This window comes from Shewanella submarina, from assembly GCF_042646185.1.
Lineage (GTDB): Bacteria > Pseudomonadota > Gammaproteobacteria > Enterobacterales > Shewanellaceae > Shewanella > Shewanella corallii.
This window is the reverse complement of sequence record NZ_JBHRTD010000018.1, coordinates 229,657-287,327: the sequence shown is the minus strand read 5'-3', so window position 1 is coordinate 287,327 and position 57,671 is coordinate 229,657. Positions and strand designations below refer to the sequence as shown.

The 57,671-nt window shown below is 52.3% G+C and carries 45 protein-coding genes and 1 tRNA gene (1 of these 46 running past the window's edge); 22 read left to right on the top strand and 24 right to left on the bottom strand.

Annotated features, from left to right (window positions below):
• The 3 genes from ACFOE0_RS18350 to ACFOE0_RS18340 form a co-directional block, all read left to right on the top strand.
• Positions 1 to 1,438 carry the 3' portion of a cation:proton antiporter family protein gene (locus ACFOE0_RS18350; protein ID WP_248934060.1) on the top strand. 188 nt of this gene lie to the left of the window's left edge, so 1,438 of the gene's 1,626 nt are visible here — the last part of the coding sequence; the start codon falls outside the window, past its left edge; the stop codon is at positions 1,436 to 1,438.
• Positions 1,439 to 1,490: 52 nt separating this feature from the next.
• Entirely contained in the window at positions 1,491 to 2,453 is a 963-nt protein-coding gene (locus tag ACFOE0_RS18345; protein WP_248934059.1) for a hypothetical protein, read from the top strand.
• Between the two features lie 71 nt (positions 2,454 to 2,524).
• A complete protein-coding gene (locus tag ACFOE0_RS18340) occupies positions 2,525 to 3,691 on the top strand; it encodes a galactokinase (RefSeq protein ID WP_248934058.1) in 1,167 nt (388 codons plus the stop codon).
• A gap of 86 nt (positions 3,692 to 3,777) precedes the next feature.
• Here ACFOE0_RS18340 and ACFOE0_RS18335 read toward each other — a convergent pair whose 3' ends face one another.
• The 10 genes from ACFOE0_RS18335 to fdnG all read right to left on the bottom strand — a co-directional run bounded on the left by ACFOE0_RS18335 (position 3,778) and on the right by fdnG (position 16,441).
• Entirely contained in the window at positions 3,778 to 4,170 is a 393-nt protein-coding gene (locus ACFOE0_RS18335; protein ID WP_248934057.1) for a hypothetical protein, read from the bottom strand.
• Positions 4,171 to 4,688: 518 nt separating this feature from the next.
• Positions 4,689 to 4,943: a sulfurtransferase-like selenium metabolism protein YedF gene (yedF, locus tag ACFOE0_RS18330; RefSeq protein WP_248934056.1), complete on the bottom strand. Its 255-nt coding sequence runs from the start codon at positions 4,941 to 4,943 to the stop codon at positions 4,689 to 4,691.
• Position 4,944: 1 nt separating this feature from the next.
• The gene (yedE, locus tag ACFOE0_RS18325) at positions 4,945 to 6,135 is read right to left on the bottom strand and encodes a selenium metabolism membrane protein YedE/FdhT (protein ID WP_248934055.1); all 1,191 of its coding nucleotides are present in this window, start codon (positions 6,133 to 6,135) and stop codon (positions 4,945 to 4,947) included.
• 157 nt (positions 6,136 to 6,292) lie between these two features.
• Entirely contained in the window at positions 6,293 to 7,129 is an 837-nt protein-coding gene (gene fdhD / locus ACFOE0_RS18320; RefSeq protein ID WP_346347842.1) for a formate dehydrogenase accessory sulfurtransferase FdhD, read from the bottom strand.
• A 2-nt stretch (positions 7,130 to 7,131) separates the two neighbouring features.
• Positions 7,132 to 9,252 (bottom strand): selenocysteine-specific translation elongation factor, encoded by a 2,121-nt coding sequence (gene selB, locus ACFOE0_RS18315; protein ID WP_248934054.1) that lies wholly within the window; start codon positions 9,250 to 9,252, stop codon positions 7,132 to 7,134.
• 76 nt (positions 9,253 to 9,328) lie between these two features.
• Positions 9,329 to 10,810 carry an L-seryl-tRNA(Sec) selenium transferase gene (gene selA / locus ACFOE0_RS18310; protein ID WP_248934053.1) on the bottom strand — a complete coding sequence of 494 codons (1,482 nt, stop codon included), beginning with the start codon at positions 10,808 to 10,810 and terminating at the stop codon, positions 9,329 to 9,331.
• Between the two features lie 81 nt (positions 10,811 to 10,891).
• Positions 10,892 to 11,860, bottom strand: a complete 969-nt coding sequence (gene fdhE, locus ACFOE0_RS18305; protein WP_248934052.1) for a formate dehydrogenase accessory protein FdhE — start codon at positions 11,858 to 11,860, stop codon at positions 10,892 to 10,894.
• Between the two features lie 2 nt (positions 11,861 to 11,862).
• Positions 11,863 to 12,507, bottom strand: coding sequence for a formate dehydrogenase subunit gamma (locus ACFOE0_RS18300; RefSeq protein WP_115137352.1), 645 nt, complete (start codon positions 12,505 to 12,507; stop codon positions 11,863 to 11,865).
• 5 nt (positions 12,508 to 12,512) lie between these two features.
• Positions 12,513 to 13,421, bottom strand: coding sequence for a formate dehydrogenase subunit beta (gene fdxH / locus ACFOE0_RS18295; RefSeq protein ID WP_283106300.1), 909 nt, complete (start codon positions 13,419 to 13,421; stop codon positions 12,513 to 12,515).
• Positions 13,422 to 13,423: 2 nt separating this feature from the next.
• Positions 13,424 to 16,441, bottom strand: a complete 3,018-nt coding sequence (gene fdnG, locus ACFOE0_RS18290; protein ID WP_248934051.1) for a formate dehydrogenase-N subunit alpha — start codon at positions 16,439 to 16,441, stop codon at positions 13,424 to 13,426.
• Between the two features lie 723 nt (positions 16,442 to 17,164).
• Here fdnG and ACFOE0_RS18285 point away from each other — a divergent pair.
• Together ACFOE0_RS18285 and ACFOE0_RS18280 are read left to right on the top strand one after the other, a co-directional pair.
• Positions 17,165 to 17,259, top strand: a tRNA-Sec gene (locus tag ACFOE0_RS18285).
• A gap of 243 nt (positions 17,260 to 17,502) precedes the next feature.
• Positions 17,503 to 19,245: a hypothetical protein gene (locus ACFOE0_RS18280; protein WP_248934050.1), complete on the top strand. Its 1,743-nt coding sequence runs from the start codon at positions 17,503 to 17,505 to the stop codon at positions 19,243 to 19,245.
• Between the two features lie 460 nt (positions 19,246 to 19,705).
• Here ACFOE0_RS18280 and ACFOE0_RS18275 read toward each other — a convergent pair whose 3' ends face one another.
• Entirely contained in the window at positions 19,706 to 20,743 is a 1,038-nt protein-coding gene (locus tag ACFOE0_RS18275) for an NAD(P)H-quinone oxidoreductase (RefSeq protein ID WP_248934049.1), read from the bottom strand.
• A gap of 277 nt (positions 20,744 to 21,020) precedes the next feature.
• On the opposite strand from ACFOE0_RS18275, the gene ACFOE0_RS18270 reads away from it, so the two are divergent.
• The 4 genes from ACFOE0_RS18270 (at position 21,021) to ACFOE0_RS18255 (ending at position 25,500) form a co-directional block, all read left to right on the top strand.
• On the top strand, positions 21,021 to 23,309 hold the full coding sequence (locus ACFOE0_RS18270) for a hypothetical protein (protein ID WP_248934048.1): 2,289 nt from the start codon (positions 21,021 to 21,023) through the stop codon (positions 23,307 to 23,309).
• A gap of 4 nt (positions 23,310 to 23,313) precedes the next feature.
• The gene (locus tag ACFOE0_RS18265; RefSeq protein WP_248934047.1) at positions 23,314 to 23,865 is read left to right on the top strand and encodes an SMI1/KNR4 family protein; all 552 of its coding nucleotides are present in this window, start codon (positions 23,314 to 23,316) and stop codon (positions 23,863 to 23,865) included.
• Positions 23,866 to 23,990: 125 nt separating this feature from the next.
• Positions 23,991 to 24,998: a hypothetical protein gene (locus ACFOE0_RS18260; protein WP_248934046.1), complete on the top strand. Its 1,008-nt coding sequence runs from the start codon at positions 23,991 to 23,993 to the stop codon at positions 24,996 to 24,998.
• A 172-nt stretch (positions 24,999 to 25,170) separates the two neighbouring features.
• Positions 25,171 to 25,500, top strand: a complete 330-nt coding sequence (locus ACFOE0_RS18255; RefSeq protein WP_248934045.1) for a DUF1801 domain-containing protein — start codon at positions 25,171 to 25,173, stop codon at positions 25,498 to 25,500.
• Between the two features lie 178 nt (positions 25,501 to 25,678).
• Here ACFOE0_RS18255 and ACFOE0_RS18250 read toward each other — a convergent pair whose 3' ends face one another.
• Together ACFOE0_RS18250 and ACFOE0_RS18245 are read right to left on the bottom strand one after the other, a co-directional pair.
• Positions 25,679 to 26,104 (bottom strand): GNAT family N-acetyltransferase, encoded by a 426-nt coding sequence (locus ACFOE0_RS18250; protein ID WP_248934044.1) that lies wholly within the window; start codon positions 26,102 to 26,104, stop codon positions 25,679 to 25,681.
• A 161-nt stretch (positions 26,105 to 26,265) separates the two neighbouring features.
• Complete coding sequence (locus ACFOE0_RS18245; RefSeq protein WP_248934043.1) at positions 26,266 to 26,772, bottom strand: cytochrome P460 family protein; 507 nt, start codon at positions 26,770 to 26,772, stop codon at positions 26,266 to 26,268.
• Between the two features lie 117 nt (positions 26,773 to 26,889).
• Between ACFOE0_RS18245 and ACFOE0_RS18240 the strand changes: the two genes are divergently transcribed.
• From ACFOE0_RS18240 to ACFOE0_RS18230, 3 genes are all read left to right on the top strand, one after another.
• The gene (locus tag ACFOE0_RS18240) at positions 26,890 to 27,312 is read left to right on the top strand and encodes a MarR family winged helix-turn-helix transcriptional regulator (protein ID WP_248934042.1); all 423 of its coding nucleotides are present in this window, start codon (positions 26,890 to 26,892) and stop codon (positions 27,310 to 27,312) included.
• Between the two features lie 203 nt (positions 27,313 to 27,515).
• Positions 27,516 to 29,240 carry an RluA family pseudouridine synthase gene (locus ACFOE0_RS18235; RefSeq protein ID WP_248934041.1) on the top strand — a complete coding sequence of 575 codons (1,725 nt, stop codon included), beginning with the start codon at positions 27,516 to 27,518 and terminating at the stop codon, positions 29,238 to 29,240.
• 795 nt (positions 29,241 to 30,035) lie between these two features.
• Positions 30,036 to 30,884: a DUF2306 domain-containing protein gene (locus ACFOE0_RS18230; protein WP_248934040.1), complete on the top strand. Its 849-nt coding sequence runs from the start codon at positions 30,036 to 30,038 to the stop codon at positions 30,882 to 30,884.
• A 354-nt stretch (positions 30,885 to 31,238) separates the two neighbouring features.
• Here the strand turns inward: ACFOE0_RS18230 and ACFOE0_RS18225 are convergent, their stop codons facing one another.
• Together ACFOE0_RS18225 and ACFOE0_RS18220 are read right to left on the bottom strand one after the other, a co-directional pair.
• Positions 31,239 to 32,648, bottom strand: coding sequence for a hypothetical protein (locus ACFOE0_RS18225; protein WP_248934039.1), 1,410 nt, complete (start codon positions 32,646 to 32,648; stop codon positions 31,239 to 31,241).
• Positions 32,635 to 33,789: a hypothetical protein gene (locus tag ACFOE0_RS18220; protein ID WP_248934038.1), complete on the bottom strand. Its 1,155-nt coding sequence runs from the start codon at positions 33,787 to 33,789 to the stop codon at positions 32,635 to 32,637. Before ACFOE0_RS18220 ends, ACFOE0_RS18225 begins: the two co-directional genes overlap by 14 nt.
• An 899-nt stretch (positions 33,790 to 34,688) precedes the next feature.
• Between ACFOE0_RS18220 and ACFOE0_RS18215 the strand changes: the two genes are divergently transcribed.
• Genes ACFOE0_RS18215 through ACFOE0_RS18205 form a run of 3 tightly spaced genes read left to right on the top strand, consistent with a single transcriptional unit; the run spans position 34,689 to position 37,925 of the window.
• Positions 34,689 to 35,786, top strand: a complete 1,098-nt coding sequence (locus ACFOE0_RS18215) for a proline racemase family protein (RefSeq protein ID WP_248934037.1) — start codon at positions 34,689 to 34,691, stop codon at positions 35,784 to 35,786.
• Entirely contained in the window at positions 35,783 to 36,907 is a 1,125-nt protein-coding gene (locus tag ACFOE0_RS18210; RefSeq protein ID WP_248934036.1) for a M24 family metallopeptidase, read from the top strand. Before ACFOE0_RS18215 ends, ACFOE0_RS18210 begins: the two co-directional genes overlap by 4 nt.
• Positions 36,908 to 36,962: 55 nt before the next feature.
• Complete coding sequence (locus ACFOE0_RS18205; RefSeq protein ID WP_248934035.1) at positions 36,963 to 37,925, top strand: ornithine cyclodeaminase family protein; 963 nt, start codon at positions 36,963 to 36,965, stop codon at positions 37,923 to 37,925.
• Between the two features lie 109 nt (positions 37,926 to 38,034).
• Here the strand turns inward: ACFOE0_RS18205 and ACFOE0_RS18200 are convergent, their stop codons facing one another.
• Positions 38,035 to 40,734 (bottom strand): choice-of-anchor B family protein, encoded by a 2,700-nt coding sequence (locus tag ACFOE0_RS18200; RefSeq protein WP_248934034.1) that lies wholly within the window; start codon positions 40,732 to 40,734, stop codon positions 38,035 to 38,037.
• Positions 40,735 to 40,848: 114 nt separating this feature from the next.
• Here ACFOE0_RS18200 and ACFOE0_RS18195 point away from each other — a divergent pair, with 114 nt between their 5' ends.
• Both ACFOE0_RS18195 and ACFOE0_RS18190 read left to right on the top strand, forming a co-directional pair.
• A complete protein-coding gene (locus tag ACFOE0_RS18195; protein WP_248934033.1) occupies positions 40,849 to 41,673 on the top strand; it encodes an MbnP family copper-binding protein in 825 nt (274 codons plus the stop codon).
• Positions 41,670 to 42,869, top strand: a complete 1,200-nt coding sequence (locus tag ACFOE0_RS18190; protein WP_248934032.1) for an MbnH family di-heme enzyme — start codon at positions 41,670 to 41,672, stop codon at positions 42,867 to 42,869. Before ACFOE0_RS18195 ends, ACFOE0_RS18190 begins: the two co-directional genes overlap by 4 nt.
• 65 nt (positions 42,870 to 42,934) lie before the next feature.
• On the opposite strand, the gene ACFOE0_RS18185 is transcribed toward ACFOE0_RS18190, so the two are convergent.
• The 4 genes from ACFOE0_RS18185 to dapA form a co-directional block, all read right to left on the bottom strand.
• Positions 42,935 to 43,609 (bottom strand): GntR family transcriptional regulator, encoded by a 675-nt coding sequence (locus tag ACFOE0_RS18185; protein WP_248934031.1) that lies wholly within the window; start codon positions 43,607 to 43,609, stop codon positions 42,935 to 42,937.
• 219 nt (positions 43,610 to 43,828) lie between these two features.
• Complete coding sequence (locus ACFOE0_RS18180; RefSeq protein WP_248934030.1) at positions 43,829 to 45,307, bottom strand: aldehyde dehydrogenase (NADP(+)); 1,479 nt, start codon at positions 45,305 to 45,307, stop codon at positions 43,829 to 43,831.
• 11 nt (positions 45,308 to 45,318) lie between these two features.
• A complete protein-coding gene (locus ACFOE0_RS18175) occupies positions 45,319 to 46,320 on the bottom strand; it encodes a 4-hydroxyproline epimerase (RefSeq protein ID WP_115137372.1) in 1,002 nt (333 codons plus the stop codon).
• Positions 46,321 to 46,386: 66 nt separating this feature from the next.
• Positions 46,387 to 47,298 carry a 4-hydroxy-tetrahydrodipicolinate synthase gene (gene dapA, locus ACFOE0_RS18170; RefSeq protein ID WP_248934029.1) on the bottom strand — a complete coding sequence of 304 codons (912 nt, stop codon included), beginning with the start codon at positions 47,296 to 47,298 and terminating at the stop codon, positions 46,387 to 46,389.
• Between the two features lie 144 nt (positions 47,299 to 47,442).
• On the opposite strand from dapA, the gene ACFOE0_RS18165 reads away from it, so the two are divergent.
• Positions 47,443 to 48,708, top strand: a complete 1,266-nt coding sequence (locus tag ACFOE0_RS18165) for an NAD(P)/FAD-dependent oxidoreductase (RefSeq protein WP_248934028.1) — start codon at positions 47,443 to 47,445, stop codon at positions 48,706 to 48,708.
• A gap of 147 nt (positions 48,709 to 48,855) precedes the next feature.
• Here ACFOE0_RS18165 and ACFOE0_RS18160 read toward each other — a convergent pair whose 3' ends face one another.
• Positions 48,856 to 49,638, bottom strand: a complete 783-nt coding sequence (locus ACFOE0_RS18160) for an AcfA family outer membrane beta-barrel protein (protein WP_248934027.1) — start codon at positions 49,636 to 49,638, stop codon at positions 48,856 to 48,858.
• 298 nt (positions 49,639 to 49,936) lie between these two features.
• Here ACFOE0_RS18160 and ACFOE0_RS18155 point away from each other — a divergent pair, with 298 nt between their 5' ends.
• On the top strand, positions 49,937 to 50,560 hold the full coding sequence (locus ACFOE0_RS18155; RefSeq protein WP_248934026.1) for an HAD-IB family hydrolase: 624 nt from the start codon (positions 49,937 to 49,939) through the stop codon (positions 50,558 to 50,560).
• A gap of 25 nt (positions 50,561 to 50,585) precedes the next feature.
• Here ACFOE0_RS18155 and ACFOE0_RS18150 read toward each other — a convergent pair whose 3' ends face one another.
• Positions 50,586 to 51,659, bottom strand: coding sequence for a bifunctional transcriptional activator/DNA repair enzyme AdaA (locus tag ACFOE0_RS18150; protein ID WP_248934025.1), 1,074 nt, complete (start codon positions 51,657 to 51,659; stop codon positions 50,586 to 50,588).
• A gap of 131 nt (positions 51,660 to 51,790) precedes the next feature.
• Between ACFOE0_RS18150 and ACFOE0_RS18145 the strand changes: the two genes are divergently transcribed.
• The 3 genes from ACFOE0_RS18145 to ACFOE0_RS18135 all read left to right on the top strand — a co-directional run bounded on the left by ACFOE0_RS18145 (position 51,791) and on the right by ACFOE0_RS18135 (position 55,524).
• Positions 51,791 to 52,219 carry a hypothetical protein gene (locus tag ACFOE0_RS18145; RefSeq protein WP_248934024.1) on the top strand — a complete coding sequence of 143 codons (429 nt, stop codon included), beginning with the start codon at positions 51,791 to 51,793 and terminating at the stop codon, positions 52,217 to 52,219.
• 240 nt (positions 52,220 to 52,459) lie between these two features.
• Positions 52,460 to 53,821 carry an NCS2 family permease gene (locus ACFOE0_RS18140; protein ID WP_115137379.1) on the top strand — a complete coding sequence of 454 codons (1,362 nt, stop codon included), beginning with the start codon at positions 52,460 to 52,462 and terminating at the stop codon, positions 53,819 to 53,821.
• A 167-nt stretch (positions 53,822 to 53,988) separates the two neighbouring features.
• Positions 53,989 to 55,524, top strand: a complete 1,536-nt coding sequence (locus ACFOE0_RS18135; RefSeq protein WP_248934023.1) for a hypothetical protein — start codon at positions 53,989 to 53,991, stop codon at positions 55,522 to 55,524.
• 19 nt (positions 55,525 to 55,543) lie between these two features.
• Here the strand turns inward: ACFOE0_RS18135 and ACFOE0_RS18130 are convergent, their stop codons facing one another.
• Positions 55,544 to 56,266, bottom strand: coding sequence for a helix-turn-helix transcriptional regulator (locus ACFOE0_RS18130; RefSeq protein ID WP_248934022.1), 723 nt, complete (start codon positions 56,264 to 56,266; stop codon positions 55,544 to 55,546).
• A gap of 145 nt (positions 56,267 to 56,411) precedes the next feature.
• Positions 56,412 to 57,620, bottom strand: a complete 1,209-nt coding sequence (locus tag ACFOE0_RS18125) for a sugar transporter (protein WP_248934021.1) — start codon at positions 57,618 to 57,620, stop codon at positions 56,412 to 56,414.
• Positions 57,621 to 57,671: the final 51 nt, after the last annotated feature.

The window sequence follows — 57,671 nt, the reverse complement described above, 5'->3', positions numbered from 1 at the left end:
CCTGAAGCTGGATCTTCGCAGCCTGTTCAAAGCTGAGGTGTGGGCCGGCGCCAGTATCCATCTTATGGCCTCCATGCTGTTCTTTATTCCTGTGCTGAAATTGCTGGGCGTGCTCGGCCTGTCACAGTTGACTGGCCTGGGGTGGGAACAGCTTGGGCTGCTGGCCTTTGCGTTGGGCTTCTCCAGTACCGTTTTCGCGGTAAAAGTTCTGGAAGATAAAGGCGATATGCAGACCCTGTACGGCCGGGTCGCCATCGGTATCCTGATTATGCAGGACATATTCGCCGTCGCCTTCCTCACCATCTCCAAAGGGGATATCCCAAGCGTCTGGGCCTTATCCTTGTTATTACTGCCATTGGCACGTCCCTTGATTTATAAAGCCTTCGACCGGGTCGGTCACGGTGAGCTACTGGTGCTGTTTGGTCTGGTAATGGCTCTGGTGGTTGGTGCATGGCTGTTTGAAGCTGTAGGCCTGAAGCCGGATCTTGGTGCTCTGATTATCGGTATTTTGCTGGCCGGACACCCTAAATCCTCAGAGCTGGCCAAGTCACTCTTCTATTTCAAAGAACTCTTCCTGGTGGCCTTCTTCCTCACCATAGGCCTCAATGGATTGCCAACCCTGGAAGATGTCGCACTGGCGGGTATTCTGGTGGCTATCGTGCCACTGAAGATCGCCCTGTTCTTCTATCTGCTGACCCGCTTCAAGCTGAGATCCCGTACCGCCATGTTGTCCGCATTCAGTCTGGGTAACTACAGTGAGTTTGGCTTGATAGTGGCTGCGGTAGCCGCTCAGAAAGGTTGGCTGCCAGCGCAATGGCTGGTGATTATCGCCGTAGCACTAAGTATCAGCTTCCTGATGGCTGCGCCCCTGAATAATGCGGTAGGCAACCTTTACCAGAGATACCACAAGCGTCTGCGTAAGATGGAGCGCTTCCCTCTGCACCCAGAGGACAGACCCATCTCAATCGGCAATCCAAGATTTATGATTATCGGTATGGGACGCATTGGTGCCGGCGCCTACGATGAGCTGAAAGCCAAGTTTGGCTCAGAGATTCTGGGCATTGAACACAAAAAAGAGTTGGTTAACCAGCACACCAACTATGGCCGTAATGTGGTCCAGGGAGATGCGGCTGATATCGACTTCTGGGAAAAGCTGGATAACGCCGACGGTCTCGAGTTGGTCCTGCTGGCGATGCCACACCACGGCGGTAACCTGTTTGCGGTAGAACAGCTGAACAAGCGCGGATACAAAGGCAAAATCAGCGCCATAGTCCAGTACAGCGAAGATACCTGCTCACTGAAAGAGGCAGGAGCTCACAGTGTTTACAACCTGTATGAAGCTGCAGGTGCAGGTTTCGTTGAGCATGTTACCTCTGAACTTCTGTATTTCAGTCAGCAGCAGGAGTGCAGCAAGGAAAAGGCTAAAACTGTTATTTAGTAATCAGTTGCGATAGGGTGATGGACGTTTGTCATCTCGTAAGGAAACGTCCATGCCCAAATCAACTTCCGCTGCAGGTCTGACGCTGGCAGCCCTGCTCGCTTCACCCACGGCGCTGGCCGCCGGATTCGATGTCTTTCTCTACCCTTTGAGTTTTGATGATGGTCAGTGGCAACTTGGGCAGCCCAAAGCCCTGACCGACAGAGATGGCTATGACTCTCAACCCGCTTTCACCTCAGACAGCAAATCCCTGCTGTTAAGCTCAGACAGAAGCGGCAGCTACACAGATATTTACCGAATTAACATCAAAGACGGCAGAGTCACCCAACTGACCAATACCCCGGATGAGGGCGAGTTTTCTCCAACGCCAATGGCAAATAAGGCCGGTATTCGTTATGTGGTTGAGCAGGGTGTTCCCCATCAAAGTGTATGGCAACAAACTGAAGGCCAACCCAGAGAGCGAGCCGTCAACAGCATGATCAACAGTGGCTACTACTCCCATCATCCTGAAGTGGGCACCTTGCTGTGGGCCCGATATGGTTACAACCTCTATTTTGAACCCAAAGGTGAACAGGCCGACGAGCGCCATTTTGTGGCTGACAGCGTAGGTCGCAGTTTGCACCCAATCCCCGGCCAACCAGCCTTCAGTTTTGTGCAAAAGCGCCATGATGGTCAGCAAATAGTGACCCGATTTGAACCGAAAACAGGCAGTTTGACGCCAATCGCGTCATTGACTCCGGGCAGCGAAGATACCGCCTGGAGCCCCAACGGCTGGCTGTTTCACACCAGTGATGCCGGACTGCAAACACTGCACTACCAGACTGATAAACCCATGGCTCAGCAGCAATGGACTCTGGTTGCGCCTCTGACACCACCGGCTGCCAACTACAGCGCCCCAAATCGGCTTGCGGTGAGCCCGGATAATCATTGGCTGGCGGTCGTTTGGCAAAGAAAGCAGCAGAGTAAAACGCTGCAAATACTGCCTAGTACCGTTTTATACGCTAACATGTTATAAAAAAGTAACTAAATGTGTGCATCTTTTAGATGCGCCATCTTACTCAGATTATTCATGGCAGCTAAAGCAGGATGAACCAGGCAGCAGAATTCGTCAGCCAACTATTTATCGAAACCTTCAAGTCCGCGCCTGAACACGTGTTCAGAGCTCCCGGCAGGGTCAATCTGCTGGGAGACTACAGCGATTGCTACGATGGGCTGACAATCTGTTGCGCAGTCAATGTATATACCTGGCTGGCGGTTCGCCCCAGACAGGATGGTAAGTTCAGAGTCGTCTTTCACCATACCGCACTCAAAGGAGAACAGCTCAGCGCAGGTTCTGTCTATGAGTGGTTCGCAGGGATAGAAGGCCCTCCCATAGATGATGCTGATGCGCTTAATTATCTGAAGGGGATCACCAGTGAGCTGGTCCGCTCAGGCCTGAGCTTAACCGGCCTGGATCTGGCCGTTGTCAGCACCATCCCCAAAAATACCGGACTTGCTTCAACCGCCGCTCTGCAAACCGCCTTTGGCACGGCCCTGGGACTATGCTGCAATCAACAACTCACGCCCATGGCTGTTGCACAACTGGCCCAACGTGGTGAGAGCCTTTACCTTTCCCACACCTGTGGCGTCGTCAGCCAGATGAGCTGTGTCCTCGCCCAGCCAGACAGTGCCCTGATGATCGATAGTTTGGATATGGACTGCCAACCCATCCCCATGCCCCAAACCCTGACGATTGCGGTAATAAAGCCTGTCAGTGTCGAGGCCAAGACAGAAGCAAAACGACAAGCCAGACAGGAGCACTGTCAGGCATTTGCCGAACATTTTGGGGTCGCCTCACTGCGTTGTCTCAACCGCAATCAGCTCCACTCGAAAGAAAGAGAGAGCTGTACCCGCTTCTTTGATGAAGTACAGCACTTGCTGGGAGAGAATGAGCGGGCTCATCAGCTGGTAGGCGCGCTGAGAAGAGACGATCCCGGGCGGATCAGTGAGTTGATGCAGGCTTCCCATCACTCTCTAATTGGCGCCCTGCATCCGGACAATCAACAGGCTCAGGCAGTAACAGACTTCCTTCACGGCTTCCTTGGCAACCGGGGCGGTGCCCGTATGACAGAGGATCACACTGTGGTGGCGCTTATCCCATCACACGAGATCACAGACCTCTTGTTGGAACTGCAAACCAGGTTTACCCAGTGCGACAGCTATATGTGTGAGTTGGCCGGAGCAGCGGGCGCAGTAGGTGTCAGCCGGGAATAAAAAACGGTAGCTCCACAGCTACCGTTATATGCATCCAGGGCCGACTGATATCAGCCCTTTGATACAGCGCTTACCATTTCCAGAGATTAATCGTCGTCGTAATCGTCGTCAGACCAATCATCGTCTCCCAGGTTATCGTCTTCATAGCTGTCTTCAGCTTCCACCTCAGCCTTGGCTTTCTTTGGCGCGGGAGCACTGTCTTCAACTTGCGGACGTTTACCCAGAAACTCTGCTCTGGCAATCTTCCATGCACCACTGAATTTCGATTCAGCGTCCTTAATGGCCGCTTCATCCAGCTCATGCAAGTTGGGTTTTACTATCTCCTCTACATACTCAACAATCGCATTGCGATCTGTGTTGTAGAGAAAGACTCTTCCAGGAGAAGCGTCTGGTAACTGATTGTCATGAATGACCACTGTATTCCCTCTGGAGGTTCTCAGTTCACCAATCCAAACCTGTTTCTTCGCCGTGTTGTACATATATGCCAATACCCTTAAATCAACATATAAACTAAAAATAAAATGTTTCGGCAGTACTGCTCCGCTGCCACTTTTCCCACCGTTAAAGTGGGGTCCAATAAGCCCGGTATTTTTACAGAAACTTTCTGATAATCAATGACCCGGTGATGAAATTTCCCTTAATCTGAACGGAAAGCTCATTACCTCATCATCTTCCCTTACTGGCAGACAATTCTTGCTCAAAAAAGCCCTGTTCAAGACAAACTGAACTCAGACATTGAGCACATCTCCCATAAGGAATGTAGTCCAAAATTATTGACTGGCAAATTATTTTTATATAAAAGCCTGCAGCCCATCACTCAACAATCAACAGGCTTGAAAGCCAGCTGTAATAAGGGTTATCGCTGACCTGCACTATTGGTATCAGCTTTAATATCCGCTGTCCAGAGGGAATTTAGTCTTAGTTGGCGACAATAAAAAACGGGATTGTGGAGTCACAATCCCGTCATACTTTTCAGGCAGTTTGGGCTATCCGGGTATTATGCCTTACGAATTACCACACGTACCTGTGGACCCTGTTGTTCCACTTCCAATACCTCATGACCATGACGTTTGGCGTCGGTAGGAATATTGTTGATGGACTGCAGACAGTCAGTCACCACTTCCAGCGTTTCGCCGGACTGCATCTGCTTCAGTGCATCCAAAGTCGCCACAACCGGATAAGGACAAGGCTCGCCCCATACTTCCAGCTGGAAATCCACTTCGGCCACTACATCACTTGCTGATTGAACCATGTTAATTCTCCTGACGCTGACGGGCGAAGAAACGCTTCTCCCACCACAAAATTGCCAACAAAGACAGGCCAAGCAGCGCAAAGGTCATACCCAAGCCGCCCCAAGGACCCAAACTCTCAAGTAAATTCACTTTCGGCCAGCTGGTTGCCAGTGGGGTCGCCACGCTGTCCCACATCGCCGCCAGACCCAGAGCCCCCAGAATAGTGCCCAGGCCAACCCACCAGAAGTGCACCTGACCTTCCATCGCACGGTACATCCAGCCGGTCTCACAGCCACCGGCCAGCACAATACCAATACCAAACAGCACGCCACCAATCACCACGTTGGGACCGGCCCACATCACCTTCTGGCTCAGACCCAATTCGATATAGCTGAAGGTCGCCAGGGCGCTCACTGCCATACCCAGCACAATGGCGATGGCCATCTGGGTACGACCGGTAATCCACATATCACGAAAAGCTGAGGTAAAGCAGATCTGTGCCCGCTCGATCAGCAGGCCAAAGCCCATACCAAACAGCAAGGCAATGCCCAGCTTGGGAGAATCCAGCAGGGTCACTACGCCCCAAATCGCCATCAAGCCGAAAATCGCCATGCCCAGACGGAAACGGTTACTGGCCTGGTTCTGATCCTGGGCGATATTGCGCTTAGCGCCGCCCCTGGTCAGCTTCAGCGGCACCCGGAACATGGGCAGCAGCGTCAGCTTGGCTCCCAAATAGGTACCCACCGCAGTCGCCAGAGCGAAAATCCAGGCATGCAGGGAGAACTGAGGAATACCGGTAAAGAAAGCTGCCAGGTTGCACCCCATCGCCAGGCGGGCACCAAAGCCAGCCAGTGCGCCACCAATCACAGCCTGGGCAATACGGCGCTTATGCTGAGGTAAGCGAATACTCACATTATTGGCCCACAAGGCTGCCGCCAGCGCGCCACCAAACATACCGATCAGCATCATGCCACCAGCTCTGTCCAGCGGTGTGCCTTTAAGACCAATAATCTGGAAGTAAGTCCAGCTTTCCGGATGAGCGCCAAACAGTTGCGCCAAATGCCCGCCCCAACGGGTAAATTCACCGGTAACCGCCCACAGGCCGCCGGTCAAACCGAAGAAAATGGCCGACAGTACACCCGCGGCAATCACCGCAGGCACAGGTGACCAGAACCTAATCAGATAGGCTTGCTTGAATGCTTGCCAACTCACGACATTTTCCCCCATAGAAAATGCGAGTGACAGAAGACAGGTAGACCAGGCAGGTCTGCGCATCTTCTCTCACGTCAAAAACGAAAGCGGCGGATAATACCTCACCCGGTGATCCGCCGATACGACTTAATGCAAAATTTAACCAGATAGGGTTTTCTTACCCCACCCGCTGCAACATGGGGGCTGCACTGGTCACAATTCGTTCACCACAGCTATAGACCATGGCTCTGTTATCCCGGCAAAAACCGACCAGGGTGATATTGCTTTTTTGCGCCAGTTCCTGAGCCAGCGCCGTCACCGCAGACATGGCAAACAGCAGCTCAATACCGGCAGCCGCAGCCTTTTGCACCATCTCAAAACTGGCCCGGCTGGTAAGCATCACCGCCCTGGGCATGGGCAGTTTATTCAGGGCAAAATGGCCAATCAGCTTATCCAGAGCGATATGTCGGCCCACATCCTCGAATCCAGCCAACACCTGACCTGACTCATCCAGCGCCATAGCCGCGTGGGTGGCACCGGTTACCCGAAAGCAGGGCTGCTGCTTCTTGAGCTCTCTCAATGCAGAGTTCATCACCGCCAGGTTAAACCTGCTGTTACCTTCAACAGGAATAATGGGTTTAATCGCCTGATCCAGCTGAGCCACACCGCAAAGGCCGCAGCCCGTACGTCCCGCCATATTGCGCCTGTGCTGCTTAAGCTCGGTAAATCGACGGGTGGTGATCTCCAGATGCACTATCACCCCAAGCTCTACCTCTTGCAGTTCAACACCTTTGATTTCAGAGGCACACTCAACAATCCGCTCCGACAGGGTAAAGCCGACAGCAAAGGCTTCCAGATCCATGGGTGAAGCCATCATCACAGTGTGGGAGATACCGTTGTAAACCAACGCCACCCTGACCTCTCTGGCCAACTCATCGGACACAGGCGACAGGCAGCCGTTAAAGCTCGACCAGGCATCAATACTGCGGATGCTGTTATTTAAATCGGTGTTCATACTCATATCCCTGTGGAAACTCCGGCGCTCAGGCCTTCGGCCCTATTAGTTGATAGATGGGCTGACAGATGGGCTGACATAGCAGTCGCCGCAATAGAAAGATGATTGGGTTCAGGCATCTGTGCCTGCCTGGGTGTTTTTATGGGTCGCAAATACTCAAACAGCTCAGCATCCCGCAAGGTGCGACTGTTGGCCTTGTACAAACGCCTGGTAAAGCCGATGCGGTCAAACCACTCAAGTAACTGAATCCCCGCTTTACGCCCCATCTGCATTCCGGCACAAAACTCTGAGGTACTCACAGCATCATGCTCTTCAAGGTGCGCCAGGATCATGGCTGCCCCCGCCTGCAGAGTATCGCTGAGAATGTATCTGTCTTTAAGCAGCGCACAGATGTAACCCAGCTGCACCAGCTTGTAGCAAAGAGCTCTGGCCTGCTTGGCACTCAGTCCCAGAGGCTCACAGATATCCGAGGTCCACAAAGGCGTACGCGACTGGATAAACATCTGCTCCAGGGTCTGCCACAAAGGCAGTTCATCTGCAGACAGGGCAATGGCATGCCTTGGCAGATGCAGCTGTCCCCGGGTCATGACCAGCTCCCCCGCTGCCAGATGCTCATATATGGCCTGATTGACCAGGGCTGTAGGCAGGCCTGAGTGACATACTCTCAGCAAGCGTGCCCGCCCCAGCCCCAGTTCATCCGGATTGGACTCATGGTGGGCGGCAATACGCGCCATCATCTCGGTTTTAAAGCCATCAAACAGAGTGCGGCTTACCAGCCAGTCGCCACGACTGACCAGACCTGTACTGTCGCTGCGGCCACGATTGTCACAACCAAGGTGCTGTTGCAGTTCAGCCTCACTCAATTGCAAACTCCAGGCCTGCATAGCAATAGAAACCGCTTTGCGGCTGCAGCTCACCGTGAGTGCCAGTAAAGGTGTCTTATTGGCCTTCTGAATACAGGCAGCCAGCTCAGTCAGATACTCAATGCGCTCAGCGGTACGCTTACCCCGGGTTGGTACCTCCAGCTCCAATACCCGGGCGCCCCCCAACGTCTCTCGGCCACAGGCATCCCGCACCACCAACATATCGCCGGCAGCAGGCAGTAAAGGCTGCTCCAGCACCAGCTCTGCCAGATACTCTTTGCGATTGGCAGATGATGTGGTCAAAGGCGCTTCAGACAGCAGGGCGATACGACCAAGCTGATGACTGGCGCCATGGTGCAGGTGCACGCTCTGCCAGTGTTTGGGCATAAAACCACTGAGTACCACGGCAAATCGGGATACCGGCTCTGGCATGGCGATAGAACTCAACCAGTCGCCCCGCTCAATATCATGATCATTGCCGGTCAGGTTCAACGCCACTCTGTCACCGGCCCGGGCAAAATTGGATTCCCGTCCCTGGGCGTGCAGGCCTCTTACCCGCACCTGTTGTTTGTGTGCTCCGGCGTTTAAACCACTTCTAGAGCCAGAGGCGGTATTGATCACATACAGTTTGTCTTCTTTATTCACGCAGCCACTGATCACCGTGCCTGTGGCCACCAGGCCCGCGCCTTTTACACTGAATACCCGATCAAAAACCATGCGAAAAGGCGCCGAATCGACTGTGGTTTGAACGCTCTCACTCAGTGTTTGCAAATGCGCCTTTAGCTCAGCAATGCCAAAACCTGTGTGCGCCGAGACAATAAACTCCTGCCGGGATACTCCCTGCAGCATACCGGCATGGGCCAGCCAAACGCCCAGCTCAATCTGAACTTCGCTGACCCTGTCAGCTGTGACTCTGTCGCACTTGGTCAGGGCGATGGTCAGGCTCTCAAGCGGCATCAAAGAGAGGATCTGCAGGTGCTCACGAGTCTGAGGCATCACACCGTCATCACAGGCCACCACCAGCAAGGCGTGTCTGGCGTGACTGACGCCACACAGCATATTGTTGATAAACTTTTCGTGACCCGGCACATCGATAAAAGCCAGACGATTGTCATCACCCAGATCCATAAAGGCGTAACCCAGATCGATCGTCATGCCCCGGCGCTGCTCCTCGGGCAAACGGTCAGCATTCATCCCGGTCAGCGCCTGGATAAGGCTTGTTTTGCCGTGGTCCACATGACCAGCAGTTACAATAATCATTGATTGGCCCCGCACTCAGCTTGATGAAACTGGTCTTGCCACCCTCTATGTGCCACATGTCCTGCTGTGACGATAATCATGCAGCCACCTCCCCCTGTCTGTCTGATTCCAATGCAGATGGAACGCGGGCATCCCGCCAGCTGCTGAGGCAGGTATAGAGGGCGGCTGTCAGTTCGATGTCATCATCACTGCCGCGCAGATCCAGCCAGAGTTTGCCTGCTCCCAGACGGCCAATGACAGGGGTGTTTTGCTGCTTGAAATGACGTTCAAGCGAGCTAAGAGAGTCCAGGGCAGAGTCAGGGTTCGGGGTAAAACACAGGGCAACAGATTCCAGCAGTACATCCGGCTGAGAACCGCTGCCCACCTGGGTATGGCAGGTTTCCAGTGTTACCTGTAAGCCAGATTGCAAATCTTCACAGCTAAGCATCAGCCTTTGTCCCAGCTTCTGCAGCTCACTCAATGGTCGGGACAGCTTGCGGAAGATAGGCATTACAGTGTCCAGCTGCTCAGGCCTGCGATATTCAAGCAAGGTGGCTTCCAGTGCCGACAGCACCATTTTGTCGCATCTCAGTGCCCGCTTCAGCGGATGAGACTGCAGCTTGTCGATCAGTGCCTTTTTGCCTACGACCAAACCCGCCTGAGGGCCTCCCAGAAGTTTGTCACCGGAAAAGCTCACCAGATCTACGCCATCGCTCAGCATCTGCTGTGGCATGGGCTCACTGGCAAGGCCAAAACGGGACAGCTCGGTCAGCGCGCCACTGCCGAGATCTGAGATAAGCCCAATGCCATTGTCACGGCACAATCCGGCCAGCTCTGCTTCAGAGACCGACTTGGTAAAACCGGCGATATGATAGTTACTGGTGTGCACCTTCATAATGGCAGCCGTGTTTTCGGTAATGGCGGCTGCGTAATCTTTAAGGTGGGTGCGATTAGTACAACCCACCTCCACCAGCTTGCAACCAGCCTGAGCCATAATGTCGGGAATACGGAAGGCGCCGCCAATCTCCACCAGCTCACCGCGGGACACAATCACCTCTTTACCCGGAGCAACAGAGGCCAGCATCAGGAGCACTGCCGCGGCATTATTATTAACCACACAGCAGGCCTCGGCACCGGTCAGCTCATGCACCAGCTCACTGATGCGCGAGTCCCTGTGGCCACGCTTGCCCGCCCCCATATCAAACTCCAGGGGAACTGGGTGACGCATCACATCGGTTACCGCACTGATGGCAGATTCACACATCTGACTGCGCCCCAGATTGGTGTGCAACACTGTGCCGGAGAGGTTAATCACAGGGCTTAAACTGTGGCGACCGGCATTTTGCAGCGCCTGCTCCAGCTCGCTGATCAGCAAAGCTTCATCTACACACCAGGCTGGCAGGGTCCCTTGTTTGGCAATTACGCTGCGGGCCGCCGTCAACATTTGGATCAGTTGCGCTTTCACCTGAGGTTTGCCATAGCGGTCAATAAAACTCATCACTTGAGATATCTTCAGCAGGCTATCCATGGCCGGCAGGAGTCTAAACAGGGCGTTGGAAGAGTCGATAGCTTGAGTCATAAGTCTTGGAGAATTGATCTTTCTTTGGGTTAAGAAGAGGAGGCACTGGGTGCCTCCTCAGGTATTCAGTACTGCTGTTTACTAAGCGTTGGCCGCAGGCTCTTCTTCAGCTGAAGGCTCTACTGCATCTTCGTGGGCCAGCAGCAGAGGGTTGACGGTGGAAGGATGGAATCCTTCCTCAACCAGTTGCTGATCCATCACCATGCTGGCCAGATCATCTACCGCCACTTCCAGGCGCGGGTTGATGTCGGTAAACAGCATTTTGGTGTAACCCTTACAGCTGCCACAGCTTTCGATTCGCAAAGGTGCCTTGGTTTCGGTTTCTGCCCAGAGATGGATATCCCGGTTATCACCGCAACAGGTACACTCGGCGCGAACTCTGTGCCACTGGGTTTCACACAGACTGCAGTGCAGATAACGCAATCCCTGACGGGGCTGCTCACGCACCACACTGGCGATGGGGTGAGAACCACACACAGGACACAGCCTGTGATGACCTTCGCCCACTTTGGCCTGTACCTGAGCCACATTTACCGCCCAGTGCGACCAGTAAAGTGACAGAGCTGCCCAGATAAACAGGCTGAAACGGGCAGGAACGCAAGTAAACCGTCCGTCCAGCATCTCTGTCGCCCAGGTTTGCAGCTGCTCAGGTTCCGTGGTTGCCAGCTCCTTCAGCACTTCTTGCACTGAAGGAGAAACCAGCGGCAGCAACTCACTGATAAGCTCCTGCAACCCCGACTGCCAGAAATTGCCCCAGTCGAAACTGGCCGGACTCAGCGGAGTGGAACCAGACAGCTGCAATTGCGGCTGTGGACCAAACAGGCTTTCAGCGTCAGACGTCTGCGCCAGTCGGGCCTGGGCCCGGGTCAGTAACCTGAGCAGACCAAAGTAATCGGTCAGCACAGTGTCATCCGCCAACTCCTGCAAACGTGCTGCACGACGTGAATACACAGCAGCAGGGTTTGCCGGTATCACGGTCAACACATCGGCCGCGTCTTTGGCCAGGGCTTCAGGGTCCAATCCTGTTACAGAAGGGGTTGCAGTGCTCATAATCAGTGTTTTTCCTGCTTAATAATTTTCAGTTCAGGATCGTTCAGCATGTTCGGGTGGTGCTTCTTGCACCAGGCCCGAGATACTGTGCCGTACAACATACCGGCCACAGATCCTTCCACCCAGGTTGCCATCCAGAAGTGCACCATCACGAAGATCAGCATGATCACCGCGCAGATGGCGTGCAGCAGAATGGCCCACTCAATGGTGGAGGCTTCAAAGTAAGGGGCGAAGTAAGGCTGCCACATCATGAAACCTGTTACGGTCAGCACGATGGAGGTCACCACGAAGGTGCGGAACAGCACTTTCTGACCCGGGTTGTAGTGGCCGATAGCGGGGATCTTGTCCTCGTTTTCGAACATCACATCCTTAATAGCCAGCATCCACTTCAGGTCGTTCTTTTCCCACTTGTTATGGTGGTAATAGCGCACCAGCATCAACATCAGCGGCAGACACATCATCAAGCCGGCGATGGGATGAACAAAGCGTGCCATCTGTGGTGTACCGGCAATGCCGCCCAGCCACTGGAACGATGGGAAGAAGAAGGCAAAACCCGTCAGGAAGGTCACCAGACCTGTCGCCACAATGAACCAGTGGCAGAGTCGGTCGAACAGTGTATGACGCAAGATCCTTTCATTCTTATGCATATCCGTTACTCCTTGTCTGACTTGTGGTTGTCATCATGGGAGTGGTCATAAGCCGCAGGCTCATCCTCTTCCACAATGTTGCGGCCCACAGTAATGCGGTGTGCAATGGCCACGGCAGCGGTGGCAATAATGCCCACAGCGCCCAGAGGCTTAACCACGTCCTGCCACAACTTAACCGGCAGGCTGGTCTTGGGATCAGCTGGCAAGCCATAGCTTTCAGGCTGGTTGATGTCGTGCAGAATCATCACCATACCTGTGCCGCCTACCCCTTCTGGGTTGTACAGACCAGCATTGGCATAGCCTTTCTCTTTCAGTTGCTTCACCCGCAGATCTGCGTAGAACAACATGTCTTCACGGGTGCCGAAACGCAGCGCACCGGTAATACAGGTCTTCACACAGGCTGGTTCCAGGCCGATCTGAGTACGGTCAGCGCACATGGTGCACTTGTACGCCTTCTGATCGATAGGATCCAAACGCGGAATGTTAAACGGACAGGCCGATACGCAGTAACCACAACCGGTACACTTGTCTGAGTCAAAGTCCACGGTGCCGTTACTGCGCTGCACGATGGCGCCTTTGGTCGAACAAGCGGTCAAACAGGCAGGGTCGTCACAGTGCATACATGCTGTGTGCGTGAACTGCCAATGCATCTTGTCGTTCTTCTTGAACTCGTGGAACTTCATCAGCGTCCAGCACTCGGAAGAAAGATCTGCCGGGTTCTGGTAGCTGCCGGAGAACTCGCCGATTGGCGCTCTCAGGTCGTTCCACTCAGAGCAAGCCACCTGACAGGCTTTACAGCCATTGCACTTGGTGGCATCGAACAACTTGGTCATCTTGGCGACCTTGCGGCGCACCTGGGCGGCCGGGGTCAGCTCAGATGTGCCTGAACTTAAAATAATATCTTGTGCAGACATGATCAGATCCCCTTCGCCTTCTCAATGTTGACCAAAAATGCTTTGTACTCAGGTGTTTGCGTATTCGCATCACCCACTTCCGTGGTCAGCACGTTACAGGTAAAGCTCTTGCGGATCAGAGCGTTGTGACTGCCGTGACGTGGCAGACCAATAGTGTGAACCCATTGACCATTCACCTTCAGCGGCTGCAGTCGCTGCGTCACCAGCGCCTTGGTTTCCATGGCGCCACGCTTGGAGCTGATACGTACCCAATCACCGTTATTAATGCCCTTGTCCTTGGCCAGTACTTCGTCGATCTCAACGAAGGTTTCCGGCATGGAGATGGCCGCCAGACGACAGTGAGTCGACCAGTAGTTGAAGTGCTCAGTCATAGAGTAAGTGGTACAGACATAAGGGAATTCCTTATTGTTGCCCAGAGTCTCTTTCACGCCCGGCAGCATACGTACTGCAGGGTTGCTGACCACGCTCGGGTGCAGTGGGTTGGTACCGATTGGCGATTCCACTGGCTCGTAGTGCTCAGGGAACGGACCTTCAGCCAGCATCTTCAGGGCGAAGAAACGACCTACACCTTCAGGCTGCATCATAAATGGATGGGCAGATTCCTGAGGTGGCAGCTTCATATTGAAGTCGCCTACGTCGATGCCATGCCAGTGACCATCTGTGTACTCAAGGATCATACGCTTCGGATCCCACGGCTTACCGTTCACGTCACAGGAGGCACGGTTGTACAGTACGCGGCGGTTCATCGGCCAGGCGAACGCCCATCCCGGAGTGATACCTTTACCGGATGGATCATGGTTGTCACGACGGGCCATCATGTTGCCAGCTTCAGTCCAACAGCCTGAGTAGATCCAGCAACCACATTCAGTGCTGCCGTCATCCTTCAGCTGAGTGAAGTTATCCAGCTGGCGACCTGTGGCGATATCCTTACCGTTCAGCTCTTTGGCAACCTCTTCCCCATGTGGGAAAGATGGCGTGTGGTAATCCCACTTAATGGCTTCAATCGGCTCAGGCAACTTACCGCCTTCATCCTTATACATCTGCTTCAGAGTCAGCATGATGCCGGACAGGATCTCTGCATCTGGCTTGGACTCACCCGGTGGGTTGGCGCCCTTCCAGTGCCACTGCATCCAGCGACCTGAGTTAACGATACAGCCCTCTTCCTCGGCGAACAGCGTGGTTGGCAGACGGAAGACTTCGGTCTGGATAGACGCAGGATTCACTTCGTTGAACTGATCTGCGTGCTGCCAGAACGTGGCGGTCTCGGTGGCCAGCGGATCCAGTACCACCAGGTACTTCAGATTGCTCAGCGCCTTCAGCGTCTTATTACGGTTTGGCTGGGAGTTAATACAGTTCACACCCTGTACAAACAGACCATTCACTTCACCGTGGAACATCATGTCCAGATGCTTACTGTAGTCGTACTGCAGGTCCCACTTTGGCAGCCAGTCGTAGCCGAAGTCGTTTTCCTTGGTCGCGTACTTACCCCAGAAACTCTTCATCTGAGAGATAAAGAACTTGGGATAGTGCTGCCAGTAGTTGGTCTGACCCGGACGCAGCGGCACAGGTGTGTAGTTGCGCAGGTAAGTCTCAAGGTTCACGTCATTGTCGTTTGGCAGCTTGAGGTAACCTGGCAAGCCCTGACACAGCAGACCCATGTCGGTGGCGCCCTGTACGTTGGAGTGACCACGCAGTGCGTTTACACCGCCGCCCAGCACACCAATGTTGCCCAGCAGCAACTGGATCATCGCCATACTGCGAATGTTCTGCGCGCCCTTGGTATGGTGGGTCCAACCCAGTGCATACATAAAGGTGGCAACGCGATCGTGAGTATGGGTCGAACCAATCACTTCACACACGGCCTGGTAGTCTTCTACCTTGGTGCCGGTGATGTTACTGACGGTATCAAAATCATAGCGATCAACATGCTTCTTCAGCAGGTTCCACACACAGCGTGGGTGCTGATAGCTTGGGTCAACCTTGGCAAAGCCTTCCCCGTCCAGCTCATAGAACCAGGATTCTTTGTTATAGGTGCCGGATTCTTCATCGAAACCACTGAACAGACCATCATTGAATTCAAAATCTTCACGCACGATAAAGCTGGCGTTGGTATAAGCCTTCACATAGTCGTGGTTTACCTGATCTGTCTCGATCAGATAACGGATCACACCCAGCAGGAAGGCGATATCTGTGCCGCTGCGCAGTGGCGCGTACACATCAGCCAGAGAGGCACTGCGGGTAAAGCGTGGATCTACGACCACAAGCTTGGCATCGTTATGCTGCATCGCTTCTGACACCCAGCCAAAGCCGACGGGATGCGCTTCTGCAGCGTTGCCGCCCATAATAATGGCGACGTTGGTGTTTTTGATGTCGATCCAGTGGTTGGTCATGGCACCGCGCCCAAATGTTGGAGCAAGACTTGCTACCGTAGGGGCGTGTCAGTTACGAGCAATGGTATCGATGGCAACAAGGCCAGTGGCACGGGCAAACTTATGAGTAATAAAACCGCCTTCGTTCGGCTGCGCCGAAGAGGTCATCATGCCTGTGGTCAGCCAGCGGTTTACAGTAGTACCGGCTTCGTTGGTTTCGATCAGGTTGGCGTCGCGGTCGTCTTTCATATGACGGGCGATACGTGAGTAAGCTTCCTGCCAGCTGATGCGTTTCCATTCATTGGTACCCGGCTCACGCACTTCAGGGTACTGATTACGGTTAGGACTGTTTACATAGTCCACCAGACCGGCACCTTTAGGGCACAGGGCACCACGGTTAACCGGGTTATCAACATCCCCTTCAATATGGAAAATACTCTGCTCAGAGTTTTTGCCCACAGTGCCGTGGCTGTACATCAACAAGCCACAACCTACTGAGCAATAACAGCAGTTATTACGGGTTTCTTTCGCTCTTAATAATTTATACTCACGGGGCGCGGCCATGGCCTCACCGGGCATCATGCCCAGCGCGGCGATTGCCGACGTCGTCGCTCCGCAGGCACACAGTTTAAAAAACTGTCGTCTGTCCATCTCGAGTCGCCTCACACTAGATTATTATCTGCACTCACTTGGGCGCGTTTTGCACTTGCATAGAGTGCAACATCATTTTTCGCTGTCGGCATCTCAGTGGCCGACAACGGCCGAAGTATCAGAAAACAAACTCAAAATAACAATTTATCCGTGACGACCCAGATCACACTAAAACCCAAACAGCACCAACAACCAGAAATAACAACCAAAACCGAGATCAAAAACCACCAAAACAAGCAGGTATCAGCCACTTAAACCATGCCAACCAACAAAAACAGATTGCGACACAATGACCTACCGCATAGTAAATAATGTCCCAAAACAGAATGTTAAGCGTCAGCTAATGCAGACAGGTCAGTTTCACAAGGGTGAAAAAGTGAAAGCGGTCAAAGACAGTAGTTTGCGGCAGATATCCGGCATAAATCATCACAACAAGCCAGATCTTGTCAGATACCTAAAAAGCCACAAACAGGCCAATTGGACAAAATGACGCAAATTGGTAAATTTTGAACCAGGCATTTATTGACCATCTTTAAGGAGGGCAGAGCAAATGTTAACCACCATAGAGGATTTGTTCAGGGCGTCGCTGATGAACAAAAGCACTTTGCCAGGCCGCCGACACCCGGCACAAAAAGTGTAACCACTGTCTCAAAAACCAACAATGACAGCACATTGCACTTGTCAGCCACCCGGTAAGTTATTTAGTATCCGCTGCGTTCAAAGGGAAGAACGTCGTCTCCGGTGAGGCGTCCGGACTTCAAATCCGGGTGGGGCTGCCAGCAGTCCCGGGCAGGTTCAACTCCTGTGTTCTTCCGCCAAAATCTTTTTAAACACCCAATAATAACCCACCACCTTATTCCCCAATAAAAGACAAGGCGTCAGCCTTTGCTGTCGAACTTCGGCTGAAAATCTGATTTTATTCAGGCTTAAACAAGCGTCATTTGCCGGCTTTGTTGAAGCATTTCACAAATTCTCCAGCCAGATTCATACCGGCCTCTCCAATTGCTGTGCATTCGGCTAATCTGCCCCGGTTTATTTCAGGCTCGTAGTAAGGATGACCAATGCACCATTGCGGTAACGCTCTCTATCTTCAGGATAAATTTTGTACTCAGTGCGGAGAGGGGATTCAGGAAACCAGAAAACTGCTGACACTGACAGATCTTGAGCCTGAGCTGCTGACTGACCTGAGTCAGTCATGCCCGGATGCCAAAGTATTTACCGGTCGTCTAACCCGTAGCTTTCATTACAAACGCCACAACACGGGCGGTAACGACAGCATCACATACTCCTACTGGTGGATCACTCTGGAAAGCGCCGAGGGTGAAATCAAACAGATCAGCATCAATGCCGAAAATAAGGCTTTTAATAGCTTAAAGGTCGGTGATGTCATCACTCTGCTTGAGCCAACCAGTATCTCCCTGACTTACAAATTGAACAGCGCCGCCAAGGGCATAGTGACCAACGACCAACTGGCTGGCGGGGTGATACTGCACAATGATGATGGTCAGGTATCCACCATGACCAATCACTATGACTGCAGTAAGCCCAGTATTGTCGGTACATTCTTTTTCGGCCTGCTGCTGGCCTTTATTGCCACGGCCATTGTGGCAGGCGTGTCTGACCTGGGTGACGGCTCCATTGTGATGGGTATCTTTATCAGTATCGCCTGCATGGTTCCCTGGTATAACGCCAGCCTGAACAACTTCCATAAATGCCATGCTCGCAAAGAAAGCATTAAAGCGGCCATCGCCAAAATACTTGAGGTCAGCAAATACCAACTGGGCTTTCACCGGGTAGAGCGCCCAAGCCAGGACGACGATATCTTCTGTGCAGATTGCGAGTCCCGCATTCAGGCGAATCTTGGCTACTGTCCCCACTGTGGCATGAGCCAGTCCTCCCCGGTCAATTTGTTGCAGGCTCAAACCGACGATGAAGCTGAGTTTGGCACAGTGTCTAATATGGATGCGGATATGAGTGCTGACACGAGTGTCGCTATGAGCGCCACCGCAGATACGCAACTACAGGTGTGCGAAACCGAACCAGAGACGCAGACACCAGCCCGCAAGAGTATCCGCGAGATGCGTCTGGAGAAGATGAAAGAGTTTTACGTCTCCCACAAGCAGGACTTTATCTACCGCTACGTACTGCGAACCAATGAGAAATTTGATGGCAGTGCCTGGTGCTATATGGTGCAGGTGACCGACCGCAACATGAATACCAGCGTCAGCGATGTGACCCATACAGAAACCATTCGTACCGACTATAAGAATCGATACGGCAATGTAGTGGATTCGAAATATGAAACCCACAGCTATCGCGTTAGGGATTCCAGGCTGAATGGCAAGATCACTGTGGAAGATGAACTGGGCGAAGTCTTCGAACAGTGGCTGCCAGAATCACTGATGAGCCATACCGATGTGGGCGATTACCTGTTGATTGGCTACTCACGCAGAGAGCGAAACGACAGATACCGACGTTATGGCGAGTACTACTACAACATCAGCAAGGGTCGCTGGGAGATGCCTGAGTCCATCCATGAATATGGTGAGACCAGTATGTGGGCCAAGTTTATTGTGTTTTTGGCAGCGGCCGGTTGCGGCGCACTGGCTTACTATACCCGTCAGTGGGAACTGCCAGCCGGATTGTTTGGCGTGTTTATCACAGCTGTTTTCGTCAAGTCCTGGTTAACAGACAAGGCCAACAACGCAAATGCCCACGAGCTGATCAAGCCGATTATGGATACCCTTTACCGGGTCCGGGATAACAAGCAGGAGATCCTGGCTTATCTGGCCAAGCTGAAGTAACTATTTGCTTTAATTGAGTAAGTAAGCCACGAAGCGCTGCGCTTCACAGCGAATATGGCGTAAGCCATGTGATAATGAGCGAGAGCCATGGATGGCGAACTTGCTCTTAAACAAGGATGTTTTTGAGCACGAAGGGAAAAGCAAAAAGATTATCTCTGACTGCTCTTCTCTGTGCCCTCTGTGGTTAAGTGCTTTTCTGTTTTTAAAACTCTTACCACAGAGCGCTTCGCTTCACAGAGAGCACAGAGGAAAGGCCAGAAAAAGCCAAGTTACGTTAGATGTGCTTGCTCTTCTTCGTGTCCTCCGTGCCCTTCGTGGTTCAATGCTTTCCTGTTTTAAAGCTTCTACCACGAAGCGCTGCGCTTCACAGAGAGCACGAAGGAAAAGCAAAAAAGATTATCTCTGACTGCTCTTCTTCGTGTCCTTCGTGCCCTCTGTGGTTCTTTGCTTTTCAGCTTGTTTACTCATGGGTAACAGCCAGGACTATCTTGCCTCTGTGTTGTCCTGACTCCATCAAACTATGGGCTTTGGCCACATCAGCCAAAGGGAAGCTGGCATAAATTGGCAGCAACTCAGCTTTGCCAGTCAGGGTTGGCCAGAACGTCTGCTCTAGCTGAGTGGCAATCTCGGCCTTAGCAGCGTCAGATTGTGGTCTCAGCGTTGAGCCGGTCCAGCTGATACGCTTGGCCATCAAGCGGAAAATCTCTATCTCAGCAGTACGTGACTGCTGCATCGCCACAGACACAATGCGGCCATCGGTATTGAGTGCCTTCAGGCTCAGATTCACCATATCGCCTCCGGCCTGATCCAGCACCAGATCCACTCCGCCCTCCGTGCTGGCACTGGCTCGGGCACTAGCAGTGACTTTCAGGATCTGCTCCAACAGATCTTCATCTTTATAGTTAAGGGCGGCATCAGCGCCCAGCTCCAGACAGTAAGCGCACTTGTCACTGCTGCCACAGGTCACTATTATTCTGGCCCCCAGCGCTTTACCCACCAAAATAGCACTGCTGCCAATACCGCCGCTGCCGCCATGCACCAGTAAAGTTTCACCCATTCGCAGCCGACCACGAATGACCAGGTTGCCCCACACAGTAAACAGAACTTCCGGCAATACCGCCGCATGCTGCATATCCATCCCTTCAGGCACAGGCAGACAGTGATCGCCATGGGTCAACACATACTCGCCATAGCCGCCACCCGGCACCAGAGCACAGACTTTGTCTCCCAATTGCCAGCGACTAACACCCTGACCTGTCGCAACAACCTCTCCTGCCACTTCAAGCCCCAGAACCGGGCTGGCGTTTGGCGGCGCGGGGTATACCCCTTTACGTTGGGCGATATCCGGCCCATTAACCCCGGCGGCGTGAACCTTAATCAGTACCTGATTGGCATCGGGACTGGGCATTGGGCTGGAGGCTAACGTCATGTCTTCCGGTGAGCATCCCGGCGTGAATTGAATATGTTGGAAAGTCTCTGGCAAATTGAAAGCCTGCATCACTGCTCCTTGAGTTAATTAGGGTCTATTGACCTTTGAAGATGGTTTTTTTGCGCCTTTATCGTTGTTTTATACAAAGCAACGCGATTGTGGTGCAGTTCAGCCCTCTCAACCTAGACGGTTATCCGATGTCACCCATCCCCGGTCACTTGCTACTATAAAGATTGACTCGTTTTCAGACCAGATGACGCTGGCTTTGACAAAAGCAGGCTGCTGGATTGAAGGCTCATAATCAGCCGGCAACGGCGATCAGCAGGACGGGAAGACAGGGAACAAGATGTTTGAAAAAGCAGTGAGTCGCGCGTTATTGGTTTACCTGCTGGTCTCAGTAGTGGGTTGCGCCTCAATTGAAGAGCAGCAGCAAAAACTGGATCAGCAAATTGAAGCCTATTACCAACTGGAAAACCCAACTCAGGCTCAGCGGGACGAGATCAAAAAAGAGTTAGAAAGCACCGAACACCGCAGCGCTTGGGCGACGGCGGTGTTGGCTGGAATCTATAACCATGAGTCGGCAACTCAGGAAGAGAAAGCCAGAGTCTTGCCCCTGTATGAACAGGCGATTGAGCTGGGATATAGAATCCCAAAAACCATCTCTTTCGTTGCCAATCAGCATCTTAAAGGTACGCTACCCAATGCCGACAGAGTTAAGGGCCTGCACTACCTCAGGTTAGCCGCCAATCTGGAAAATGAGTGGGCGAAAATCCAGATGGCAACCCTTTACATGGAGGGCGCCCCGGATATCAAACTGCCGCCCTTGCATAAAAATGCCTCACACTATATTGCCGCGGATCACACCAACTTTATGGCCTGGCATTGCCTGAACATATACAGCTATCGTTTATCCAAAACCTGTGTGGAGTATCTGCTTGCAGCCGAAAATCACGATCACCAAAGTCGCAATGTGATGTTGGGACTGGGAGTGATTTATGCCAATGGCTGGCAGGTCGAACCAAATGAACAACTGGCAGCCAACTACTATTCGAAGGCTGCCGAGCTGGGGTTACCTCAGGGGCGCTGGTTATTGACAGAACTCTATCTCAACTCTGATAGCCATAACGAGCAGCAACAAGGCGTCGCCCTGTTGCAACAGATTGCCAATCAGCAAGATGATTATGCCCTCTCCGCCCGCGCCAGGTTGGCGCAGTATATGTTCAAGCAGGGACAGTATTCAGCAGCCTATGAATATGCATCTCAGGCAGAACGTTCTGCCGACGTCATGTATCAGCTGCATCAGCATTACCAACAGGGACTGGGGGTAAAGGCTGACCTGGACAAAGCCCAGGCTTATCTGTTGTCGGCGGCGAACTATGGTCATACTCAGGCGATATTTGATCTGTACTCAACAGCTGAGCTCAAGGAGTCGGTTAGGCGCAGATTCATTGAAATTGCTGCGCAGAATCATAATCAGGATGCCGCGGTATGGATGAAAGACAAGGCTAAAGAACAACCGGATCATGAGCAATATCTGGTTTGGCTGACTGAAGCGGCGCTGCTTGGCGATAAAGAGTCCCAACAAACTATCGCTCAGTATTACCAATTCAGATTCAGCAATCCTGCCTATGCCCAAAACTGGCAACACAGCGCCAGTGACACCGGCAGTAACGCGGCAGCCAATAATCTGAGTGCCATTCCTTCCCCAATCGTCCCGTTGCCCAGCGGCAAATTGCTCGACGATGGCTCATTTATAATCCCGGAACATCACCAGCTTCTCCCGAACGGAAACAATAGTGTGCTGCAGGGCAACATCAGTCACGCCTGGCGTACTCATTGCGGCTGGGTGATAGAACGAAAAACCGGTGAAGTCGGCGTCATAGTCGATACCCGTCAGCGTGATTGCATCCCCAGCGATCAAGACCTGGAGCCCTTGCTTGAATTCGGTGTCCGCGACCTGACCCATAACCTGGCGGCCTCCACAGCCATACTTAACAATGGTCAGCTGATCAGTTGGGGTTCCAGATTATTGGGCGGGTATTTAGTTGACGAAGCCCTCTGGCAGGACAAACGGGCCCCTTCATGGGAAGAGCTGCTCGCCATCTATCATGATTTGGAAAAAGATGTTGTCTCTGTCAGCGCCATGGAATCCAGCCTGCTGGCACTGACCGCCGATGGCAATATATGGCAATGGGGTATGAACGGCGGCAGCTATCTGATCCCGGGCAAATATCACCAATTACTGGGTGGCTATATCAGCAGAGACGCCTGTGGAGTGACCACGACAGGCGGCCTCAATTGCTGGCACCAGAACAAGCCGATGCAACCAATAACACTGATTACCCAAGGGGTAAACACAGTCCGCTCGGCACCTCGTCTTGGCAGTGCCTATGGTTTTGTTGTGATGAGCATATCGGACGAGGGGCAACTGGCCGTATGGAACATTTACTACAACATGATAGACGCCGATCAGGCGCTGATGAATGATCCGGAAATCAACAGCTACACCTGGAGTGATTTGAGGCCCAGTGGCAGCGAAGATCAGTCAATGCTGGCGACCCGAAGTGATGGTCGCACCTATCGCTTTTATTACCCGAAAAACCTGGATATCACCCGTTATCGGTTGGAGAGATAACCTGATGACACATGAGATAAAGTGGCTGTGTGAACAAGTTAAATGGGCTGAAATTGACGAAGACAGTGGCGAAACCGCAGATGTTTACCTGTCCAGCGATGACGAATTGGACGCTCTGGAGAAATTTGCCGGCGCGCCGCTACCAAAGGATTATCGCTGGTTAATGAAGCACTATGGCATGCGTAGCTTCGTCGATGATGAGCGAGTGAATATCAGAATAAACGGCATTTCACTGTCATTTCTGACTCACTTCAGCGACGCCAGAGATACCTTATATGCGTCGGAATTGTATTCAGGTGTTGATTACAAGCGAATTCCGCCGCAGACGCTGGTGATTGCAGACTCATTGTCACGGGACTTACTGGTGATGGGTTTATCAGAACAGAGCTATGGAACAATCTATTACATCAGCAGCTGGAAGCCCTGGGGTGCATTTGACGATGAAGACTATATGGTCAAACTGGCAGATTCTTTTAACCAACTCCTCACCATGGTCGTAGAGAATCACTCACCCGAGGAACCGGACTTTAATATTCCTGACGATAAGATTCTCTGAATAACTTACCGGATAAAACTCCCGCCCAAACAAACCCGAATAAAATCAACAGAAAACACACTTGCAATTAACAATTGTTGAGCACACTATCTATCCATTAAAGACACAAACAAAAGGAATTGACTGTGCCCAGCATGCTTACAGAGCAAGTTCAGCTCGGATTTGATATTGCCACCAGTGTTACCATTATTGGCGCTTTAATTTCATGGAGTTTAGAGAGTCGTCGGCGCGCATCGAAAGAACGTCAGCTGGGCTTGAATGAGCAAGCACGGGTTGCTTCGCTGGAGAAGGTGCAAACCATCCTCAGCGAATTTGAAACCAGCTTCAGCGATATGGTGCAGTCCTGCACCCAATTCACCAGCCCAATACGCCGCAGGGTCAATACGCAAAGTGAATCGCCATTTGCAGCGCTGGAACGCTACCTGACCAACCGTCCCGGAGAGATTGATAAACTGGTTGAGTCCCTCGAACAAATCCGCCACCACGTGGACATTTATTACGAAGCTATCCAAAAGCGCAGATACTCTTTGGTTCCTGTGCTCGACTCTCTGTCCGGTGGTGAGAAGTTTCTCACTGCGCTGCAGCAGGACATCCGGGAAATCGGCCATGCCCACGACAGTATCAACACTGGCTATGTGGCGCTGTTAAAAGAGTTTCACCAGCTCACTCAATACGCCAATTCGCTATTGGAGTCTGCACCGCAGGATGTTGAAGACTCAGAGAAAGTCGATTTACTGATGAATGACGGGCCATTTATCAATCGCTCCTACGCCCTGTTAGCCGACGCTGACTATGACAAATGGGTGGACAGTTTTGTTCCATCAGGCAAAGAGCCTGAATTCCGGGAGCGCCGGGACAACAACACACTGACAGACAACACTCAGCTTTTAGTGCATATCAACATCAACCTGGCAGGTAACCTGATACGCAATCAACAACGCCTGTATGCACAAATACTCTGGCTGGCTTGCAAGCAGGTATCCTCCGCCCAGGTTGAGTGCAAAGATATTTTGATAAAGCTCAGTGCCCTGACCCACAAATTGATGGCCAATAATGAAGAAACCCAACTGGAAGACATCATTAAGCTATATGAGTCAGATGAGTACTTTGGACGAACCAGCTCTGTGCGCTAAATATCGCTGGTGATGTTAATCCCCCTGACTAAAGCCGAGCGTCTGACGCTGTTAATTTGCCTTCAGCGCCCGGCTTATACCTGGGGTATCAGAGAGTAATAGATTATTGGGTGATTGTTTTTGGCCAACAACCAAAGACAATAGACAGACCACTTAAAGGACTCATCGGATTATGACGACTCAACCTCTGGACCTGTTACCCCTGGCGGATCAGCTGGAAGCCTTTATTCAGGAATCTATTCCCAATGCCTCTCGCGTCAGCAAGTATGGTGGCACCCTGTTTACCCTCAAGCCTGAATTGAAAGAAGGCCAGTTTTGTGGCGTGTTTATCTATGCTGCTCATGTGCAGGTGTCTATCAGCCACGGTATGCAACTGGATGACCCGAAAAAGCTGCTGCAGGGCACAGGCAAAACCCGCCGTCATATCAACTTCAAATCCATTAATGAAGTGGATTTTGACGCCCTTAAATATTTGCTGATACAAGCGTCAGAGTTCCAGTAGCCTGCGCCCCTGTAGTTTAAGGTCCCAGTCGCAGTGACACCGCCCGGCTTGCTGTGTCAGCCCATCTTGTCTTGGCTTTCCCAATCTTTCGACTGAGTTCAGCAAACAAGCATCCAGACCAGCATCTGTGCTGTTGAGAGGAGAGCGCAGTGCAGGAATGCGGCGAAGGTAGCTGTTATCAACTTAGTGGAAGTTGCATATTAATCAGCTCCTCAGCTTCAGAGGTCCGAATAAAACCTTTTGATTCATAGAGTTTAATTGCAGGATTTTCACTGAACACGTTTAAAGCCAAGTTGGCAGATCCACGTTGGCGGGCATGCTCAATCACCAAATCCAGGCACCTGGACCCCATACCTTTCCCCTGCAATTCGGGCAGTATCTGCAGATCCCACAGTAAAGTCGTGTCATCACTATACTTCAGACAAACAATGCCGATACGCTCGTTGTCTGCATAAATGTCATAGTTATCCAACGCTTCCCAGCCAACTAAAAACCCTTGGTGATCCCATACTTTCCCGCGAGCCTGATAGTAAGTGTCCATATTTGCTTTGGCGAGGCGCTCCGCAAACAAGGGATCAGAGCTTTTGACTAACGTCACTTCCATCCATTTTCTCCTATCAGTCTCTGGTCGGCGGGCTGCTCCTAAGCCAGTACCAATACAGAACCGGGATAGCTTTTTCAATAGACCAATAGCGAGATAAAACTGGCATCATCTCTGTTAGCGTCGGTTGGCCGCTAAGTTCCCAATCTGGTTTACCCGCCTGCTCAGTTACCCAAATGCTCAATGGAGAACACAAAGTCAGATTGAGCCAAAGGGGCATGACAGGCGCGGCAGGCATCCAGGTTTTTCTTTGCCGGTTCGCCATTGGGTTTGTAAGTCGCAAAATCCCAGTCGCCGGTATGAAGGTTGAAATTGGGAGTTTGTCCGTCACCCAAACCCGGCTGCTTTTCCATCACAGCCACCAGTAGCAATTTATCTTTTACTCTGCGTCCCAGAGCGCTGGTGACCACCTTGCCCTGCTCGTCCTTCTTCACCGAGTAGATCTCGGCCACCAATACGGAACCATGGCCGAGGCCGCCGGAGCTGTTCGCCCCTTTCATAGCCACATCATTGGCAAACAGGCGAATAAACTGATCCGAGTTCTGGGTACGATCCAGAGAGAGGTACTCAGTGAACCCTTGCTGATAATTATCGGGAAACGCGACTTTATCATTGGCTGTCAACTGCATAGGCATAAATGCCAAAACCACCATTATTTTGAAAAGTTTCATTTGTTAACTCCTCACAAAATAGTTCGCATACATACTGTCTGTATACAAATCAAATTGCAACCCAATCTCTGTCTATCTACAATGAACCTCGACCTAAACACTAAAAGGCCATCCCAATTGCCTACAAACGCTGCCCGCCTGGACGACCAACTTTGCTTTGCGCTATACACGGCTTCCAACAAACTCACCGCCATGTACCGCCCTATTCTTGAATCAATGGGCTTAACCTACCCGCAATTTGTGGTGATGATGGCGCTGTGGGAAACCGACAATGTCTCCATTACCCAACTGGCCCAGCGCGCCAGCCTGAGCAAGGCAACCATGACCCCTTTGCTGAAAAAGCTTGAGGCGAAATCCCTGGTTAGATTGAAGCGTTTGGCAGGTAATGAAAGGCAAAAGAACGTTACCCTGACAGATGAAGGCAAGGCATTGGCAACCAAGAGCGTCAGTGCCACAGAAAGTGCATTTTGTGCCACTGGCTTGTCACTTCAGGAGGCGATGTCGGTTATCGAGACATGTAATAAGATTGGTCAAAAATAACTGCCGACGCCTTGTCATCAGGCCAGAGTATGGCTGTGAACCCCCTGTCCAAACACCGGACAGGTGTTGAGAAGAGAGATAGACAATCCAGCGCTGAAACCCGCCGCTCTTGTTGTATCAATAATTCTCCCCGGACAGAGATGCTAATCCTTACCTAAACAGGTAAAATCGCGCGCCCACGTGTCGCTGATAGATGTTCCTCCATGCACCACCCCAATAACTTGTTTACCCGCTTTAACGCCAACATCGAGCACCTGGCACTGCCAGATGCCTTTACCTTTCCCTTCTTTTATCAGCCTCATGAGCTATGCGAAATAGCCGCACATGAACTGCAGGAGTACCTGTTAACCCGGGAAGACTGGCTGTTGGAATTTGGCGTGCCTTCCGAAGCTGACAAGAAGGCGGGTGAAGAGAAAGACGAGGGCTCTCAAGCCCCCGGCGGCATGGGTAAGATGTTTGGGGTATTACTGGTTCGCTCCCCTCAGGGTGAGCTGGGGTATTTCAGTGCGTTTTCGGGCAAGGTCTCAAACCAAAACCTGCACCCACACTTTGTGCCACCTGTGTTTGATATGCTGACCGAGCTAAGCTTCTTCCACCAGGAGCAGCAGACCATTACCGGGATCAGCCAGCAGATAAAGTCTTTGTCTGGCGATCCCCGTATTGCCGGGCTGAATACCCAGCTCAGCCAGTCTATGGCTGAATACCAAAGCTGCGAGCAGCGCCAGCGTCTGAAGATGATTGAGGGTCGCGCCGCACGTAAACTGCAAAGACAAAAGGCGCAGGCTGAGCTCACCGGCGAGGCATTGCAAACCGCGCTGGATGCACTGGCGGTGCAGAGTGTGGCCGAGAAAAATGAGCTTAAATACCTGAAGCTGGAATGGGATGAAAAAATTGCAGCCATTCAAGCAGAGCTCGCGGCCTTGACCACTGCCGTAGAGACACTTAAAGCGCAGCGCAAGGTATTATCAAACACCCTTCAAAATAAGCTGTTTGAGCAATATCAGTTCTTCAATGCCGTTGGGGATAACAAGTCACTCAGGGCTATCTTTGCAGCCAGTGCAAACCCGGCCCCGCCAGCCGGAGCCGGAGAGTGCGCCGCGCCCAAGTTATTGCAATACGCCTATCAGCATGGCTATACGCCGCTGGCCATGGCCGAGTTTTGGTGGGGCACCTCACCCAAGTCTGAAGTTAGACAGCACAAAAAGTTCTACCCTTCCTGCCATGGCAAATGTCACCCCATTCTCAGCTATATGCTGGAGGGGTTAGAGGTCGACCCCAACCCGCTGGAGCAAAACTGGGGAGCAAACAAACCACTGGAGGTGATCTATCAGGATGACGCGATCGTGGTAGTTAACAAACCGTCAGGCTTACTGTCTGTACCGGGAAAAGCTGTTCAGGACTCAGCCTACACCCGGGTTCAGGCACTGTTCCCGGACGTCGAGGGCCCATTTGTACTGCACCGTCTGGACATGGCAACATCAGGCCTGTTGGTATTTGCCCTGACACGCCGCGCCAACAAAAGCTTGCAACAGCAGTTTATTAGCCGCGGAGTGGAGAAACGCTATATCGCCACAGTGGAAGGTGTCGTCGAGCAATCCGCTGGTGAAATTAACCTGCCAATGCGTGGCGATCCCGACGACAGACCAAGGCAGCTGGTGTGCTTTGAACACGGCAAACCTGCCACCACCTATTGGCAATTGATCGAAGTGAAAGACGGCCGCAGCAAACTTTATATGCACCCCAAAACCGGCCGCACCCATCAACTGCGGGTGCATTGCGCCCACCACATGGGACTGAATATGCCCATGGTCGGCGACGGCCTGTATGGCGAAGAAGACTCTCGCCTGCACCTGCATGCAGAGCAACTGGCCTTCGACCACCCGTATACCAAAGAGCGAATGACGTTTAGTGTACCCTGTGAGTTTTAGGTTTCCGCTGATTAGCGGGGAGGATGGTTAGCCAAGCTTCGCTTGGCATTTGGTGAAGCCTCTGCCGAGGCTTTCCGCCAAATGGCGGGATATGAATTACCTTCGGCAATTAAAGGGATAGCCAAGCTTCGCTTGGCCGAAATCGCGGGCTTCCAGCCCACACCCGGGCAGAAGGCTTTGCTCGCCCAAAGCCCTCTGCACTCCAAAGGGCGCCCCAACCAACGCTGACAACTCCTCGGCCTTATGCTGAAAATTGGCTAACGCGACAGACGCTCGTCCATGATTCGACTGTCGCTGCTTCGGCATCCATGCCTCGCTACACCATTTTCAGCAACACCCTCGGCAGCGTCGGACAGGGACTAGGTGCAACCTGCAATTCCTGCGCATTTCTTAAACCTATCCATCTTTCTTTACATCCATATACAAAGCCAGTTCGTCATCCATGACAGCGCCCGCTATTTCAACCTAATCCCTCCGGCAACTTCGGACGGGGACTTAGTGCAATCTGTAAGTAACGCGGACTGATTAACCCGTATCTATCTCTCTGATTCTATTTTCTGCTAACCGGGCTATAACTGTGAGAAAGATTGCGAACGTGTTTGGTATGAAACCTAAGCTAACAATTAAGCGGCTTACCGCCATAGCCCGATTTAAATCCCCTGTGTCATAGTGGTTATTTCACTGCGCTAGAGTGTATGTCCGAGCCCATGTTGTATTGGCATCCCCAATTTGCGGCTCCCTGAAGCGCGGCAAGTGCACCCAGGGAGAGTGCACTGATATAAAGAGGGGAATGCTATGTCAGATCTATCCACGACTGCGGAAAGTCACGCGCAGCGAGACGCAGAAACAAACTCATCCATAAACTGGCTGGGTTGGTCGGCCAAAATCTGGTTTGTGGTCACCGCTATCGGCCAGTGGCTGTTTGTCGCCTATATCGCCGGATACTATGGCTCCCGTTTTGCCGCCAACGGCGTCGATGGCTTTGAAGGAACCCGGCTGGCCAATGGCTTTATTACAGGCGACAGTGTCGGCAATAACATGCTGGCCCTGCATATTCTGGGCGCAGGCCTGATTATCGCCGCTGGACAGTTGCAACTTATGCCCAATATCCGCAGTAAAATCCCCCGCATCCACAGATACAGCGGCTGGTTTTACATCATCGCCTCAGTCATCGTCAGTATGGCGGGCACCTATCTGACCTGGGCCAGAGAGCGGGCGATAGGCTCAGTGGTTCAGGACATAGGTACCACAACCAGTGGCGTTCTGGTCGTCGCCTTCGCCGCCCTCGGGCTTTACTATGCCATTAACAAAGACTTCGCCTCCCACCGCCGCTGGATGCTACGCCTGTTTATGGTAGTTAGCGCCGTCTGGTTCTTGCGCCTGATGACCTACGGCTGGTTTATGACAACCGGCGGCATCGGCATAGACTCCAAAACCTTCAGCGGCCCCTTCCTGGAAATTGTCAGCTACGCCCAGTTTGTTATCCCACTCGCTGGATTGCAGCTGTATTTCTGGGCCCAAAAGTCCAAGAGTCGCCTGGCAACAAACTTTAGCGCAGCCGTGATTCTGCTGCTGACATCTGCCATGGCTATTGGGATATTTGCCGTTGGGGGGTCATGGATTTCCCGCATGGCGGGGGGATAAGACGTGGGCTCCAGCCCCCCACAGTTGCCTGCGGCATAGGTTAGCCAAGCTTCGCTTGGCCGAGATCGTGGAGCTTCGCCCCACACCCGACCAAAAGGGGATCTACAGCAATCCCCTCTTGGATCACCCCTGCCGCCCCAGACGGAGACGAAAACCCCTCGGGCTTATGGATGAAATTGACTACCGCTTCAGACGCTCGTCCATGATTCGACTGAAGCTAGCTCGACATCCATGTCTCGCTCACGTCATTTCATCCAACACCTCTCGGCGTCTCCGATGGGGATAAGGTGTAACCCGCAGCACCGAGTAAATAACTTCGGGACAGGAGTTACTTTGGGCTCATGGGGATATAAACTATGCGTCCTTTAAAGCTAATCCGTAACCTCGAACATGCGTAATGATCTCGTTTACTTCATCGAAGGTTAAATCCTTTAGTGAGTATGTGTTAGGGAATGATCTGAGTGCTGCTACCCACCAAACACGACCCTCGTCGTCCTCGTCGTCCTCGTCGTCAAACTCGCACTGACTGCATAGCTGTTCCAAGTACTCTAAACTAACGCCAGAGTATTCAGAACAAGCAGCCTCCCATACACCATCTTTAAAGGTCTCATCTACACTTGCAGCAACGTAATGGTCAAAATACTTCTTAATGAAAGCATCACCAGTAGGTAGTTGGTGTGTAGATGTTACATTGCGAATATTCCATTCCCACTCAGGATCATCTAGTGTCGCAAGTAGTTCTTCATCCCAAACAACACTCTTGTTACTAGATAGGCGGTGGAAGTTCACATAATCCCTGTGTTCTTCAATTAGCTCCTTTGTCCAAGTAACAGCCTCATTGCTACATAACTCGTTCATCGCCAGTTCCCAACGGTGCTTACGGATGAACTCAGGAGACCAAGGTTTTGTTTTGTCTTTTGCGAAGGCAATACGCTGCATGTACTCATAATCCTCTGTACCACGGTGTGTAGTACTGCAAGGAATGTCAGTCCTGTGGCTGAACCACTTCTCTTTTAACTCTTGAGGTATGGAAGGGTTACAAATCATCTTAGAGACAGCCCACTTCTTACCTGCGTACTCTTGCTCGGTGTTCATTATCTCCCAGATAAGGTTATGAGACCATTCAGCATTCTCGTTACCAGCAAGACCGTAGAAGTAAATCATATCTTCTAGGTCTTCCTCATACATCCAACCATTGTCAGAGTCGATCCAGTACTCCTCAATAGCACCGTAACTCAAAAGCATTTCCCAAGCTTTTTTAGTTTCATAATCCTTTTTAGAGAAGGCAGATAAAATACCAAACGCCCACGACACATCAATAACGCCCACACAAGCAGCGTAAGCAATAAATATAGGCTTGTTAGAGGATTTTACTTGTTCAGGTGTGATTTCATGCTCAAGGAGCTTTAGGTCAGAGAAATTGGGGTAAGTCTCAAAGCCAGTATCATCTTTAATAATATAGTTAGGGTTACTAAAGGTAAAACTATCGCCGTTCTCCTCGAGCCAATCTACGTCATTTACCCAGTCACCTGCTGTGCCTAGTAGGTACACACTTAGACGTGAGACTCGGCATGAGGCAGACTCACCCCACAACTTCTCAACCACCTTCACAAGGTCTGGACGGCGTTCTAAGATACCTTGTTTAATAGCCATAGTCAGAGATTTACGGTTAGCTAGGATCTTGTTAGTAAGACCCATTAGCTTGCTAGATTTCGCTAGGACAATATCGGTCTTCTGGCGGACTTGGATTTCATGCTTGTTCATATTCTTCTTTTGTATCTTCTAAAATCTCTGCTAGTGCTTCTTTGGTATCGTGGAAGTAGTCCATCCAATCGTCAATCTCGATGATATCCCGCCACGACTCAGATTCGCGGATACTTACGATCTCATCTTCCAAATCTTTCGCTTTCTGGCGAAGTTCTTGGACTTTGTTTTGCAACCACTCTTTTTCATTCGATGAGTCGGAAGCACTACTCCAATGCATACCTCCTTCTAGCATTGATATCAGTTCGCGAAGGACTTTTAGGTCCTTAGCTTTATAAGCGCGGTTAACATCGGTCATGAGCTCCGTAGCTTTTTCTTTCTGCTCCTCACCAACACGGTCAGGATGACAAAGCTTACTGGCCTTACGGTAAAGTGCTTTAAGTTCCCTTTGCTCCTCAGGTGAGAGATTGTTTACATCTTTCTTAATCTCTTCTTCATGCTCTTCCGAGAAACTTTTATGATCTTCTGAGGCTTCTTTATAGTCCTTCTCAGAACCGCCTTCGATGTCCTCTTTCTTGCTCTTGAGGTTTTCGTACTCTTCGCGTATTTCACCACGAAGCTGCTTAATCTGTTCTTCAACATCAAAGATACGATCAGAGATCTCGTCGTACTCTTCGGAGAACAGTTCACATTCATCTAGTCGAGTATTGAGCTCAGTTAGTTCGTTTTGTAACTCATGCAACTTAGAGCGTTTCTTGTTGAAGGACTGGTGGGATTCTTCATATGCTTGACGTTCTGCCTCGTACTTCTTTCGGTAGATACAGCGTTTAAAGAAAAGAATCTCAGCCATGATGCCACCTACTTGTAAGTGGTACTCACGGTTGAAGTCTTCAATAAGCCCCACCATTTCCTCTTTATCAGCAGTGAGGACACTGATGCGGCTACCAAGTAGGTTAATCTCGGATTTAAGAGTTTGAATCTCTGGGTCTTCGAAGATAACCAAACCAGTGTGGCTCTTAATGAATTCATCAATTGCCTTGGAAGCATCTGAATAGAAAGAACACTCGATCAATTCCAAGATGTTACTTAGGCCTTGGCTTTCAATATCTTTTAGCAACTCAACTTGTACTGATACCAATTGATGCTCTTGGAGAGCAATGCAGTTCTTGATAAGCTCAAGACGTTTGATAATAACGTTCATTTAAGACTCCAAAATTGAGGGCCAGGAGTATACGATTAATCACGTTATTTCATAAGCGTTTATTGCTTAGAATATGTGCCCAGTCATATAGACGCCAAAGTGCCGGAATCGACATTGTCACGATACAGATAAACTTCTGGTGGCTGGTTACGTCAATTGCACTCAACGTACGAAGAGTAATAACTTCGGTTGGTGTGTCCTTAGGGTTGTTAGCGGATTGGACAGGCAATACCCTCGGCCCCTGGTGAAGCCTGGAAGGCTTCGATGTATATCGCCTGCAAGGCGATTACCTTGCCATGCCGCAGGCAACTTTGGGGCAACTCCGAGCAAGAGGAATACACCCAGTCCCCGTCCGGAGTTGCCGGAGGGGAATGGCTTAAATAGCAAGTTCTGTCATGGATGACAGAACAAGCGCCGCTGAACCAGGGATGGTGAATCGGCGCTGGTTGCGTAATTGAAGTCATTTCACGATGGATAATAACTTCGGTTGGGGCGCCCTTTGGGGTGGAGGGGGCTTTGGGCGCGCAAAGCCCCCTCCCCGGGTGTGGGTTGGAAACCCACGACTTCCTGCCAAACGAAGTTTGGCCAAAAGCCTGCCGCAGGCAAATGAAGCGACGCTTCATAAGTCCAATATCGCCCGCAAGGCGAAGGCCTTGCCAATCCCCCCGCCTGCGGCGAGTGGACGCAGTCCACTATCAACCCAACCAACAGTCACCACAATGTGACCCCATGACTCCCTGCCACAGGCAACACCACGAAAGCATCCCTCGGCAACCGAGGCCATGGTCGCCGCTCAAACTTGCATCAACACCAGGTATATTGTATACAATAACAACTCAAGACAATGCGGCTATCCCCATCAGCCCGCAGGCTAACCATAAAACGGAGCCCTTCAGGCAATGACTGACTCACAGGCAAACACCGCAGCCAGCGGCACAAACACTGCGAACACCAACCGTAATTCCTTCGCCAACTGGCAACCCACGGCTGGCATGACCAAAATCACCACACTGGAAATGCACACAGGTGGTGAGCCTCTGCGTATTGTCACCTCTGGGTTCCCTCATCTTAAAGGCGATACCATTCTGGCCAAGCGCCAGGATTGTCTGGCGAACCATGATGACTTGCGTAAAGCCCTGATGTTTGAACCTCGTGGTCATGCGGATATGTATGGCGCCCTGATTGTTGAGCCAGAGCGGCCAGACAGTGACTTTGGTGTACTGTTTCTGCATAACGAGGGCTACAGCACCATGTGTGGTCACGCCATTATTGCCTTGTCCAAGGCGGCGGTTGAGGCGGGAGTCATTGAAGCCTGTGAAGGTACCAATCATCTGCGTATCGATGCCCCGGCAGGCCTTATTCAGTCCCGGGTTGAGCTGGTTGAAGGTCAGGTGCAGCATGTAGAGTTCGACAATGTGCCTTCCTATCTGGATAAGGCGCAGCAAAGGGTTGAAGTCGAAGGCATTGGCGAGGTGGTGTTTGATCTGGCCTGGGGCGGTGCCTTTTATGCCTATGTGGATGCCGACAGCATCGACCTGAACCTTGGCACCGACAATGCCAACCAAATTATCGACTGGGGCAAGCGCATCAAAGCTGCCGTGATGGCAACAACCGACATAACCCACCCCTTTGAAGCCGATTTGAGCTTTCTTTACGGCGTGATTTTCACCTCGCTGACTCAAGTTATTCATCCCGGGTCCCACAGCCGTAATGTGTGTGTATTTGCCGAGGGCGAACTGGATAGAAGCCCTACAGGCACAGGGGTCAGCGGCCGCGCCGCCATTCACCATGCCAAAGGTGAGCTGGCATTGGGGCAGAGCATCCAAATCGAGAGTATTTTAGGTTCGCCCTTTATCGTGACCGCAATTGAAGCCTGTCAGTTTGGCCCCCACAGCGCCATTATTCCCCGGGTATCCGGCAGCGCCAATGTGGTGGGGCAGCACAGTTTTTACCTGGATCCCGCCGATCCACTCAATACAGGATTTATCTTCCGATGAAGACACAAGTTCAACCCGTACTGGAAAAGAGACAGGCAGCCCTGCGAGCCGAAATGGCCAGCCAGGGCCTGGATACCCTGCTGCTGTTTGGCTATGAGAATATTCGATATATCAGCGGCTTCAGTGGCCACGCCGCCTATCTGGTGATCTCTGCTCAAGATGCCTTCCTGATCTCAGATTACCGCTACGCCGAGCGCGCCAAAGCTGAGAGCGTTGGGTTTGAGGTGATCTGCCGTGACAGAGACAATGAGTCTCTGGGTCACTGTATCAACCGCTTTATTCAAGCCGCAGGTACTCGCTCAAACATCAGGGTCGGCTTTGAAGCTGCTCACATGGATGTTGCGACCTGGCATGCCATCGCCGCTGAGCTAGCGAGCAAATTTACAGACGAGCAGCTTGAGCCGGTTACCGGCATGGTCGAGGCCATGCGTATGGTCAAAGATGAGTGGGAAGTGGCACAAATTCGTCAGGCTGCCGCCATTGCCGATCAGGCGCTGGCCGATACCCTGCCCTTTTTTAAAGCTGGCGTCAGCGAGCGGGATCTGGCTCTGGAGCTGGAATACCGGATGCAAAAGCTGGGCTCTGAAGGCATGTCCTTCGATACCATTTTGCTGTTTGCCCAGCGCAGCTCCATGCCCCATGGCAGTCCTTCTGCCCAGCAGCTGAAATCCGGCGACTTTATCACTCTGGACTTTGGTGCCGTGGTCAATGGTTACCGCTCAGATATGACCCGCAGCTATATCTATGGCGAGGCCTCAGACAAACAAATTGCTATCTATAACACAGTGGCCGAGGCGCAGCAGGCCGCCATGGACACAGTCAAAGCTGGCGTGCCTGCTATCGAAGCGCTTAAAGCCAGCAACCGGATTCTGCAGGCCTCTGCTTTTGCCGAATTTGCCGGTGAAGGCCTGGGCCATGGTGTTGGCCTGTTCCTGCACGAGCAGCCCTTTATCAAGCCCGGCTGCGACTATGTGCTGCGCGAAGGCAATATCATCACCATAGAACCTGGTATCTATATTCCGGGCTTTGGCGGCGTGCGCCTGGAAGAGGATATTCTGGTGACGACAAGCGGCTATGAACTCCTGACCCATGCGCCCAAGCCTATGGTGCTGGAAGCCTGATAACCAGTTGACCCAAGAGTCAGCGTGAAATACAGAACAACAGGGATATTAACTGATGAAGATTATCGACAAGCAGCAGGTGGTTACTTCACTGAATTACGACGCCTTACTGCCAGCACTGAAAAAGAGTTTTGGTGGCAGCTTCTCCATGCCCAGACGTCAGGTGTTTGAGCTGGCTCCCGGCGATCCGGCACACAACGCCTTCGCGGTGCTACCCGCCTGGGATGAAGAGGTGATTGGCGTTAAATCCTTTACCTATTTCCCCGAGAACGCCAGGGATGGCTATGACTCGCTGTATTCAAAAATCATGCTGTTTGACCGTCGCCATGGCGTCCCCCTGGCTCTGGTTGACGGCACCAGCGTGACCCTCTGGCGCACCTCGGCGGTTTCCGCCCTGGCCGCCGACTTCCTTGCCCGCCCTGATGCCAAACACCTGGTGTTTTTCGGCACAGGCAACTTGGCCAGCTATATGATTAAGGCGCACCTGAGCGTGCGCGATTACAACAAGGTGACCATAATCGCCCGTAATGCCGACAAGGTTTCCAGCCTGGTGGCCAGACTGAGTGAAGAGTTACCCGACATCAGCTTTGTGTCCGGCGCCAGCACTCAGGAGATAATCTCATCCGCCGACACAATCAGCTGCGCCACAGGTTCTCCCGAACCTTTATTCAACGGCGACTGGCTCTCCCCCGGCACTCATGTGGATTTGATCGGTAATCACCATGCACACTACCGCGAATGCGATACCGCCACTCTGGTGCGCAGCCGTGTGTATGTGGACAGCAAGACCAATGTACTGAATGAGGCCGGTGAGCTGCTTATTCCTATCGCCGAAGGCGTATTTGAGGCCGAGCAGATCTGCGGCGAAATGGCAGACCTGTGCGCCAGCCAGGTGGGTGGACGCACTCTGGGACGGAAGTCAGACGAAGAGATCACCCTGTTTAAGTCTGTGGGCACCGCCCTGTCCGACCTGGTGGCCGCCAATCTGGTTTACAAGCTCGCCGCCCGGTTCGACTGATAGTTGTTTTAAGAATTGCTTAGTAGGGGTGCTTAAGCGATGAAGGACCAGGGCAACAAAGAAAGGGGCTATCCGGTGTGGATAGCCCCTTTTCCTTCCAACTTTCCTGTCAGCGTCTTTTCAACCTAAGCATTGCCAACAGCATCAGCGTCAACCATCCCAGGCTGCCACCTCCACCACCGCCTGTAGTTGGAGGCTCGGGAGCGGCTACCACACTGATATTTACCGCATCCTGATTGGCCGCCCCCAGACTATCAGTAGCCGTTACAATGAATGTCAGGGTACCGGCACTGGAAGGCGCGACAAAGCTGGCATTGGCCTGATTGGCATTGGTTACGGAGACACTGGTGCCAGCACTTTGTTGCCACTGGTAGCTGATGGTATCCCCTTCAGCATCAGTAGCAGAAGCTGTCAGATTGACTGTCTGCCCCACATTCGCCTGGGCATCTTCACCAGCAGAGACGGTCGGCGCAGTGTTGTTTCTGTCGTTGTCATTAATGGTCACCGTCAGCTCGCTTTGTCCCAGCGGCGCGCCATCTATTGCAGTCAGCGTGACCTTGAAGCTCTCTTCCCCTTCGACGGCATCATCATCAAGCAGTGACAGATTGAAGGACTGCACAGAATCATCACCGTCTGTCCAATTGAGTTCACCGGATGCATCCTGCACATCAGAGCCAACAACCGCGGAATCACTCTGCAGTTGATAACTGACCTTAAGTGCACCAACCTTGCCCCCGGTGCGTTGGACCTGTACCTGCACAGTGCCACCTTCATCTCCATCAAGGGCATTGACCGCAAAACCGACCGAACCCACAGCTTCACCTATGTTCAGGCTGTGATAACTGGGGGTAACCAGGGTTGCACCATTGGATGGATTAAACAGACGTACCCAGGCCAGCAACTGCTGTTTTTTCCCTGAGTCCAGCGTCGTGACCTGAATGGTCTTATCCGCCAGATCGGCATCGGCCCAGTTCAGAGTGCCTGATGCCTGTTGAAAATCCGTGTTACTTATGGCAGACCCTTCCAGCAGCTCCCACTGCACACTGACAGCACCACTGCCCGCAGGTCTTTGTACCTTAACCTCCAGCAGATCTCCGGCGCCGCCGCTGGTTTGCGGCGAGGCAAAGCTGATTTGCCCCTGGGTTGAGTTCAGGCTGGCATCCTTAAGCACGTACAAACCTGAGTTGATATCACTGGCCAGCACCAGCCCGGAGGGCAGATAGGGATAGACGCCCCAGACGCCATTAAAGGCATTGGAGTCAGAAGCGGGAAAGGTATCAAAGAAGCCAGCTTCGACAGGATTGGCGGGATCACTGATATCAAGGATAGTGACACCACGCTGATAATTGGACATGTAGTAACGACTGCCACGGGCATAACCATTGTGGTCGATTGCCGCCGTTGGCCCGGTCCACACTTTCACCAACTGTGGTGCACTTAAATCATCGACTTTAAACACCCTCAATGTCGTGTTCAGCGAAACCCGACGCTCATCCAGCTCATCATGCACATAGATATGCCGCTTGTCTTCACTCCACCAGCCTGAATGCACATACTCGGCATTCTGATAGCTGACATCCGCAAGTTGTCTGGATTGCGAGGGATTGGTGATATTCCACAGTCGCATGGATTCCACGTTGAAATCCATAAACACAGTGCACACAGGAGTCTGGCAGTTAGCCTGCGCCCTGCCATCGTCCACCACCATAGAGGCGGCATCATGGGTATAATCGGCGAGGGTCGCCCCTGAGTTGTTGAACAAGTTGTTGAGCACTCCGGGCTGGCTCAGGCTGTAGGTACGAAAAGCCCCACCGCTGCCACCCTGGCCAACGATATGCAGCAGAGGTGACATGCCATTGAGGGCAGTATTGGTGGTGTAATCTACATGACTGATATACACATTGTGAGCCGAGGTTACGGCACTGTCTGAGGTCACCAAAGAGATAGAGTCCGGCAAATTACTGAGATCGATAATCTGGATCTGATCTGAGCCTTCGGACGACACATAGGCGTGGGCTTTCCAACGTACAGCCTGGCTGTCAAACCACTGCAATACCTTGATATCCCGCCAACTGGTGCCACTGCCCTGCACTGTACCAACCTCTACCGGCGACTCGGGATCGGCCAGACTGACCACAGCGGTGCCATTTTGCAAACCAATAATGGCGTACTCAGTACCTGAGTTAAGGTCTACATGACCCCAGATATCATTGGCGGCACCGGGGGAGGATGAGAACGCTGACAGCGCCATATGAGAGACAAGATCGATATTGTCACAGGCAAAACCGGACGCCGTGCCGCCGGAACAATTTGCGCCGGGCTGACTCTGCTGCAGCGCGGCCATTTGTGCCAGTCGATTGTCCAGCTCAGTTCCGTACTGACCTATACCATCACTGATAACCTTAAAACCTCTCTCTGTCAGCTGGCCGGCAAACTTGGGAGGCACACCTGTAAGCAAAGTCTTGTTCAGACTGGGGGCCTGAGACAGGAAGTGGTCAACCCGATTATAACCACCGTAAACCGGCACAATATCACTGGTCAGCAGAAACAACTCATCGGCATTACTGAGGCTATACTCCCCCTCTGCCACCAGCACTTTATCGCCTTTATTGGCCTGACGTATGGCATAAGCCAGGCTGTTACAGGGCCGCAATGGGTTATCACAAAAGCCTTTATCCTTGCCGTTTGGCGCCACAAATCTGGCCTTGTCATGCTCTGCATGGGCATCAGCTTCGGGAATAATTGCCACTGCCGCAAATCCAAGCCCGGCCGCCACCAGTCCGGGCAATAGGGTATTGAACGTCCTCATATTGTCGCTCCTGCGGTCGGTTGTTACCGCCGCTTTATCGCTTTTATTTGTTTACTGCTCCCGATAAGCTAGCACACAAGCAACAAAACGATAACAAACCAAGGAAAGCTCCTGATGCAGCTAAGGATAATCGCCGCCATAGCCATGCCGTTAATCCTGGTCGCCTGTCAGCCCACTCCTACCCGGCTTGAACTGGTGCCGGTTTGGCGGGGTGCCCCCATTGCCTGTGGTGACACTATAGGAGCAATGTCTGCACCCCAGAGTCAGTGGCAACTGGCACAGCTGCAGTTTTATCTGTCTGAGTTCAAGCTGAATAATCAAGCTTTGACATTGCAATCAACTGCCCATCAACAAACGGATGTAGCACTGCTTGGCAGTGACTGCAGCGGCGAAGGGCATTGGACGCTCAGCTTTACCGATACCATAGATAACGGCGACCTCAGCTTTACTCTGGGAGTCCCTTTCAGTCTTAATCACCTTAATCCAATTAAGGCTGACTCCCCCTTGAATCAGAGCGATATGTTCTGGACCTGGCAACTGGGCTATAAATTCCTACGCCTGGATATAACCCGCACTCCCGATGAACTCAACCCGCAGACCGGCTGGAGTTTTCATCTGGGCTCTGCGGGCTGTGAATCTCCCAGCCCAATGCGCCCTCCTTCAGTCCCCTGCGCCGCAGAAAATCGATTCCGCTATCAGCTTGCTTACTCAGGACAACCTCGGCTGACACTGGAGCTGAGTGAATTGCTGCCAGCTAACATCACTGCAAATCCGGATTATCAGGAGTCATGTATGTCTGAGCCAGGGAATAAAGCCTGTGCGCCTTTGCTGAGCCAACTGGAGTCGGCACAGAGATCCGTTCAGCCTCTATGGTCATTGCAGCAGGCTGAGCCGCAACACAACAACACGGGAAACCTCAAAGAGAGTTCAGGGCAATGACAGGTGTTAAAGAGGCTGGTTTACTGATTATCATGCTGGGTCTGGTAACCCTGCCTGGCTGCTTACCCAGCCAGGAGCCAACCGAAGAGACTCAGGTTTACCAATGGGCTCTGCCCGATGACTTCCCCCTGCCCCAGGTCCCCCCAGAAAATCCTATGTCTGATGCCAAGGTTGAGCTTGGCCGTCACCTGTTTTACGACCGGGCGCTGTCAGCCAATCAACGCCAGAGCTGCGCTTCCTGTCACCTGCAATCCCACGCATTTGCCGAGCCTTTGCGGGTATCCACCGGCAGCACAGGCGAGCAACACAGACGTAATGCCCCGGCGCTGGTGAATATCGCCTACAACAAGAATCTGACCTGGGCCCACAATGGCCTGACTCAAATTGAGAGACAGGTGCTAATCCCCCTGTTCGGACAAGAGCCCATTGAGATGGGCGTCAGTGGCCATGAACAGCAGGTATTGCAGCGGCTTACCCGAGCACCCTACCCGGAGCTCTTCATCAAGGCCTATGGTGAAGCTTATGCAGGTAAGCCAGAGTTTATTCAGGTAACTCAGGCGCTTTCCAGCTTTGTCCGCAGCCTGATTTCCCTCTCCAGCCCCTTCGATCGCTACGCCTACTATGAAGATGACTATGCCATTAATGATCAGGTCCGGGCCGGTATGAAGCTGTTCTTTTCAGAGCGAATGGAGTGCCACCACTGCCATGGTGGCTTTAACTTTACCCAGTCCACCAGCCATCAGAAGCAGCCTTTGGACAGGCGGCCATTTCATAACATCGGCCTGTATTACACCAGCCGCACCAAACTAACTGATGACAGCCAGGGCTACCCGGACAAAGACAGAGGGCTGGGCGAGTTGACCGGTAAGCCGCAGGATGATGGCAGGTTCAGGGCTCCCACCTTGAGAAATATCGCTCTGACTGCCCCCTATATGCATGATGGCAGCGTAGCGAGCCTGGAAGAGGTGATTGAGATATATGCCGCCGGAGGCAGGGAGATCACCAGCGGCCTTTTCGCCGGTGATGGTCGCAGACACCCTTTCAAAAGTCCTTTTGTGAACGGTTTTGATATTAGCGCACAGGAAAAACAGGACCTGATAGCCTTCCTTAATAGCCTGACGGACGAATCGTTTATATCGAACCCTGCGTTCAGCGATCCCTGGCCTGTCACCGAGCAAATGACCAGCTTGAGATGAATCCCGAAACAATAAAGCCCGGCTCAATGCCGGGCGTTATCATCTGTTCATCGGTTTATCTGGTGCTAAATGGTACCGTCTTTCAGCAGGGCTTTGATCTCATCTCTGGCACTGAAGATATGGTCCTTCAGCAGGCTGCAGGCTTCGTCGATATGGCCACTGCGGCACAGGTCGATAAGCTGTTTGTGCTCACCACCTGACTTTTTAATACCATCAGCCAGCAACAGGTGCATGCTGATATAACGGTCGGCATTCTTATTCAGGTTACCAACAATCTCCAATGTCTGAGGACGACGCGCTCCCTGATACAGAAACAGGTGGAAACGGGTATTCAATTCAGCCCACTCATTAATACTGCCACCATCGGCAAAGGCTTGATCCAGAGCTGCCAACAGGGTTTCTGCCTCATCAAAATCTGCAGCTGACATCCTGGGCACTGAGCGGCGCAGCAGGTCGGCTTCCAGCATGGCACGCATTTCAAACAGCTCATCCAGATGGGCTGTATCCAGCTCTGTCACTATGGCGCCTTTATGGGCCTGGAACTTCACCAATCCTTCGGCTTCCAACTGCAAAAGTGCTTCACGAACCGGAATACGGCTGACATCCATCTCCTGGGCCAGTGCCGCCTGACGCAATGGCTGCCCTGCTGTGAATTCACCTGACAGAATCTTTTCGCGGATAGTATCAACAACAAACTCGGTGCGCGTCTTGTAGGTAATCTTCATCGTGGCATTTTGCATTGTGTATAAAAAGTCCCGGCAGTTTATGTAACTCATTAAAAAAAGGCCAGACAAGCTGGCCCTGGGATAGATGAAGCGCACAAGAACATAACCTTCCCTAATGGAGTTAATTCTCTGCTTCGGGGAAAGCAGAGAACTCACTCCGATGCATCCCGTATGGAAGGACCACAAACTCTTCCTCAGCTCTACATCACTCACATAAGAACGGTTTAGATGCGACTAAATCGCATTTTGTATGCACAATGGGCGCTGGAAACGTTCAATCGCCTGGCTGCCAACTGAGGTGCTGCGCACATCGGTGGAGCTGGGGAAAGGACCGCCATGCATCATGGAGTCACACACTTCAACGCCTGTTGGCATCTGGTTGTAGATGAGGCGCCCTACCGCATAGCAAAGCGACTCAACCACATTCTGGTTGGCAGCAATCAGTGCATCACTGCCATGGATGCTGGCGGTCAACTGACCTTCCAGCCCTTCCAATACCTGCTCCAGCTCAGCGGCATCTTTATAGGTCACCAGCAAAGCTGCCGGGCCAAACACCTCCTGATGCAAAGCCTCATTGGCAATAAACTCAGCTGCGGAAGTCGCGAACACCTGAGTGGCACAGCGCTTATCTTCACTCTGACCACTGGCCACCAGCCGGGAATGCTGTGCCAGGGTGTCACAACCCTTTTGATAAGAGCTGAGAATCGCCGGGGTCAGCATAGGCTGAGGGGCTGACTGCTCCACTTCACGGGATACGGATTGCTTAAAGCCTTCAGCCTCGGCCTCGCTCACCAGCCACAGACCCGGATTGGTACAGAACTGACCTGCGCCCATATTCAGTGATCCGACAAAGGTCACTGCCAGAGTATCTTCGTTGCCTGCAACCGCGCCAGGCAGCAACACCTGAGGGTTAATAGAGCCCAATTCACCAAAGAAGGGGATCATCTGCTGACGCTGCTTAATGCTGTCCAGCAGCGCCATCCCCACAGCATAAGAGCCGGTAAAGCCCACCGCCTGAATGCGGGAATGTTTCACCAGAGCATGGCTGATGTCATATGACTTGCTCTGCAGCAGCTGATACACACCAGCAGGCATATTGCAGCGGGCGATGGCGGCGGCAATCGCCTGAGTTACAATTTCACTGGTACCCGGATGGGCTGTGTGAGCCTTGTAAACCACTGGGCAACCTGCAGCCAGCGCAGAAGCGGTATCACCACCTGCGGCGCTGAATGCCAGCGGGAAATTACTGGCACCAAATACGGCAACCGGGCCAACGGGGATCTTGCTCAGCTTGAGATCCGGGCGTGGCAACGGCGCACGCTCCGGCAGCGCGCCATCATGGGCGATCACCTCTGGGTCTTTTTCCAGATTTCCTGCAAACAGGCGCAGCTGTCCCACAGTGCGACCCAACTCGCCTTTAATACGCATTTCAGGCAGTCCGGTTTCCAGCGGGGTGCGGGCCACCAGCTCTGCTTCCCGGGCCACCAGCTCATCGGCAATGGTACTGAGGAACGCCGCTCGCTCTGAACGGCTGGTTTGACGGTAGGCTTTAAAGGCTATCCAGGCTTGTTCGCAGGCAGCCTGCAGCTGTGCATCGCTGATATTCTGGAACTCAGGCGTCATGGCACTGTGGTCCAGCGCATTGATGGCACTGAAACTGCCTTCGCCTTCTGCAGCCCACTGATTGTTGATAAAACTCAATCCGGTCAGCATCTTGCTTCCCCTTAAACTAGTTGAAATCCGTTAACATAGGGATCGTCATCATCCACCAGGATCTGGTTGTATCCCGTGACCCTGGCCCATCCCTGAATTGAAGGCTTGATGGCGGTAATGCCACCGACTTCAGTAATTTCTTCAATCGTACCCACAAACTGGCTGCCGATAATCGACTCGTGGACAAACTTCTCCCCGGGTTGCAGCAGACCTTTGGCGTGCAACTGCGCCATACGCGATGAAGTGCCAGTGCCACAGGGGCTGCGGTCTATCGCCTTATCACCATAGAACACAGCGTTGGCCGCACTGGAGCCGGGAGTTTGCGGTTTGCCGGTCCAGAGCACATGGGAAAGACCCCGAACCTTAGGATCTTCAACATGGACACATTCCACCGCCTTACCGGCAATCTCCCGCACCAGCGGGCTGAACTTGAGGATGTCACCCGGCGTCCAGGCATCAATACCCGGGAAGTTTTGCTGAGGCTCGACGATGGCGTAAAAGTTACCGCCATAGGCGATATCCAGCTTCAGTCTGCCAAGTTCAGGCACATCAATTTCAATATCTTTGTGGGCTAAATACGCGGGCACATTGAAGATTTTGACCCACTCCACCTTGTTGCCCGTCATGGCGTACTCCACATTGATCTGCCCTGCAGGTACATCAATGGTGAGCTTGCCCGGCACCCGTGGCTTAAGCAGCCCGGCTTCCAGTCCGGCGGTTACCGTACCTATGGTGCCGTGGCCGCACATGGGCAGGCAGCCAGAGGTCTCGATAAACAGAATCGAGGCGTCGGCATTGTCGCTGCAGGGCGGGTAGAGAAATGCCCCGGACATCATGTCGTGCCCTCTGGGCTCAAACATCAGAGATTGACGGATCCAGTCATACTCCCGCATAAAGTGCAGCCGCTTATCTCCCATGGTCTCCCCTTCCAGCACAGGATGACCGGAAGTCACCAGCCGAACCGGGTTGCCACAGGTATGGGCATCAATACAAAAAAAGGTTCCTTTATTCATCTGCAAATCCTGCTCATAAAATCCAGGCCGCCCGCTGCGATTAACAGCGGCCAGCCCAATAAAGACTTACAGACCAAACTTGCTCAGATCGATACGGCTTTCCAGCGCTTGCTGGTAAACACGTTCAACATAGGCACGCTCTTCGCCCGCCAGAGGCAGACGTGGGGCACGAACGCGCTCACTGCCGCGACCCGCCAACTGCTCAGCAAACTTGATGCACTGCACCAGAGTTGGGATGGTGTCCAGACGCAGCAGTGGCAGGAACCAGCGCCAGATTTCGCGGGCTTCTTCGTAACGGCCCTGTTGTGCCAGGGTGTAAATCGCCACGGACTCGCGAGGGAACACATTGGTCAGGCCGGAAATCCAACCGGTCGCGCCCAGCATCAGGCTTTCCAGGGCGATATCATCCACACCTGAGAACACGATAAAGCGATCATCAAAAGTGTTGTACAACTCAGTGATACGGCGGGTATCTGTGGTGGACTCTTTCACCGCCACTATGTTGGCCTCTTCTGCCAGCACCTTCATGCCTTCAATGGAAATATCCACACCATAGCTGACCGGGTTGTTGTAGATCATGATGGGCAGTTTGGTCTGGCGGGCCACCGTCTGATAGTGGACTATGGCCTCGGCTTCAGTGGAGCGGTAAACCATTCCGGGCAGCAGCATCAGGCCATCTACGCCAATCTCTTCGGCATCTTTGGCAAACTGAACCGCAGCGGCGGTGGTGGTTTCAGCTGCACCACAGATAACAGGTACGCGACCGGCAATCACTTCTACTGCCGCCTTCATTACCTGACGCTTCTCTTCAGCGCTGAGCTGGCAGTTTTCGCCTACTGTGCCACACACAATGATGCCGTGTACGCCATCTTCAATCAGGCTTTCCCACATTTTGGCATTCTGTTCAAAATCAATTGAATCATCAGCTCTGAACTGGGTTGATACGGCTGGATATACACCTTTCCAATCTGGTCTCATTGCGGTTTTACTCCTGACTAAAAATCACTGGGAAATTGAAGGTTTATTTAGGGATTTAGTAGCGTTAATTTTGCCTTCCCGGCTATTGCTTGATTTTTAAACTAAGGTATATTGTATACAAAATCAAGCGGCATTTTTACAAACATGCAAAATCAGCAACATTCGAATCAGACCCCGCATATTGTGGTGCTGGGGGCCGGCGTAGTTGGCTTATGTACCGCCATTCAACTGCAGCTACGGGGGGCGACAGTCACCCTGGTAGACAAGGATGGTGTGGGTGAAGGCTGCTCAAAAGGCAATGCAGGCCACTTTGCCACTGAGCAGGTATTCCCGCTGGCGCAGGCCTCTTTGTTGCCGCAACTACCGGGCATGTTGCTGGATCCCAAAGGGGCATTACGCATCAGCCCCACTTATCTGTTCAGGGCGATTCCCTGGTTTTTGCGATTTATGACCAATATGCGTAGGCAGGTGTTTAAACGAAATACTGCCTCGCTGAGAGCATTGAATGAGGGCGCCATGGATGCATGGCAAAGATTGCTTGATAAAAGCCAGAACCAGCATCTGCTCCACTGCAAAGGCAGTCTGCTGACATTTGAATCAGACTCCCGCGAAGCCGCCAAAGCCACCCGGGCCATGTACCAAAGTGAAGGAGTCGGGGTTGAGCTGCTTGAGCGTCAGGCACTGGATGCCCTGCAACCGGGACTGCATCCCAATATCACCCATGCCCTGCACTTTACTCAGGTAGGCCACACCTCCAGCCCCTATCAGCTCAGTCAGTCCCTGTTCCTCTATGCCAAATCTCTGGGGGTTAAACTGCTGCAGGCTGAGATCACCCAGATAAAACACGCCAAAGGCAAACTGACCCTGAGCACAGACAGCTCGGTACTCAACACAGATAAGCTGGTTGTTTGCACCGGAGCCTTTTCCAAAACCCTGTGCAGTCAACTTGGCTATCAGGTCCCACTGGATACCGAGCGCGGTTATCACTATATGGTCAGTAGCGAGCGGATGCCGACCATGCCTGTAGTCTCCTTTGAAAAGAAGTTTATTCTCACGCCCATGAGTGAAGGCCTGAGGCTGGCGGGCACAGTGGAGTTCGCGGGCCTTAAGCAGGCGCCCAATTATCAGCGTGCCGATATGCTGAAACAGCTGGGCGAGAGCATCTGGCCGGATATACAGGACGATAAACCCGAAGATGAGAAACGCTGGATGGGATTCAGACCCACACTGCCGGATTCATTGCCGGTAATGGGTAAAGCGCCCCGCCATGACAATCTGTTTTTTAACTTTGGTCATCAACATCTGGGACTGACACTGGCAGCAGTCAGCGCAGAATTGGTCGCGGCCGAAGTGATGGGAGAGAAGCCAGCGGTCAATATGATCCCCTACTCTATCGCCAGGTTTAACTGACCCAAATTCAGGGCAAAAAAAAGCATGGCTTCAAAAAAGGGATGAGAAGCCATGCGTTAACCAAATAAACCGGTATTAAAGGAAGAGAATAATGAGATGAAACACTTGCCGGAATCTCACCGGCTCCTTTATCTGGATTCCTGAAACTTAAAACTGATAAGTGGCGCTGAACAGCAGTTCGCTGACGTTGCCCACATGGTCAAACTGATACTGAGCAGCTACACCCAGATCCAGACCTTTGTATACGTTGTAGTTCAAACCTACGCTGGCGATACCACCGACAGCATTTTCGGTGTGGTGTGCGCCACCGGCACGGGTGATGGTTTGCTCAAGATCGTCATTGGCGACCGCTTCAAACTCATCTTCACTGCCGGCATGATAGCTGTACTGAGTCAGTACCAGACCCAGACCTGTTTTCAGGGTCAGCTTGTCATTCAGAGGCATAAAGTAAACTGGCTTAACTATGTACTGGTGGGCCTTGGTGTTGGCGCTCCAATCACGCTCATGGGTGGCTGACACGCCAGGCTTACCTTCAGTAAACACATGGTCTGTGGTACCCATGTTTTTGCCGAATGAATCCTTGGCCTTGTACTGGTTATAACCAAACTCAACACCAAAGTTGTTGTCGAAACGGTAACCGATAAAGGCGCCACCCACGTCGGTGCGACCACCAGGCTTCAGGTTGACATTGTCACCGGCAAAGTTGGTGTGATAATCCTGCTCCACAGCGCCAATGCCATACTCCAGACCGGCGTAAATACCACTGTTGCTTTTAACCGGCAGCTGAACTTCATCGCCTACCGCCATCACTTCCACGCCGTTTGGAGAATCAACTTCAACTGCGGTGACATCATATTCAACATCTGAGTTTGGCGCGGCAAAAACAGCTGGGCTCATGACCAGCAATGGCAGCAGTAAACGCTTCTTCATTGGAACACCTTCATCATTTAATGAGGAAGGAACAAATAACTCCACCGACAGGACTTGTTTGCACCTTCTGCAATGCAAGTGACTGATCCACTTGCTAACTTGAGATGAAGTCTAAAGAGTCTCAGATGAAGGACCTGTGTCTGAGCTATTAAGTTTTTTTCACAGGGGAACCCGAAACAGATAAAGCTAATTCGCTAAAACTATTGGGGAAAGCGATCGGCCTGAGCAGCTTTGGGCTGACAAAGCGTGTCGCAGCTTGGTACTCTGAGCCGCCTGAATCACAGATACTCAGTACAGCATGGATCTCGCACTGTTCGACTTCGACGGCACTATCACAGATACGGATACCTTCAGCACTTTTATCAAGCTCACTACCTCCAAAAGGCGCAAGCTCGCCTTCGCGCTGCCATTGCTGACCGCCAAATGGGGTTACAAGTCTGGCCTGATGTCCGCCACCCGGGCACGACATATCGCCCTTAAATATGCACTGGGAAATCGTGATGCCAGCGCCATGAGAGATCTGGGAGAGTTGTATGCACAAACCCTGCTGCCGGGGTTTATCCGGCCAGAGGCACAACAGGCTATGGAGTGGCACAGGCAAAGGGGCGATACCCTGGTGTTGGTTTCTGCCTCTTTGGATCTATACCTGCAACCCTGGACCCGGACTCAGGGAATTGAGCTAATTTGCTCCCGGGTCGAAATCTGTGGTGACAGGTTAACCGGCCATTACCGGGGCGCGGATTGCTGCGCAGGAGAGAAAGCCAAAAGAATACTTCAGGCTTATGATTTAAAAGAGTTTGGCGCTGTTCATGCCTATGGAGATACCAACGAGGACAGGGAGATGCTGGCACTGGCGGACCATGCCTGGATGGCGTGGCGTCAGGTCAAACAGAGCGATAACTCTGAATCCCTGACGCTGTAATGCACAAACCTCGTTGGCATTGTACTCAGGCTTTAAGGGCAAGATATTTATTGGCAATTTTAGCCTCATGCTCCAGCAACCAGCGCTTACGCTCCAGTCCGCCGGCATACCCCACCAGCTTGCCATCTTTGCCTATCACCCTGTGGCAGGGGATGATAATTGCCAGACGATTCATACCATTGGCGCTGGCTACCGCCCTTACTGCCTTGGGGTTACCCAGTTTCACCGCCTGCTGCATATAGCTGGCAGTATCACCATAATCTATCTGCTTCAGCGCCTGCCAAACCCGATTCTGAAACTCTGTGCCCGGCGTATGCAGTGGGATATCAAACTCAAGTCGCTCACCGGCAAAGTACTCGGCAACCTGCTGCTTGGCCTGACGAATAAACTCATTCTCTCCCGCCATGATGCAGGTCTTCAGACGTCGCTGCAGATCTTCAAACTCAGTCTCCAGCATTCGGCGGTCGACAAACTCCAGCAGGCACAGGCCCTGATCACTGGCGCAGGCAAACATAGGGCCCAATGGCGTAGTAAACCGGTCGATTAACAGGGGCGCAGATTGCAGTTCACTGGGTGACTTGCCTGTGTACTTTTTAAAGGTATAACCAAAACCACTGAGGGAGTCATACCCCGAATCAAAGGCGGAATCAGTGGCGCTTTTACCCTGCTTAAGTTCTATCATGGCGTTGTTTATCCGATACATACGCTGGAACGCCTGAAAGGTCATTCCATAGTGTTTATTGAACCAGCGGCGGATCTTTTCCGGCGCAATGCCCATCTGCCGCAGGCGGGCATCCCCTACCTTCTGCTTGGGATTGGCGCGCACTTCATCAATGGCCCGGTTGATCTCTTCCGGTGCCTGGTGTGCATTTTCCGTCGGCCGACATACCTTACAGGGACGATAGCCATTATCCATGGCACTTTTCAGGGAATCAAAAAACTCCACATTCTCGCGCTTGGGTTTGCGGGCCCTGCAGGTAGCAATACAGAAAATAGAGGTGGTTTTAACTCCCACATAAAAGCTACCCAGAAAACTGGCGTCCCTGGCGATCAATGCCTGGTAATACTTATCTTCCAGTTTCTTGTTTTCAATCCGCATTCACATATCCCTGCTTTTGTTCTACCCACACCTTAACGACAATGCCTTTGATGCAACAACCGAAAATTGAACACCTATTTTTTCAACCAGGTTTTGGCAACATACTCAAAGCCGTGCACAATGAGCATCAGATGCCACTAACAGAATATAAGCCAATGAATAAAGTTGTTTATGTACCCGCTCACTTCCAGCAGTTGGCAGGCAAGGCTGCCGATGCCTGGTCGAAGAAAAAGTCGCCCAAAGAGTCCGACGCCATGGTGGACGGCGAACGTCTGAGCCAGGATATCGCCGCTGCGGTTGAAGCTCTGAATGCTGAAGGCTATGAGGTGCAGTCTATTATGCCCATCACGTCCGGCAACTATAACTTTGCTCAAATCCATGGCAGTGGCAGTGTATTTGAAAGTGGTGGCTATGGTTACGGCTACAGCTTTACTCAGGGCGTCACCATTATTGGCAGACGTGTGGTAGAACAGACTCAGAGCACTCCTGAGCCTGCTTTGCAAGAAGAGGATGACGAGTTAAACCCTCTGCCGCTGATTGATCAGGAATCAGAGAACTAGGCAGATCAAATACTCTGAATGGCGGGACATAGCGCAAAACCCGCCCTATCACTTTTTTGTCCGGTGCCACAGTTTGGTATACCGGCATCTGTTTTCGGCTAAATTCTTCACCATTACGCCGGTGACAAAGTTATAATTTCACCCCATCAACTGAAACCCAATCTGGTTTCAGTACCTCTATTACGCCAAACATCATGTCTGGGCTTATAACTTTTAATAAAACACCGGATTGGAATCACCATGTCGGATAACACAATAAAAACCGCCCCTCAGACTCAAGCTCCCGGGTTACTGGACAAGCTCTTTGCCATTTCCGAGCGTGGCAGCAATGTACGTCAGGAACTGCTGGCGGGCCTGACCACCTTCCTGGCCATGGTTTACTCGGTTATTGTGGTGCCCAGCATGCTGGGGGCTGCGGGTTTTGACCAGGGCTCAGTGTTTATCGCTACCTGTCTGGTCGCCGCATTTGGCTCCTTGCTGATGGGCTTTTGGGCCAACCTGCCTATGGCGATTGGCTGTGCCATCTCATTGACCGCCTTTACCGCATTCAGTCTGGTACTGGGTCAGGGGATCTCTATTCCTGTGGCTCTGGGTGCCGTATTCCTGATGGGTGTGGCCTTTACCGCCATTACGGTGACCGGCCTGCGCCAGTGGATTTTGACCCACCTGCCTATGGGTATCGCCCACGGAACAGGCATTGGCATAGGTCTATTCCTGCTGCTGATCGCCACCAACAGTGCGGGCTTGATTATCAAAAACCCGGGTAATGGTCTGCCAATTGAGTTTGGTGACTTCACCTCTCTGTCTGTGATCATGTCGATTATTGGTCTGGCGGCGATTCTGGGACTGGAAAAGCGTCGTGTACCGGGCGGCATTCTGCTGGTGATTATCACCATCTCTGTGATTGGCCTGATCTTCGACCCCAATGTGAAATTCCACGGCTTTTTTGCCATGCCAGAGATCAGTGGTGACACTTCTCTGGTCGGTACCATGGATATTATGGGTGCCATGAATCCCATTATTCTGCCAAGCGTACTGGCCCTGGTAATGACAGCAGTATTCGATGCAACTGGGACGATACGCGCGCTGGCCGGACAGGCAAACCTGCTGGATAAAGAGGGCAACATCATCAACGGTGGTAAGGCGCTGACCTCTGATTCTGTCAGCTCAGTGGTATCCGGCTTTGTGGGTGGTGCACCAGCGGCTGTGTATATCGAGTCCGCCGCGGGTACCGCTGCCGGTGGTAAGACAGGTCTGACAGCTGTGGTTGTTGGCGTGCTGTTCCTGCTGCTGCTGTTTATCTCTCCCATCAGCTATCTGGTACCTGCCTATGCGACTGCACCGGCACTGATGTATGTGGGTCTGCTGATGCTGAGCAATGTGACCAAGCTGGACTTCGATGACTCTATCGATGCCCTGTCCGGTCTGGTGTGTGCTGTGTTCATCGTACTGACTGCCAACATTGTGACCGGCATTATGCTGGGCTTTGTATGTCTGGTTTGCGGTCGGGTATTTGCCGGTGAGTGGCGCAAAATCAACTTTGGTATTGTGGCTCTGACGCTGGCTCTGGTGGCCTTCTACGCCGGTGGCTGGGCAATCTAAGCCTTCTTTCAAGGGGAGGCTGGAAACGGCCTCCCTCTCCCATAGTTCCCAATCTTTTCTCCCCCTGCCGGGTACTTTTGACTGACATATCCGGTAATTATCCCCCGCAGGGGGGATGAGCCCCTGAGCCTTCCGGCGTTACAAAGAGAGTAACCAAGGAGGCCTGTATGAAACATTTCAAACTCAATACGTTAGCCCTTGTTCTGTCAGGCACCGCTTTATTGTGGGGCTGTGGCAGCGACAATGATGCAGTAGAAACCGTTCAACCGCCTGCTCCTGAACCTCAGGTGCTGACCGGAGTATTCCTCGACAGTCCGGTGGAAGGGCTGGGATTCAGCACCGCCAGTCAGTCAGGCCTGACCGACGCTGACGGCCAGTTCAACTATCTTGCGGGTGAAGCCATTAACTTCACACTGGGAGGAATCGCCTTCCCTGAAGTGACTGCATCTGCTCAGGTCACTCCACTGACTCTGTTCGCCACTGACGACCCCAGGACTATCGAGGTGGTCAATACATTACGGCTATTACAATCCCTGGACAGTAATGGAGTGGCATCCGGTGGGATTACCATTACTGCAGAAACCACTCAGGCTTTGGCAGGTACGACGCTGGATCTGAGCAGCGAAGCATTTGATGCACCACTGCAGCAGGTAATGACCACCGCAGGGATGGATCCTGACGCCATGGTCAGTGCAGATGCCGCACTGGCTCACTTTGATGACACCCTGAACCCGGGTTATGACCTGCAGGATCTGGACGGTAACTGGCTGTCATTCGAGTTCCTGACCCCCAGGTTTGGCCATAACAGCGAGGATTCCTTCGACTATAGACTGGCGAAATGGGTCATTGACACTGGTATTCTGGCTGTGGATGAACAGCGTATCGATGGCACCCGGTTTGACCGCGAAGAGTATGCCATTGTCATAGATGACACCGGCAGAATCACCGCCAATGATGAATCTGAGAACTGGATACAGTTGGACAGCACCAAGCAGATGATGCTCTGGTGGGACGGTGAATCCCATAGACAGAGAATTGCCACCAGCATCAAACAGGCTGAGCATTATGCGCAATCCGATCTGGCTGGCGAATGGATCATAGGTAACCTCTATACACCGGCACACCAGATAATGGACCCGGGGTTGTTGGGAACCGGTCTGTATCACCTGACCATAGATTCTGAAGGCGCAACCCAACTGACTGATCTCAAGGGCACTGATGAAGACGAAAACTTCACATTGAATTTGAATGCCCATGGCCGGGTTATGGAAGACAATCAGGGGTACATTCAGCTGTCGGCCAATAAAGATGTCATGGTTCAGGTAGCAGTATGGGATCAGCTTGAACAGGAGTTGATGATAGGCCTGAAACAGCCGCAAACCCATGTTCTTGCCGAGCTTGAAGGGAACTGGTTTGCCGTGGGGTTAGAGATCCCTCTGGGAGAAAATGATGCCTATGGTTACAGCTATGATATCGACAGTGTCACGATAGACAGCGAGGGGCTGATGCAGTGGACCCATGAAGCCACGGACGATAATGAAGCTGAATTGGGTCTTACGGAAAACTGGCAACTGACACTGGAGGATAATCAACTTACAGATGCCGAATCCGGGCGCTGGATAGTCAATGCCAGTTACACCGTGATGTTCAATATCTACCCCACCACCGAAGGGGAAGGTTTCGCCATACTGATCAGACGGTAACTCTGCAGGCGGGTTGATGCTAATGCCAACCCGCCAATTTACTGAGCAGATGATTTTGATGGCGGCATCCGGATTTATGCAGCAGAGACTTTATCTGAGACTTCACTGTTTCATGGCTCACTCCGCGTAACTCAGAGATCTCCCCGCCATCCATCCCCTTCATAAGCAAACTCATTACCCGGGATTCAGCCGGGGTCAAATGCTCGCCAGGTAGTATCAAACCACTGGGCATTGTTGTGGTTTGCTGCTCCACAAACTTTTGCGCCCAGGGGAGCAACGCCGCCCCTACGACACTTAACTCCTCATTGGCACGCTTTGGGAAACAGCCGGAATGACGATGACAGGACAGGCCCATCAGCCAATGCTCACCAAGAGGAAGAATAAGCCCCAACGACTGATTAAAGTCAAAGTGAGGGGCGAACCTGTGCAGGAATTCAGTTTGCTCCAGCTGTTGATGGGAAGGGAGCCTCTGCAGTACAGCACTATGCCCAATCAACCCCTGAGACAAATAGTTTTGCAGATAGATATCTTCTTCTGCATGGGTGGCAATAAAACAATGGGAATCAGCACTGAGCCCTGCAGAAAAACAGTATCGACTCAAGCCGTCTGCTTGATAGAGAAACAGCAGAAATGCATCGGCTTTAAGCAGTTTCAGCGACGGACCCAGATTGGCATTGATCTCACCCGCGTCCCGACACCGCATCAATTGTCGAACCCAGGCTGACAACAGTGACCATTTCATCTGTCCCCCTGTCTGACAATGGACTCTAATTTAACCATGCCAGACACAAGCCGCAGGCGCTAACATTTAGTCAACATTTACAATCACCTAGCAAGCAATATTGGGGACATCAACAGCAAGGGTGTCAGCCCTGCGTATGATTTACTCAGGGCTGGGACTGCACCTGGGCCAGGCCGGGATCTGTGTTGTCTGTTCTGCCGCGGCGCAGCAGATATCGCAGCGGAATAATGGCAAATGCGATCACACCCACAGCCACCAGCCCATTGTTGGTTACACCCCAATGAATCGCGACCTGGCTGCCCAGCAAGGCGCCACCGCCAATGCCAATATTGAAAATGCCTGAGTAGATCGCCATGGCGATATCTGTGGCACTGGCACCATACTCAAGTACCCGGGCCTGCATGGCCAATGCCACCAGCATCATGGCGATACCCCACAGCATGGCGCCCGGAATTAACTGAGTCAGTGCCGGAGCCGATGAAGAGAGCATGGCCAGACACAGAGCCAGCAAAGCAGTTCCCACCACCAACAGATTGTTTGGATGTTTCGGCTGGAGTCGGCTGAACAGAGTGCTGCCAACAATACCAGCGGCACCATAGGCCAGCAGAACCCAGGTCGTGACATCGCCACTGTAATGCCAAACCTGCTGTACCAGAGGCTCAAGATAGGTGTAGCCGGTGAAGTGGGCTGTCACCACAATCACAGTCAACAAGTACAACCACAACAGAGGTTTATTACGGGCAATTTGTGGCAAACTCGCCAGACTGCCTGAGTTGGATACCGGCAGTGTTGGCAGCCAGCGCCACAGCGCCAGCATCACCAGAGCAGAGGTGATACCTATGCCGGCAAAAGTCGCGCGCCAACCGAACCACTCACCGACTACCCGTCCCAGAGGGATACCCAGCACCATAGCCAGCACAGTGCCGGTTGCCAGCAGCCCCAGGGCCTGCGCACTCTTACCTTGCGGTGCCAGACGAACCGCCATGGCAGCAGTGATTGACCAAAATACTGAGTGCGCCAACGCAATACCGACCCGGGAGACAAGCAACATACTGTAGCTGGACGCCATCGCGCTGACGATATGGCTGCCTACAAACAGGGCAAAGACACACAGCAACAAACGCCTGCGTTCTACATTGGCCAGCAGCAACATAGCTGGCAGCGAAGCCAGGGCCACGATCCAGGCATAAATGGTCAGCATGGGGCCCACCTCTTCCGGGCGCATACCGAAACTGTCACCCAGATTGCCCAGCATGCCGACAGGGACGAACTCTGTGGTATTAAATATGAACGCGGCCAATGCCAGCAGAAAGACCCTGACCCAGGGCATCATGGTGTTAGGTTGAGCTTGCATCTTCAGGTTAATCAGGCGAAAAAGGGAGCAGATTCTACAGTGCATAAACCC

Coding starts and splice junctions, on each gene's coding strand:
- ACFOE0_RS18345 (WP_248934059.1), top strand. CDS start 1,491: ATGCCCAAATCAACTTCCGCTGCAGGTCTGACGCTGGCAGCCCTGCTC.
- ACFOE0_RS18340 (WP_248934058.1), top strand. CDS start 2,525: ATGAACCAGGCAGCAGAATTCGTCAGCCAACTATTTATCGAAACCTTC.
- ACFOE0_RS18335 (WP_248934057.1), bottom strand. CDS start 4,170: ATGTACAACACGGCGAAGAAACAGGTTTGGATTGGTGAACTGAGAACC.
- yedF (WP_248934056.1), bottom strand. CDS start 4,943: ATGGTTCAATCAGCAAGTGATGTAGTGGCCGAAGTGGATTTCCAGCTG.
- fdhD (WP_346347842.1), bottom strand. CDS start 7,129: ATGAACACCGATTTAAATAACAGCATCCGCAGTATTGATGCCTGGTCG.
- selB (WP_248934054.1), bottom strand. CDS start 9,252: ATGATTATTGTAACTGCTGGTCATGTGGACCACGGCAAAACAAGCCTT.
- selA (WP_248934053.1), bottom strand. CDS start 10,810: ATGACTCAAGCTATCGACTCTTCCAACGCCCTGTTTAGACTCCTGCCG.
- fdhE (WP_248934052.1), bottom strand. CDS start 11,860: ATGAGCACTGCAACCCCTTCTGTAACAGGATTGGACCCTGAAGCCCTG.
- ACFOE0_RS18300 (WP_115137352.1), bottom strand. CDS start 12,507: ATGCATAAGAATGAAAGGATCTTGCGTCATACACTGTTCGACCGACTC.
- fdxH (WP_283106300.1), bottom strand. CDS start 13,421: ATGTCTGCACAAGATATTATTTTAAGTTCAGGCACATCTGAGCTGACC.
- ACFOE0_RS18280 (WP_248934050.1), top strand. CDS start 17,503: ATGCACCATTGCGGTAACGCTCTCTATCTTCAGGATAAATTTTGTACT.
- ACFOE0_RS18275 (WP_248934049.1), bottom strand. CDS start 20,743: ATGCAGGCTTTCAATTTGCCAGAGACTTTCCAACATATTCAATTCACG.
- ACFOE0_RS18270 (WP_248934048.1), top strand. CDS start 21,021: ATGTTTGAAAAAGCAGTGAGTCGCGCGTTATTGGTTTACCTGCTGGTC.
- ACFOE0_RS18265 (WP_248934047.1), top strand. CDS start 23,314: ATGACACATGAGATAAAGTGGCTGTGTGAACAAGTTAAATGGGCTGAA.
- ACFOE0_RS18255 (WP_248934045.1), top strand. CDS start 25,171: ATGACGACTCAACCTCTGGACCTGTTACCCCTGGCGGATCAGCTGGAA.
- ACFOE0_RS18250 (WP_248934044.1), bottom strand. CDS start 26,104: ATGGAAGTGACGTTAGTCAAAAGCTCTGATCCCTTGTTTGCGGAGCGC.
- ACFOE0_RS18245 (WP_248934043.1), bottom strand. CDS start 26,772: ATGAAACTTTTCAAAATAATGGTGGTTTTGGCATTTATGCCTATGCAG.
- ACFOE0_RS18235 (WP_248934041.1), top strand. CDS start 27,516: ATGCACCACCCCAATAACTTGTTTACCCGCTTTAACGCCAACATCGAG.
- ACFOE0_RS18230 (WP_248934040.1), top strand. CDS start 30,036: ATGTCAGATCTATCCACGACTGCGGAAAGTCACGCGCAGCGAGACGCA.
- ACFOE0_RS18225 (WP_248934039.1), bottom strand. CDS start 32,648: ATGAACAAGCATGAAATCCAAGTCCGCCAGAAGACCGATATTGTCCTA.
- ACFOE0_RS18220 (WP_248934038.1), bottom strand. CDS start 33,789: ATGAACGTTATTATCAAACGTCTTGAGCTTATCAAGAACTGCATTGCT.
- ACFOE0_RS18215 (WP_248934037.1), top strand. CDS start 34,689: ATGACTGACTCACAGGCAAACACCGCAGCCAGCGGCACAAACACTGCG.
- ACFOE0_RS18210 (WP_248934036.1), top strand. CDS start 35,783: ATGAAGACACAAGTTCAACCCGTACTGGAAAAGAGACAGGCAGCCCTG.
- ACFOE0_RS18205 (WP_248934035.1), top strand. CDS start 36,963: ATGAAGATTATCGACAAGCAGCAGGTGGTTACTTCACTGAATTACGAC.
- ACFOE0_RS18200 (WP_248934034.1), bottom strand. CDS start 40,734: ATGAGGACGTTCAATACCCTATTGCCCGGACTGGTGGCGGCCGGGCTT.
- ACFOE0_RS18195 (WP_248934033.1), top strand. CDS start 40,849: ATGCAGCTAAGGATAATCGCCGCCATAGCCATGCCGTTAATCCTGGTC.
- ACFOE0_RS18190 (WP_248934032.1), top strand. CDS start 41,670: ATGACAGGTGTTAAAGAGGCTGGTTTACTGATTATCATGCTGGGTCTG.
- ACFOE0_RS18185 (WP_248934031.1), bottom strand. CDS start 43,609: ATGCAAAATGCCACGATGAAGATTACCTACAAGACGCGCACCGAGTTT.
- ACFOE0_RS18180 (WP_248934030.1), bottom strand. CDS start 45,307: ATGCTGACCGGATTGAGTTTTATCAACAATCAGTGGGCTGCAGAAGGC.
- ACFOE0_RS18175 (WP_115137372.1), bottom strand. CDS start 46,320: ATGAATAAAGGAACCTTTTTTTGTATTGATGCCCATACCTGTGGCAAC.
- dapA (WP_248934029.1), bottom strand. CDS start 47,298: ATGAGACCAGATTGGAAAGGTGTATATCCAGCCGTATCAACCCAGTTC.
- ACFOE0_RS18165 (WP_248934028.1), top strand. CDS start 47,443: ATGCAAAATCAGCAACATTCGAATCAGACCCCGCATATTGTGGTGCTG.
- ACFOE0_RS18160 (WP_248934027.1), bottom strand. CDS start 49,638: ATGAAGAAGCGTTTACTGCTGCCATTGCTGGTCATGAGCCCAGCTGTT.
- ACFOE0_RS18155 (WP_248934026.1), top strand. CDS start 49,937: ATGGATCTCGCACTGTTCGACTTCGACGGCACTATCACAGATACGGAT.
- ACFOE0_RS18150 (WP_248934025.1), bottom strand. CDS start 51,659: ATGCGGATTGAAAACAAGAAACTGGAAGATAAGTATTACCAGGCATTG.
- ACFOE0_RS18145 (WP_248934024.1), top strand. CDS start 51,791: ATGCCACTAACAGAATATAAGCCAATGAATAAAGTTGTTTATGTACCC.
- ACFOE0_RS18140 (WP_115137379.1), top strand. CDS start 52,460: ATGTCGGATAACACAATAAAAACCGCCCCTCAGACTCAAGCTCCCGGG.
- ACFOE0_RS18135 (WP_248934023.1), top strand. CDS start 53,989: ATGAAACATTTCAAACTCAATACGTTAGCCCTTGTTCTGTCAGGCACC.
- ACFOE0_RS18130 (WP_248934022.1), bottom strand. CDS start 56,266: ATGAAATGGTCACTGTTGTCAGCCTGGGTTCGACAATTGATGCGGTGT.
- ACFOE0_RS18125 (WP_248934021.1), bottom strand. CDS start 57,620: ATGCAAGCTCAACCTAACACCATGATGCCCTGGGTCAGGGTCTTTCTG.